Below are 57,671 nucleotides of genomic sequence, written 5' to 3'. Positions count from 1 at the left end.
TAGCCGCCCCATAAGTCGCAGGGTGGCGGCCGCCAGCCACGGCCCGGTGGCGCGCACGCCAACCGTGTCCGGGAGGTGCAACATGGCAACGGCGCCGAACAGACCCAGCACAAGAAAGCTCAGCGACAACAGCTGAACATGCTCGAGGACAGGTAAGGTCATCAGCAGCAATATCCCGGCAGCGGGCAGCGTTCTTCGACGATCAGAGGCGTCCAGGTTTGCCGCCGCAAATATACACCATGCGAAAATAGCCAGAGATAGGCCGGGTTTATGACCCCAGAACAGCTGATCGCCCATTAAAACCAACAAAGCCAGTGCGCCCAAAAGGGGCACCCATTTGTCATCCTCCCGCGCTGCTTCTGGTGGCCTTACGGGTGGCGATTGGCCCACCTGATAGCCGCTTTCGCTTGCCAGCCACCAGCCGTCGCGGGCCAGAGAGTGGGGAAGGCCACGTATGACGAGTTTCTTGGGCATGTCTTTCTCCGCCTGTAGTTTCCCCAACTGTGGAGGAAACACATGCAGATGATCCGCAGCAGATGTGCAGAGCTTGTGCAGACCGGCTACGGCTGAAGAAGTCCCATCTGATTGTCAGTCTGAGTGGATTGCTTATGATACACCCCTGAAATACAGGCGCATAAGTCACGCGGCAGAAATGCTGGCAACCTACCTAGCGGGTCCTGCCCCTGGAGGAGAAGCTGCACTAAAGCAATGCACCTCCTGCGGTCGATCAGGCACTTATCCGAACTTTATCACAAAGGAAAAATCATGGCTGGGGTGGTAGGATTCGAACCTACGATACACAGTACCAAAAACTGCTGCCTTACCACTTGGCTACACCCCAACGGTGAGGCGCTATCTACGATTGTTGATTGGAGGGTTCAAGACCTTTCCGACAAAAAATGAACATGCCGCGAAAATTATTTTTCGGGACGTGCAAGGGTGTGAATACACCTCTTTAGTTACCAGAGTTTGCGGCCCGATCGACTGGGCCTTGATCGCAGGTTTTTCGCATCGCTGACCAAACGAAATGTTAACCGGCGCCCCTGAACTGAGGCTTGCGATCGGCGGTGTCGGGCTGTTTCATGGAACCATACAAGCTGCAGGGTCGTGGCGACCCAAAGCTATCGTGATCAAAAACACAGGTGAGATATGAAAACCCTGCGCACCCCAGATGAACGGTTTCAAGGCCTCGCGGATTACAGTTTTGCTCCAAATTACACAGATGTAGACGATACCGAAGGCGGCAAGCTGCGTGTTCACTACGTGGATGAAGGGCCACGCGGGGCCGCCCCGGTTCTGATGATGCATGGTGAGCCGAGCTGGTCGTACCTATACCGTCATATGATTTCGGGCTTTGTGGTCAAAGGGCACCGAGCGGTCGCGCCAGATTTGGTCGGATTCGGGCGTTCGGACAAGCCTTCGGAACGCGGTGATTACACTTATGCGCGCAACGTGATGTGGATGGGGGACTGGCTACGCGCAGTCGATCTGCGCAATATTACTCTGATCTGTCAGGATTGGGGTGGACTGATTGGGTTACGGCTTTGGGCTGAGATGCCGGACAGATTCGCGCGCGTTGTTGTGGCCAACACCGCGTTGCCAACGGGCGACCAACCGATGGGCACCGCTTTTGATAACTGGCGCAAGTTCAGCCAAGACGTGCCAGTGTTTCCCGCCGGGGGGATTTTGAAAGGGGGTACTGTTTCACACCTGTCAGACGAGGTCATCGCGGCCTATGATGCCCCATTTCCCGACGAAAGCTACAAAGCTGGGGCGCGGCAGTTCCCGATGCTTGTGCCTGCCTCACCTGATGATCCAGCCACCGCGCCAAACCGTAAGGCCTGGAAGGTGATCCAGGAATTGCAGACCCCGGTATTGACCGCCTTTGGGGCCGACGATCAGATTATGGCCGGCGTTGATACAGTTTTCCAAAAGCTGTGCCCAGGCGCAGCAGGTCAGCCTCATGTCGTGCTGCCGAAAGCCGGACATTTCCTGCAAGAGGATGTCGGCGCGGATTTGGTGAGTCTGACCTGTGATTTCATTGACCGTACGTCGTGACCGCAGGCCAGGGCCTCTGGATCACTCGCGGACTTCGGACGGATCGACCCCCCAGAGGTTCGATTTGAGCGTCCAGCCGCGATAACCGCCCGCTGAAACATAGCACCAGTCAATGCTGCAGCTCCCCAGTCGCGCAACGACACCGGATTCGAATTGCGCGCTGACCTGCGTGTTGGGATCAGGGTTGATGTAGACTGGCAGCATCTCGGCTTCAATCAGTACGGTGCGCACACCGGACAGCAGCGCGTAATGGACCCAGCCCCCGGCACCGTCGCGATCCTGCACCTTGCGCCAATTGCCATATTCAGCTGTGATCTGCAGCGGCATGCCGCGCCGTTTGAAAACCCAGTCGATTCGATGGGTCAACGATGGGCCGCGGCGCACGTTACCTTCTGCGGCCTTCATCGACACATAACGCGGCAGTGGAAGGTTTGTCACAGGGCCGCGCTTGTCCTGCGCGCTGGCGGGCAACGCGCCAGCTGCGATCAGAAATACGGACACTATCGCCAAAAAACGGCGTTTCACCGGTCGAGAACCACTCACTGCCTGTCTGCTCTTGTACTTGTTTATCTTGCTGCGAAAAAAGGTCGTCTCAATAGCTTTGGGGTTCTTGTGCCCCGCCTTATCCTGCGCCACGATGCCATGGCGCGCGAATGTTTGCAAAGCGATGGGAGTGCCAAGGTGACAAGAGAACGTCTGAGTGTTGTCGTAACGCGACGGTTGCCCGAGGCGGTTGAAACCCGGTTGAGCGAATTGTTCGATGTGCAGCTGCGCGACTCGGATACGCCCATGACGCGCGAAGAACTTGTGACGGCGGTGCAAACGGCCGATGTTCTGGTGCCAACCGTGACGGATTCGATCGATGGTGGGCTGCTGGGACAGGCGGGTGAAAACCTGCGTCTGATCGCGAATTACGGGGCAGGGGTCGATAACATCGACGTCGCAACGGCGCGTCAGCGCGGTATTTTGGTATCAAACACGCCGGGCGTCTTGACCGACGATACCGCTGACATGACCATGGCGCTTATACTGGCCGTAACCCGCCGGATACCCGAGGGGTTGTCCGTCATGCAAAAAGGCGACTGGACCGGCTGGTCTCCGAACGCCTTGCTTGGGGGACGGATCGGTGGTCGCCGCCTTGGGGTGCTGGGGATGGGCCGGATCGGTCAGGCCGTCGCTCGTCGCGCCAGCGCTTTTGGGATGCAGGTCCATTATCACAACCGCCGCCGCCTGCGTCCAGAGATCGAACAAGAGCTTGAGGCAACTTACTGGGAAAGCCTGGACCAGATGGTGGCGCGAATGGACGTGATCTCTGTTCATTGTCCGTCGACACCATCGACCTTTCATCTGATGAATGCGCGGCGGCTGAAGCTGCTGAAGCCCACGGCCGTTGTCGTAAACACGTCCCGAGGAGAAGTGATCGACGAAAACGCGCTTACGCGTCAAATTCGTTCGGGTGACATCGCGGGCGCTGGATTGGATGTTTATGAACACGGCACGGACGTCAATCCGCGCCTTCGGCAGCTGCCGAATGTCGTCTTGCTGCCGCATATGGGATCGGCCACTTTGGAAGGGCGGATCGAGATGGGTGAAAAAGTTATCGTCAATATCAAAACGTTCGAAGATGGCCACCGCCCGCCGGATCAGGTCGTACCATCCATGCTGTAAGGCGTTCGGATTAGGCCAAGGCGGCAAATTTCGATTTTTCAGGAGGATACTATGAGACGAAGTCTGATTTCAGGATTGTTTTTGACGGCGTTTGCTTTTGCCGGGCCGACTTTTGCGCAAGAGACCGCAGATGCCGTCGCGCCCGAAGGGGCCTCTGAGGGCCAGGTTCAGGGCCTGACCGACGAGGTCATCGCGGCGCTTGAGGCCAAACTGGCTGGCGAACCGGTGACCTCACAGAACTGGATGGTCGCGGCGGCGAATCCCCTCGCCGTTGAGGCCGGGGCCAAGGTGTTGCGGGCAGGCGGCTCGGCCGCTGACGCGATGGTTGCCGTGCAAGTGGTTCTGGGTCTGGTCGAGCCACAATCCTCGGGTCTTGGTGGTGGTGCGTTTCTGGTCTGGTATGATGCGGCCACCGGTCAGCTGACCACGCTGGACGGGCGCGAGACCGCGCCGTTAGAGGCCACGCACAGGTTGTTTCACGACGATAACGGCGAGCCGCTCAAGTTCTTTGATGCGGTTGTTGGTGGCTTGTCCGTTGGCACGCCCGGCACGCCAGCGCTGCTGGAAGAGGCTCACCGGCGCTGGGGCCGCAGCCCGTGGCCAGGCCTGTTTCATGATGGTATCACCCTGGCTGACAACGGGTTTCTGGTCTCGCCCCGGTTGGCTGGACTAGTTGAGGCAGACGCCGAACGACTGTCGCGTTTTCCGGTGACTGCCGAGTACTTTCTACCCGACGGCGCGCCTTTGCAGCAGGGGCAGCGCCTGACGAACCCGGCCTATGGAGACACTTTGCGGGTTCTGGCCAGTGACGGGGCCGCAGGGTTCTATGGCGGCGAAATTGCCGCGGGGATTGTCAGCACGGTGCGAAACGCGCCGGGAAATCCGGGTGTGTTGTCGGGCGTCGATCTGGCACTCTATCAGGTGATCGAGCGTGAACCGGTTTGCGCCGCCTATCGCAGCTACGAGGTTTGCGGTATGGGCCCGCCGTCGTCCGGAGCCCTGACAGTCGGGCAGATTCTGGGCATGCTGGAAGGCTATGATCTGGCCGCCATGGGTCCCGAGGACGCCAATACCTGGCGTCTGATCGGCGACGCCTCGCGTTTGGCCTTTGCGGATCGTGGTCGGTACATGGCCGATCACGACTTTGTCCCCATGCCCACGCAGGGTCTGGTCGACCCGGGTTATCTGTCCCAACGGGGTGAACTACTTGGCGGAGAGGGCGCACTGACCGAAGTCGGACCGGGAAATCCTGAATTTGATCACGCATCGAACTGGGCTGATGATATGTCGATTGAGCTGCCCTCGACCTCGCATATCTCGATCGTGGACCAGTATGGCAACGTATTGTCGATGACCACGACGATCGAAAACGGGTTCGGGTCGCGGTTGATGACCAACGGGTTCCTGCTGAACAATGAGCTGACCGATTTCTCGTTCAAAACCCACAGTGACGGCGTGCCGATTGCCAACCGGCTTGAGCCCGGCAAACGCCCGCGCTCGTCCATGAGCCCGACAATTGTGATGCAGGACGGTGCGCCTGTTCTGGCTATCGGGTCACCCGGCGGTAGCCGGATCATCGGCTATGTGGCCAAGTCGATCATCGCCTGGGCGGATTGGGATATGGATGTGCAACAGGCGCTGTCCCTACCGCATATGGTCAACCGCTTTGGAACCTATGATGTCGAACAGGGCACTGCGGCCGAAGGGTTCGCGGATGCGCTGATCGAACAGGGGTTCGAAGTTAATCCTCGCGACCTGACCTCGGGATTGCATGCGATTGAAATCGGCGACGTGCTGGTAGGTGGTGCCGATCCTCGGCGCGAAGGTATTGCGCTGGGCGAATAAGGGAGTAACCACATGGTGCAGGCAGCCGCGTTGCCGCGAAACGAGGCCGGAATTGAAACGGCTGTCGGCATTCTAAAGCAAAAGTTCGGGGACCGTATGCAAACCGGGCAGGCGATCCGCGAACAGCATGGTCACACGACAACTTGGATTGAAAACCAGTCCCCGGATGCGGTGGTTTATCCCCATTCGACCGAAGAAGTTTCCGAGATCGTCCAGACATGTGCCCAGCATAAGGTGCCGGTCATTGCATTTGGCACTGGCACCTCGCTTGAGGGCCATGTGAATGCGCCGGCTGGTGGTATCTCGGTCGATCTGATGCAAATGAACAAGGTTCTGGCCGTTCACGCCAGCGATCTGGATTGCGTCGTGCAACCCGGTGTGACGCGTGAGGATCTGAACACGAATCTGCGCGATCAGGGCCTGTTTTTTCCGATTGATCCGGGCGCGAATGCGTCACTGGGGGGCATGGCGGCAACCCGTGCCTCGGGTACCAACGCCGTGCGCTATGGCACCATGAAGGACAACGTCCTCAGCCTTGAGGCCGTGATGCCGGACGGGCAGATCATCCGCACGGGCCATCGAGCCAAAAAATCCTCAGCCGGGTATGACCTGGCCCGCCTGCTTATTGGTGCCGAAGGGACGTTGGGCATTATCACGGAAATCACCTTGCGCCTGCAGGGAATCCCCGAGGCGATCACCTCGGCCCGTTGCTCATTCTCGACAGTCGATGCGGCCTGTCAGGCGGTGATGATGACCATTCAGTATGGCGTCCCCGTCGCCCGGATCGAGTTGCTGGACGAATTGTCAGTCAGGGCTGCCAATGCCTATTCCGGACTCAGCTTGCCGGAAACGCCGCTGTTGCTGCTGGAATTCCATGGCTCTGACGCGGGTGCAGCCGAACAGGCCGAGACATTTGGTCAGATCGCCGAAGAGTTCGGCGGTACTGACTTTGCCGCCACTTCAACCACGGAAGAGCGTAACAAACTGTGGCAGGCCCGACACGACATGTATTGGGCCAGTCTGCAACTGCGCCCCGGTGCGCGCGGCATTTCCACAGATGTTTGTGTCCCGATCTCGCGGCTGGCTGAATGCGTTACCGCAACGCGGGAAAAGGCCGAAGACCTTGACCTGCTGGCACCGATTGTCGGACATGTTGGTGATGGGAATTTCCATACCCTGTTGTTGATCGACATGGATAACCCGGACGAGGTGACCAAGGCGGATGGTTTTGTCGGATGGCTGAATGATCTGGCCATTTCGATGGATGGAACCTGCACAGGTGAGCACGGGATAGGCCAGGGCAAGCGGCCTTATCTGGTTAAAGAGCTTGGATCCGCAGTTCATTTTATGGCTGCAATCAAGCAGGCTCTGGATCCGGATAATATTATGAACCCGGGCAAGATTTTGCCGGGCTCTGAGCCCTGATCTGACATCGGTTTTCTACATCAAAGCCATAACAGTGCCTCAATTTACCGCTATCTGTTTCGCAAAAGAGCAGTGTTAGAATTTGAGGTTTCTAATGAACGCACTAAGGTTCATTGGCTTTGCCGTCGTTATTGTTTTGGTCATAGCCGGGCTGGACTATTTTCAGCAGGACAAAAAGCACGAGGGCACCCTGTCCGTCAGCGCGTACATCGGCACGTTCAAGGCGCGTTTTGCTGCGTATAACGAAGAACTGGATGCCGAACAGCTTGAGCGTGAACGAAAGAAACGCTGGCATGCCGGTGGCAAGCCCTACATGCCTGAAACTGGCGACGGCTGGGTGCGTCGGGCGATTGTCGATCGTGAATTCACGCTTAATGCCCGCGAAGGACCGCATCTAGCCACCGTCAGCGCGGCCGCGCGGCCCCTGGCCAGCAATGTCGCAGTGCAAAAGGTCGAGACGCTAGCCAAAAAAATGGATCAGATCAGCTGGGTCTATGAAAAGGGCGAATACACCCTTTGGCTTCAGGTGCAGCTCAAGAAAGACGCCAGATCTAACTCGCTGGTTGGCAGTATTGCCCAATCCGTGGCCGCGATGGATTTCGGCGGTCGGGATTACGCCCCCTTTGGCGTTATCGGCGGTGTCGCCTATTTCCAGTTTGCGCAGAATGAATACAGCGTGATCACTGTAGATGATCGGGCTTTTTGGGCGATGATCACGGCAACTGTTTCGAATCTGGACGCACCGGCAGGGTTCAACATCTACAAGGGAACACTTGGGCTAGGGCAGGAGATTCGGGTGCAGCTCTATTCGGATGCACCCGCGCCTGAAGTTTACGCCTTCCTGTCTCAGATAGACTATGAAGCGATGAATGGACTGTTGGACAAACCTGTGCCGGGTGTTGCCAATGATGCAGCATCCGATCCCGAAAGCGAGGCCGAGCTGGCCATCAACATGGCTGCGCTTCGGGGAGAGTTCGTTAAGCTGCGGGCAGAACTGGCCCGGATGCGGCTGGACAATATCGACGGGCTGGCGCTGGTGGCCAACTCGTTGGCCGCGCAATACGGCTTGCCCGGTGATACGTTTGATCTGACGGCCAACAACATCCAATCTGCAGATGACCTTGTTCAGGTCGGTTACCGCAAAGGGCTGAGTGACCTGTTGTTGGAGGAAACCCAAAAGGCGGATGCTGACGGCAAAAACGTTCTGGGACGTCTCGTTGCCTCATTTAGCGGTGAGCAAGCCGAAGACGGCACCCAGGCAACGGGTGCACAGGCGGGGTCGGGCAGCTTTTTGGGCGGGCTGAAGTCCATGTTCCAGAAGGGTGACAGCGCCGAAGCTACCCCAGTGCGCGTCAACAAAGGTGGCTCTGGTCTGTCCAGCAAATGTTCCACCAAAGCGGCGTTCAAGAAGTGTACCTTGACCGGCGGGTAATTCCGCCCCTGGCCTAGTTAAAAAGTGACCGTCAAGAGATTGGGGGTCGCTTTTTTAGTATCACTGGTCGGATGAATGTCGCGCCGGGGGAATCAATTGCGCCATATGGTGGCAACAGATTCCAAGGGGAGACACCCGGCTATGAAAACCCAAGTCAAAGCACTGGTCGTTGGCGGCGGCGCCATCGGGACCTCGATCGCCTATCATTTGGCCAAGGCGGGCTGGGACGATGTGATGCTGATCGAACGGGACGAGTTGACGTCCGGTTCAACCTGGCACGCGGCTGGCCTGCTGCCATTGTTCAACATGTCTTATGCCACGACGCATATTCACAAGTACTCGGTCGATTTCTACAAGCAGCTTGAGGAAGAAACTGGCTTGAACGCGGGTTTCGCAGTTGTCGGCAACCTGCGCATGGCCCAGACGCAAGAGCGTATGGACGAATACATGCTCTACGCCTCAACGGCTGAGACCTGTGGCGTGCCGTACGAATGGCTGACCCCGGATGAGATCAAGGCGCGCTGGCCGCTGATCAACACCGAAGACCTGAAGGGTGCGATATATCACAACACCGATGGCTACATTAACCCGGCGGATGTAACGCAGGCGATGGCCAAGGGCGCGCGCCAGCATGGCGCAGAGATCGTGCGCAAGATGCAGGCCGATGCGTTCCACTGGAATGGTACTCATTGGGAAGTCACCTGTACCAAGATGGTTGAGCAGGGCGGGAACCTTGTTCCCGGCGATGAGCAGGTTGTCATCACCGCCGAACATGTGGTGACCGCGTCGGGCAACCACGCGCAGCGCACTGCCAAAATGCTGGGCATCAAAATGGCTGCCATTCCGGTCGAGCATCAGTTCATCGTCATGGATAAAGACCCGGCGCTGGTCGAGTATCGCGCGAATGGAGGGGATGAGCATCCGGTTATCCGGGACGCTGACGCACAGTCCTATGTCCGAGAAGAACGTGGCGGCTGGATTCTGGGTGTCTATGAAAAGAACGCGCCAGCGTGCTTTGAACATGGCGTGCCCGACAGTTTCCGCGCCGACCTGTTTCCGCTGGAACTAGAGCGGATCGAAGAACAGTACATGGCGATGATCCACCGGGTTCCGTCGTGTGAGGAAAGTGGTCTGAAAGACGATTTCAATGGCCCGATCTGCTATACGCCCGACGGCAACCCGCTGGTCGGTCCCGCGCCAGGCCTGCGCAACATGTGGCTGGCCGAAGGGTTCTCGTTCGGCATCACTGCTGCAGGTGGCACCGGATACTTTCTGGCGCAGATGATGGTTGATGGCGAAGCCGAGATTGACATGGCCTCGCTGGATCCCAAACGGTACTCCAGCAACTGGATGACCACCGAATTTGCCGCGCGCAAGAACGAAGAATGTTATGACCACGTCTACATCTTGCACCACCCGGATGAAGAGCGCCCGGCAGCCCGTCCATTGCGCACTGCACCGGCCTATGACCGCCAGAAGGCGCGCGGCGCTCAGTTTGGTTGGGTCAACGGCTGGGAACGGCCAAATTACTATGGCCCGCTGGATGCACCAGAAAACTTCGATCACGACGCGCGTTCTTTCCGTCGCGGTGGCTGGTGGCAGCATGCCGTGGACGAAGCCAAAGCGATCCGTGAAGGCGTCGGCCTGATCGACGCGACCGCGTTCACCAAGCACGTCGTCAAAGGCCCTGGCGCGACACAGTTCCTGGATTGGTTCACCTGCAACAAACTGCCCAAGATCGGTCGCATCAATCTAACCTACGCGCTGACGTCACATGGCACCACACGTACTGAATACACCATCGTCCGCAACGGCGAGAACAACTACTACATCGTCTCGGCCGGTGCCTGGACCGAGTATGACGCCGACTTCCTGCGCAAGGCGGCTGAAGACAAGATGGACGAGTTCGGCTATATCGAAATCCAGGATGTGACCACCCAGTGGGGCGTCTTTGCCATCGCTGGCCCCAAATCGCGAGACGTTCTGAAAGAGGTCATCAAAGACGCCGATCCGGACACCGCACTGTCCAACAAGCGCTTCCCCTGGCTGTCTGCCCGTCAGATTGAGCTGGGCATGTGCCCTGTCAACGCCATCCGCGTGGCTTATACCGGTGAGCTTGGCTGGGAGCTGCACCACCCGATGGAAATGCAGAACTATCTGTTCGATCTGCTAGAGAAGGCAGGCGAAAAGCACGGAATGAAACTGGTCGGTGCTCGTGCCCAGAACTGGCTGCGTCAGGAGAAATCCTATCGTGCCTTCGGCACCGAACTGGGCCGCGACGCGAACCCGCTAGAGGCTGACTTGCCGCGCTTTGTGGACTTGAACAAAGAGTTTCACGGCAAGGACAAAATGATCGAAACCGGCGTGCGCGTGAAATGTTGCACCTTGCTGATCGACGGACCGGATGATGCCGATCCCTGGGGCCGCGAAGTGCTGTATACGCCGGAAGGTGAGCGCGTCGGGCGTCTGACCTCGGGCGGGTATTCGGTGGCTTTCGAGAAATCCATCGGTATGGGCTATGTAACGCCCGATCTGGCAGTCGAAGGCACCAAGCTGAAGGTCAAGTTGCAGGACAAGCTGTGGGATGCGGTCGTCACCTGCGACAGTCCCTACGATCCTAAAAACGAGGTCATCCGCAAGGACGGCTAAGGTCACGAAAACGGGCGGTGCCAGACAAAGCCGCCCGTTTTTGCTCAGTCGGGCGGTTTTTCGGCGACAAAAGCCAGATTGTTGGCGGGCATGGTGACAGTCTCAAGGATGGTCAGGCCGTGCCGGGTCATCAGCCCCGCGATATCTGTATCGTCCTTGTAGCCGATTGCCGGATCTTGCTGGATCAACGCGTCGTTGAACCTCTGGTCGCCGTCACTGGTCAGCTTCCCGCCACGTTTGAACGGCCCATACAGGATGAACCGACCGCCGGGCAGCAAGGTCTGCGCCGCTTCACCAACCAGAGTTTGGGTTTCCTGCCAGCTGATCAGATGCACCAGATTGATCAAGACGATCAGATTCTGACCGCCATGATGTTGGTGCCATCCGTTTTCAGTGGCGTTCAGCGCAACAGCGGGTGCGACGTTGGACAGTCCGCCGGCATAAGCATCAATACTGTGCCGCCGATCCGCTGCAACCTCGGTAGGTTGCCAGAACACATTCGGCAGGCACTGCGCGAAGGCGCTTACATGTTGCCCGGTGCCGCTGGCAAGCTCCAGCGCTTTGCCGGTGTCGGGCGCCCATTGGCACAACAGTTCGCACAGCGCGTCTGCGTTGCGTGTTGCAGCGGGGGCGATCAGCCGATCGCCCTCGCCCTGATTTGCCACACTTGCGCTAGAGGGCAGGGGTCTTTTGGTCACCTGCGCAGCCTGTTCGGGCTGAGTGCCGCGAGAACCGCCGGATCCAGCACTGACTGGGTGCCCGTCGCCAGATCGGCAATAAGCTGTGAGGCCGCCGGGCAGGTCTGAAACCCGTACCCGCCTTGACCTGCGGACCAAATGAAGGACGGATCAGACGGATCGGGCCCCAACACCAGGGTTCCGTCCGGTGCAAAGCTGCGCAGCCCGGCCCAGTTCGCCTCGACCCGGGTGACGGGCTGGGTCATCATCTTTTCGTACCGGGCCAGACCTTCGGCCAGCACCATATCGTCAGCATAGGCGTCCTGTGGCGCGACCGGATCGGCCTCGGATGGTGAGACCAGAAGCTTGCCCGCATCGGGTTTGGCGTACCACGTCTCGCCCGTGCCCAGCATCATGGGCCAATTCCGAACATCATGCCCGCCTGGCGCGGGTAGCCGCGCCATTGATCGGCGCTTCGGCACTATGCCGATCGGTGCAATCCCGGCCAAGGCGGCGATCTGATCAACCCAGGCCCCGGCGGCATTGACCAGATTGCGCGCCTCAAAAACCTGGCCGGCCTCGACTCGCCACGACCCGTCTTTTTGAATGCGGCTCACCTTGCATTTGGTCAGAACCTCACCGCCATTGCGGCGAATAATGCGCGCAAAATCCTGTAACAACCTGTCGGTGTCGATGTCAAAAGCGCCCTTGCTGATAGCAGCGTAGCCAACGGTATCGGGGTTCAGGATCGGGATCCGGCGCAGCGCGTCATCAACCGAGATAGCCTGCATGTTCAGATCAACAATATCGCGATCAAAAACCGCCCCCTGATCCTTGCCGCCAACCAGCATTAGGCCGCGTGGCGTCAGATACCCACCGTTTTCATCGCGCAAAAAGTTGGCCCCGGCCTTGCTCAGTTCGACAACCGAAGCTGGACCATAGCTTTGTTCGAACAACGCAGCCGAGCGTCCGGACGTGTGGTAGCCCAGAGCATCCTCGGCCTCTAACACAGTAACACGCCCATGGTTGGACAGGCGCGCACCTGCACTTAACCCGGCAATCCCGCCGCCAATGATCAGAAAGTCAATCATGTATTCCCTTTTCGAAATTTGACATCTACGCGACGAAATAGTCGCCAATACGCCTTTGATCCCTTTGGGAACTTTAAGCAGGCTTGAATTTGCGCATCAACCCATCCAAACAAGGGTCACACAGATACAGGAGGGCAGGGTGAGCAACACAGACCTACACCCAATGGCCACGGGGCATATTCCGTCTTACGTGACCCAGGCGGACGGCAGTGATTTTCTTTTAACTTTCATGTTCATTTTTACCGTTTTGGTGATCGTTTTGATCGGGGTGGGGTATTTCACGCTCCATTCAATTCCTGAAAAGCTAGCGCATGAATCCAACCACCCGCAGTTTCAACTGGTGGGAATACTGGCCCTGCTGGCGCTGTTTACCCATAACGGCCTGTTCTGGGTTGCGGCTGTTCTGGTGGCTGGGTTCCAGTTTCCCGATGTTGCCGCTCCGTTGCGGGCAATTGCGGATGCGATCCGATCTTTGGGCACTGAGCGTTCCGAAGGTCCTGCGCCGGTTCAACCCACAGACCACACCGCCCAGCAGGAGCAGTAAGAGATGCTTGAGACATTGATGTGCGCACTGGTGACGGTGCTGCCCGACTATCTGTTCCGCCGTTTCGTTCAGGGCAAACGGATCGGGCACGAGATTACGCTGTTCACCATGTGGTACGAGCTGCGCTGGGGCCTGACGACCTGTGCCATTCTGGCGCTGACCGTGATCACAACCCTGTTTTACTTCCACCCCGCCAGTAAGACGGCGGCGTCCTATTTCCGCACCGTCACGATCCTGCCGCAACTGGGCGGGCGTGTGTCCGAGGTCTACGTGACCAACAACCAGCAGGTGGTTGCCGGGCAGCCGATTTTCCGGATCGAGGATTTCACCCAAACGGCGATGGTTGAGGCCGCTCATGCAGACATCGCGCAGGTTCAGGCCTCGTTGAAAGTGGCAGAAACCGATCTGGCCGAGGCCGAGGCCGGTATAGCCGGGGCTCGCGCAGCGCTGGATCAGTCGCTGGAAGACCTCGAGCGGAACACCACATTGCGGGATGAGGGTTCAAGTGCTGTGCGTCTGGCTGAAATTGACCGATTGGAAAATCTGGTAGCCGAGCGTGAGGCGCAGCTGAAAGCCGCGCAGGCAAAACGTGCCGCCGTTGTTCAGCAAATCGAAGAGCTGATCCCGGCGCAACTGGCCAGTGCCAACGCTCAACTTGATGCGGCGCTGACTGAGTTGGACAAAACCGTAATCAGCGCCGGAGTTACAGGCCGGGTCGAACAGTTCGGCCTGCAGGTTGGCGATTACGTCAGTCCGCTGCTACGTCCGGCGGGCATTCTGGTTCCATCTTCTTCGGGTCACGACCGGTTTCAGGCGGCGTTCAACCAACTCTCTGCTCAGGTTATCAAGCCGGGCATGATTGGCGAACTTGGCTGCATGACAAAACCCTTCACCGTGATTCCGGTTGTCGTGGTTCAGGTGCAGGATGTGATCCCGTCCGGCCAGATTCGGCCTACGGATGAGCTGCGCGACGTTCAGACCAACAACAAGCCGGGCTCGATTCTGGTGTATTTTGAACCGCTCTACAAAGGCATGGCCGATGACATTCCACCGGGCAGCAATTGTCTGGCCAATGTCTATACCGACAATCACGAAAGGCTGGAACACGAAGATCTTGGCTTTTGGGAAGGGGCATTCCTGCACGTCGTCGACACTATTGGTGTCGTGCATGCCGCAGGGCTGCGACTGCGTTTGATCCTGATGCCGGTAAATACACTGGTGTTGAGCGGGCACTAAACTTCGACGACAGCGGGACACGTCAGCACCATGCCGTGTCCCGCCAAGCTTTTCCTCGTGCCGGTTGGAATTTCGTTCCCTGTTTGGATGCTGGCTACATCCTGCAGTGGCATGCGCCTAACCAGGATTACTGCCTGGCGCTGCGTCCTTGCGCCAAATTTAATGTGAAACCGGATTTACGTAACGAGGCGGATTCCTCATAGTTCCAACGAGTTTGGAGCAAGGCCACTGTGGCGCAACTGAATTCCAAGGGAGAGCAGCAACCTATGTACATCGTCAAAAAACTCGTTTGTCTGGCCTTAGGGGCTGCGTTCCTCGGAGCAGCATTGCCACCAGCCGCGACCGCGCAAGTTGCGCAATGGAACCAGGTTGTTTCGGACCCAAAGTTACAGGAGTCGATGCACCGTGCCATACGTGAGGTGGCCACAGAATACGTAAACGAGCTGGACGAAGCAGGCGTCGCCGGTGCTATTGCATTTGTCGATACCCAGTTGGATTATCCGCTGCAGCTTGCATCACCCAATTTCCGTCATTTGAATCTGAACGCTCTGCAGGCCAAAGCGGCGTACGTGATGACGTATCAGGCAAAAACAAGTGCCGGAGTTAATGTTACTGTCGCACCGGCCATCTCGGGTATAGGCCTGACAGGTGGTTACGGAGGTCTTCCCGGCCCCGGAAATGTGAAGGCCGGCGGGCATGGGGAAATACCCGGGGACGGGGCGATGATGCTGTGCCCGATCAACAAGGCAGGGCTGGAGTTTATGTCCGGCGTAATCTCTATCGCCAGCTTGGATGCAAGCGGGCAGTTTCGTGTTGAACAGGATGGCGCTGACATCATCAGATTACACGGTGAAATCTTGCGACGCACCTATGAGTATTACGGGCACACGCCAGAAGCCGAGTAACTTGGCGGGCATCTGATCCGCTGCTTTAGATACAAAAAAGGCCCGCAATTCGCGGGCCTTTTCGTTCTTACGGATCGAACCGATTTACTGCGGAATTTCACCTTCCAGCCCTTCGACATAGAAGTTCATGCCCGCCAGCGTGCCGTCATCGGCAGTTTCGCCTTCACCCAGCCAGTCGCTGCCGTCTTGCTTTTTCAGCGGGCCGGTGAAGGGGTGGTATTCACCCGCCGCCATTGCCGCCTTCAGCGCCAGCGCCTCTTCCTTGACGTCGGCCGGAACCGCGTCCGAGATCTCGCCAATGGCAACCATGCCCTCGCGGATTCCGTCCCATGTGTTGGCGCTTTCCCAGGTGCCATCCATCACGGCCTGGGTGCGCGCGATGTAGTAAGGGGCCCAATCATCGATGATCGATGAAACACGCGGGAAGGGTGCGTATTCGCTCATGTCCGAAGCCTGACCAAAGGTGATGACGTTGCCTGCCTCTTGCGCGGCTGCTTGCGGCGCGGTCGAGTCAGTGTGCTGCAGGATCACGTCTGCACCCTGTTCGATCAAAACCGAGGCCGCGTCGGCCTCTTTCGCGGGGTCGAACCAAGTGTAGGCCCAGATGATTTTGAACTCGACATCCGGGTTTACCTTTTTGGCGTGGACATAGGCCGAGTTAATACCGCGGATCACTTCAGGGATCGGGTAGGATCCGATGTAACCGATGGTGTTCGACTTGGTCATCTTACCGGCGATATGCCCTTGAACGGCGCGGCCTTCATAGAAACGGGCCGAATAGACCGAGACGTTGTCGGCGGTCTTGTATCCAGTCGCGTGCTCGAATTTCACATTCGGGAATTTTTTGGCCACGTTGATAGTCGGGTCCATATAACCGAACGAAGTGGTAAAGATCAGATCCGCGCCTTCCAGCGCCATCTGGGTCATCACGCGTTCTGCATCGGGACCTTCGGGGACCGATTCAACAAAGACGGTCTCGACTTTGTCGCCAAACTCTTCCTCGACAGCCAGACGGCCTTTGTTGTGCTCATAGGTCCATCCGCCGTCGCCCACGGGGCCGACATAGACAAAGCCGACTTTGGTTTTGTCTTCGGCCATGGCGGTTGTCGCCAGACCCAGCGCCATGGCGGCGCTGGTCAAAAGAGATGTGAATTTCATGTAGTTACTCCCCAAGTTGATTTAGTTGGCCTCTAGTGCGAGGCGTGGAATATCCGACCCAATGAGGCAGGTGCGCTGCTCTTGTCGGCCGAAAGGATCACAAGCACAAGGATCGTGATGATGTAGGGCGACATTGCCAGATACTCGACTGGAATGGCAACGCCCGCCGCCTGCAAATTAAGCTGCAAAACAGTGATGCCGCCGAACAAATAGGCACCCAGCAAGGCACGCCATGGTTTCCAGCTGGCAAAGACCACCAGCGCCAGCGCAATCCAGCCAACACCGGCGGTCATGCCTTCGGTCCATTGGGGGACACGGATCAGGCTGATATAGGCCCCTCCCAACCCTGCACAGGCACCGCCAAACAGGATCGCCAGGATGCGGATCTTGATGACCTTATAGCCCAACGCATGCGCGGCATCGTGGTTTTCGCCCACGGCGCGCAGGATCAGACCAACGCGCGTGTATTTAAGCGTGGCCCAGACAGCGGCTGTCAGGGCAATTCCCAGGTAAAGGATCGGGTCGTGCTGAAACAGGATCGGGCCAATGACAGGGATGTCGCTGATCACGGGGATATGGATTTCCCCCATGCTGGGTGGTTTGACCCCGACATAGCCCTGCCCCAGAAGGGCACTAAAGCCCAGGCCGAACAACGTCAGCGCCAGACCACTGGCCACCTGGTTCGCCAATGCTACTTGCGTCAGCAAAACAAACAGCAGGGATAGCACCGCGCCTCCAATGGCTGCGGCGATAAAACCCAGCCAGGGCGAGCCGGTCTCGACCGAGATCGCAAAGCCGCTGATTGCGCCAACGATCATCATGCCCTCAACGCCGAGGTTTAGAACGCCTGCTTTTTCGACGACCAGCTCTCCGATTGCGGCCAGCAGCAGGGGCGTCGCGGCCACCATCAGGGACGCTACCAGAAGTACGGGATTAATCTCACTAAGATCCATGGGTCACGCTACCTCGCTACGGGCCGCACGGATGCGGTAGTTGGTCAAAAGATCGAAGGCCAGCAGGAAGAACAACAGCATCCCCTGGAACACCTGAATGGCGGCGGCAGGCAGACCCAATTGGGATTGCGCGATCTCACCGCCGATATAGGTCAGTGCCATCAGGCCACCGGCCAGCAAGATGCCCACCGGGTGCAACCGGCCCAGAAAGGCCACGATGATCGCTGTAAAGCCATAGCCCACGTTGAAGTCGATGCTGACCACGCCTGAGGGGCCGGACACTTCGAACATGCCCGCCAGCCCGGCCAGCGCGCCGGACAAGCCCAGACAGAACAGGATCAGGCGGGCCGGGTTCACACCGGCGAATTTCGCCGCACGCGGGGCCTCACCTGTCAGCCGAATGTGAAAGCCCAGCATATGCCTGTTCAGCAGGATATAGGAAAAGATCACCGCAATCAGCGCGGTTACTACCCCCCAATGCATGCCCGATCCCGCGATCAGCTCGGCATTATGTGCGCTGTCATAGGCTTGCAAATTGCGCGAGCCGGGAAAACCGAACCCTTCAGGGTTCTTCAGCAAGCCCAGCGACACCGAGGCCAGCATCTGTTCGGCCACGTAGACCAGCATCAGCGAGACGAGGATTTCATTGGTGCCAAACCGGACCTTCAAAAAAGCCGGGATGGACGCCCAGAGCCAACCGCCAAACGCGCCAGCGATCACCATGATCGGAAAGACGTACCACGCATCCAATGGATAGAATGCCAGACCGGCCCCGGCGCCAAAGATCGCGCCCATGATGTACTGCCCTTCGGCGCCGATGTTCCAAATGCCTGCCTTAAAGCCCAGCGATAGGCCAATGGCGATCAAGACTAAAGGCGCACCTTTCACCAGCAATTGCGGGCGATAATAAAAGGCAAACTCACCAAACAAGGGTTCCCAGAAAATGGTGCCGATGGCCTCGATCGGGTTCTTGCCCAAAAGGGTGAACAAGATACCGCCGCACACCATCGTTGCCAGTACAGCAACCAAGGGGGTGGCATAAGACCACGCCTTGGATGGCTGTGGCCGTTTCTCCAATACTATCATCCGCTCATACCCCCGCATTCATCTTTTTTTGCAACCGTTCAGACATGGGCCACCTCCATGCCGTGCGCGCCACCCATCATCAGGCCGATCTCATCGACCGTCAGTCCAGTGGTTGTGCGCGGGGCGCTCAGGCGGCCCTCGTTCAGGGCGGCGAAGCTGTCTGAGATTTCCATCAATTCGTCCAGATCCTGGCTTATGCAGACCACTGCGGTGCCTTTGGCCGCCAGATCCAGAATGGCCTGGCGGATCGCAGCGGCGGCGGCAGCATCCACACCCCATGTTGGCTGGTTCACCACCAGCACGTCTGGGTTTTGCAACACCTCGCGTCCGATCACGAACTTCTGCAGGTTGCCGCCTGACAGGGACCGCGCCGCGTTTTCCGGCCCCGGTGTTCGGACGTCGAAGGCCTGAATGATCTTTTCGGCAAAGCCTTTGGTTTCGGCCCATTTCAAGAAGCCATTGTTTTCCAGCCCTTCGCGTACCGATCCGGTCAGCAAAGCGTTTTCGGTCAAGCTCATATCCGGCGCGGCCGCATGTCCCAGCCGTTCTTCGGGCGCGGTCAGCACCCCCAGCCTGCGCCGTGCGGTGGGGCCCAACTTGCCAATCGGTTGACCGTTAAATTTGATTGCGTCAGCGGCTGTCAGGATTTCACCCGACAGGACGCCCAGCAATTCATCCTGACCATTGCCGGCAACCCCGCCGATGCCCAGCACCTCACCCTTACGGACAGCCATGTGGACGTTCTTCAGCGCGGTTCCAAACTCTGACGGCGACGGCACCGACAACCCGCTGACATCCAGCGCAACCTCGCCAAAATCCCGCCCGGACCGTTCAGGTGTCTGCAGGGTCGAACCGACCATCATCTCGGCCATGTCCCGGGCCGAGGTTTCGGCAGGAACGCATTCCCCTACGTTTTTGCCCAGCCGCAGGATTGTGGCGTGATCACACAAGGTACGGATTTCCTCCAACTTGTGCGAGATATACAGGATCGAAGTGCCCTCGGAGCGCAGTTTGTTCAGCGTTTCAAACAGGATATCAACCTCTTGCGGGGTCAGAACCGAGGTCGGTTCATCCATGATCAACAGCTTGGGATCCTGCAACAGGCATCGGATGATCTCGACCCGCTGACGCTCACCGGCCGACAGATCGCCAACCGTGCGAAAGGGGTCCAGCGGCAGGCCGTAGGTTTCCGAAACTTCGCGGATGCGCGAGGCCAGGTCCCCCATGGCAGGCGGGTTTTCCATCCCCAGAGCGATGTTTTCAGCCACGTTCAGCGCGTCGAACAGCGAGAAATGCTGAAACACCATCGCGATCCCATCTGCGCGGGCTGCGCGGGGCTCGGGTGGCGCAAAGGGCTGTCCGCGCAGCAACATGGTGCCGCTGTCTGGCTTGACCAGCCCGTAAATCATTTTCACCAGCGTGGATTTGCCGGCGCCATTCTCGCCCAACAGGGCGTGAACCTCGCCTTCACCGATGTCAAAGGACACCTGATCATTGGCCACGACGCCGGGATAGGCTTTGGTCAGCCCTTGCAAGCTTAGAAGTGGAGTGGTCACGCGCTCAGGTCCTTCTTCAAGTCGTTCTGCCGGGCGGGGCGCAGCACTTGTGTTGCGACGCCAACGGCGATCATCTGCGGGTGTTTACCCAGCGTTGGATCACCAATCGGGCAGGTGATCCGGCTTATCTGTTCGGGCGCATGGCCCAGGGCCGCCAGCCGCGACCGGAATCGCGCCCATTTCGTAGCCGAGCCAATCAGCCCCGCAAAGCGGAAATCGTGCAAAAGCAGCCTGTTGCACAGTTCCAGATCCAGATTGTGTGAGTAAGTCAGCACAAGGTGTTCGACGTCAATTGGTGCGTGGCGCACCAACTCGGCCGGTTTCGCTGCCGGAACGACGGTTACGCCGCCCGGTACCTTATCAGGAAACCGGTCTGATCCGGTGTCCACCCAGGTGATGGCCAGATCGGGCAGGGGCGACAGCACATCAACCAGCGCCCGACCGACATGGCCCGCGCCCCAGATCCACAGATTGCGTGTGGGCTTGTGAACCGGCTCGATCATCCAGCCTTCCAACAGTTGCGGGTCTGGGTCGATACCTTGACCGCGCGCCTGCGCCAGCACGCGTTTGACGGATAAAGGCATCTCTGGCGCTGCCATTGGGCGAGCGATGATCGTATCATCCAGCCGATCGACCGCGCCCATGTCATAGATTTCGCTGACCAGTGTCACCGCCCCGCCGCAACACTGCCCCAGATCGGGACCAAGCGCATGCTGGGAAAGACGGGCCGGATGGATTTGGGTACGTGCCGCTTCTGCCGCCTGATACTCCAGGGTGCCGCCACCGATGGTGCCGCTCTGCCCATCCTTCCAGACCAGCATCGCCGCGCCGATCTCGCGCGGGGACGATCCCTTGATCGCGGCGATGACCACCCGGGTAACTGTCCCGTGGGTTTTGACCGCCTCCCTCAAAGCCTCAAGGTCAAATCCCATCAAATGTCTCCCTTCATCTTTTGGATGCCGTGCCACACCTGTTCGGCCGTAGCGGGCGCATCCAGCGCCGGATAACGGTCACCGCAGGCCGCCACCGCATTCGACAGCGCCAGCCAGGCGGATATGCCTAGCATGAACGGGGGTTCCCCGACCGCCTTGGAGCGATAGATTGTGTCCTCGCGGTTCTCACCATGCCAAAGGGCTACGTTGAAGATGTCGGGCCGGTCGGAACAGGCCGGGATCTTGTAGGTCGAGGGCGCATGCGTGCGCAGGTTGCCTTTGCCGTCCCAGACCAGCTCCTCGGTCGTCAACCAGCCCGCGCCTTGCACATAGCCGCCTTCGACCTGACCGATATCCAGCGCAGGGTTCAGTGAGGCACCTGCGTCATGCAGGATATCTGTGCGCAGAATGCGGTTTTCGCCAGTCAGTGTGTCAACCGCAACTTCGGTGATCGAGGCTCCATAAGCAAAGTAAAAGAATGGTCGTCCCCGGCCTTTGATGCGATCCCATTCGATCTTGGGCGTCTTGTAGAACCCCGTTGCTGACAGGCTGATCCGGCCCTGATAGGCCAGTGCAGCAGCCTCGGCAAAGGTGTAGCGTTCCTCGCCGACCTCAACATGACCGTCAGTGAAGATGACGCTGGCAGGATCAGCCTGGTGCCGTTCAGCCAGATAGTCCGCCATCCGGTCGCGGATCGTGTCGCAGGCCGCCTTCACGGCCATCCCGTTCAAATCGCTGCCGGACGAGGCCGCCGTGGCCGAGGTATTCGGCACTTTGGCTGTGTCGGTCGCGGTAATCTTCACCATCTCCAGCGGGATGCCAAACCGTGAGGCTGCAACCTGTGCAACCTTCTGGAACAGGCCCTGACCCATCTCTGTGCCGCCGTGGTTCAGGTGGACTGAGCCGTCCTGATACACGTGCACCAAAGCACCCGCCTGGTTCAAATGGGTCAGCGTGAAGGAAATGCCGAACTTGACCGGAGAAAAGCTGATGCCTTTCTTAACCACAGCGTTTTCGGCGTTCCATTTGTCGATAGCTGCCTTGCGCTTGGCATAGTCGCTGGATTCCAGCAGTGCCTGGGTCATACCGTGCAGTTCGAAATCGCTGACCTCCATCCCGTAGGGCGTCGTATTGCCACCAGCGGGCAAGGGACGTACCGGAGCGTGCGCCGTATCAACAGCGCCGCGACTGGTAAGGTCTTCGTGCGGGTCGGGACGGCCCAGCGGTTTTTCCTCGGGCGGTTGTTCGGCCACGGCATGGGCCGGTTCGTAATAGTTCCTGCGGCGCAGTTCAACCGGATCAATGCGCAGCGTGTGCGCGGCGTGGTCCATCATTCGCTCGACGCCAACCATGCCCTGCGGCCCGCCAAAACCGCGATAGGCAGTGGCGGATTGGGTGTTGGTTTTCAACCGATGGCTTTCGATCCGCGCGTTGGGCAGAAGATATGCATTATCGGAATGCAACATCGCGCGGTCCGCGACGGGCAGGGACAGGTCCTGTGCCCAACCGCAGATGGCGTGATGCAGGAAGGACACCCCCTGAATATGGCCGTGATCATCAAACCCGGCACGATAAGAAATCCGAAACGCGTGGCGCTTGCCGGTGATAATCATGTCATCATCGCGGTCATAGCGCATTTTGCAGGCCTTGCCGGTCGCCCGAGCGACGATGGCACAGGCGACGGCCAGCGCGTTACCCTGGCTTTCCTTGCCCCCGAACCCTCCGCCCATGCGGCGGGTTTCAACCCGGACCGCATGCATCGGAACGCCCAGAGCATCAGCTACCTTGTGCTGTATCTCGGTTGGGTGCTGGGTCGAGGAATGCACCAGCATGTCCGCGCCCTCATTCGGCACGGCCAATGCGGCCTGACCTTCCAGATAGAAATGCTCCTGCCCGCCAAGCTCAAAACTGCCTTCGATCACATGGGCGGCACTTGCGATAGCCGCATCCGCGTCGCCTTTGGCGTAGATGCGCGGGCCGTCTTCAAAGCGGCTGTCCGCGGCCAGGGCGTCCTCAATGGTCAGAATAGGTGTTTCCTCGGCATAGTCGATCTTGCCCAGACGTGCGGCTTTGCGCGCAGCCAGATGGCTGGTGGCCGCCACAACGAACACCGGTTGGCCGATATAGTTTACCGTGCCGTCCGACAGCAGCGGTTCATCGTGGATCGAGGGCGAGACGTCATTGGCAAAAGGCAGGTCCTCGGCAGTCATCACCATTGCGACCCCGTCTGCAGTTTTCACCGCAGACAAATCCATCGCCGTGATCTTGCCCTTGGCAATCGGGCTAAGGCCGAATGCCAGATACAGCGTGCCCTTGGGGGTCGGGATGTCATCCACATACCGCGCCGTACCGGATACGTGCAGTGGTGCCGCGTCATGGGGCAGGGGTTTTGTCACGCTCATGCCGTCACCTCCAGCACGTTTGTCACGTCCCCCTGATCCTCATGGAAATACCTCTCGAGCAGCGCTTGGGCCGTCTCCAGCCGATAGGTTGCCGAGGCGCGCATGTCTGTGAGTGGTGCAAAATCTTCGGCAAATCTGGGCAGCGCGGCCTTTACGGTCGCGTGCGTCCAGGGTTTGCCAATGATTGCGGTCTCGACATGGGTTGCCCGCTTCGGAATGCCAGCCATGCCGCCAAAAGCGATGCGCGCCTGTGTGACGGTGCCGTCCGAAACAGTGATGTTGAAACAACCGCAAACGGCAGAAATGTCCTGATCGAACCGCTTGCTGAGCTTATAGCATTTCAGCCTGTCCGCTTGGCGCGGGAAGCTGACGGCCTCGACAAACTCACCGGGCACACGATCCTGCTTGCCGTAGTCGAGGAAAAACTCTTCCAGCGGCAGCTGTCGCCGCGTATCGCCCCTGCGCAGATGCAGTGTCGCATCCAGGGCGATCAGGGCAGGCGGGTTGTCCCCGATGGGCGAGCCGTTGGCGATATTGCCGCCTACGGTGGCTGCATGGCGCACCTGAACACTGGCATAGCGGCGGATCATCTCAGCGTAAGACGGGTGCAGATCGACCAGCGCGTCGCCCATGCGGTTCATGTCGACCATGGCGCCAAAGCGGAGTTCACGATCGGTGATTGTGATCTGTTTCAAATCATCGCAGCGGTTCAGGAAAATCACCGGATCCAGATCCCGCAGCTGTTTGGTGACCCACAGGCCAACATCCGTGGCTCCGGCAACCAGAGTAGCCTCAGGGTGGTCAGCGTACACTGTGGCCAGCGCGTCCGAGGACGTAGGCAACATTGGGGGCGATGACGGCGACGCGACCGGTTTATCCTTGACCCAGACGGGTACAGGCTGATCCTCGGCCGCTTGTGCGGCGCGGATGATCGGCGCGTAGCCTGTGCAACGACACAGGTTTCCGGCAAGCTGGGTGTCGTGATCCGTTGCCCCGGTGGCGTGACCAGCCACCATCGACATGACAAAGCCCGGGGTGCAGAACCCGCATTGCGAGCCGTGCAGATCGACCATCGCCTGTTGCACAGGGTGAGCCTCTCCATTTGGTCCGCTTGCGCCTTCGACCGTGCGCACTGCTTTGCCGTGTAGCTGAGGCAGGAACAGGATGCATGAATTAAGCGCCTTCGCACCATCCTCATCCGTCACCATGATGGTGCAGGCCCCGCAATCGCCTTCGTTGCAGCCTTCCTTGGTACCGGTCAGGCCGCGATCCTCGCGCAGCCAGTCCAGCAGGGTCGCTGTCGGATCAACATCCGCCAGCTCCACTGTCTCTCCGTTCAGAAGAAACGTGATATCCATTCGAGAAACCCGTCGCCTTACCCGGTTGCGCCCTTCGGTGCCCTCCTTCGATGCGACGTAGAAAGAGTGGCGGGCGGATAGCTTGCAGTCTGATGTTAGAAACAGCGCGGCTTATCTGGCAAGAAAAACTGCCTTTATAATGCACCATTGCGCCCAAACAGCGTGAAGACGTAACATGTGTTTAATGTTCAGTCTTTTGAAATCAAAGCGTTTTCTGTCTAGGCTGCAACTTCGCCCCCGAAGCACCTTCTGAAAAAGCCGAATAATCAGCGTTGATTTTTTAGGCATCCCGAAGCTGCTGTTCGCGCTTTTGCCGCCGCGCTGACTGCGATAGCCTAAGCGGTATGAGCAGTAATTCACGATTCATTCACCTTCGCGTTCACACTGAATACTCCCTGCTGGAAGGCGCCGTGCGGCTGAAAAAGCTGCCTGCCCTGTGTGAGAAGATGGAGATGCCCGCCGTCGCCGTCACTGACACCAACAGCATGTTTTCAGCTCTGGAGTTTTCGGTCACTGCCAGCGACGCCGGGGTTCAGCCGATCATGGGCTGTCAGGTCGATCTGACCTATCTGCAAGCGCAGCCCGGCGAAAAGCCCAAAGCCCCCGCGCCGCTGGTGCTGCTGGCGCAGTCTGAGGTCGGTTATGAGAACCTGATGAAGCTCAGCTCTTGCCTGTATGTGGACAAGGGCGGGCAGTTGCCACAGGTCACGCTGGACGAACTGGCCGAACGCGCAGACGGTTTGATCTGTCTGTCCGGCGGGCCGGAGGGCCCGGTAGGGATGCTGCTGCAACAAGGACAGCGCCCGGCGGCTGAGGCACTGGTGGATCGTCTGGCAACGATGTTCCCGGATCGGCTGTATATTGAGTTGCAACGCCACCCCGGCGAAGACGGCCAGCCAGTGTCTGAACGTTTGACCGAGCGTGGCCATGTCGAGATGGCTTATGCCAAGAATCTGCCTCTTGTCGCCACCAACGATGTCTATTTTCCAACCACAGACATGTACGAGGCGCATGACGCGCTGATCTGTATCGCCGAAGGCGCCTATGTCGACCAACAAGACAGCCGCCGCCGCCTGACCGCGCAGCATTATTTCAAGTCACAGCAAGAGATGGTTACGCTTTTCGCTGACCTGCCCGAAGCGATCGAGAACACGGTTGAAATCGCCAAACGCTGCGCTTTTATGGCCTACCGCCGCGACCCGATCCTGCCGAAATTTGCTGATGATGAGGTGGCAGAGCTGCGCCGTATTGCCAAGGAGGGCCTGCAGAAACGTCTGGCTGTAATCCCGCATGCGGTGACCCTGGAGGAATATCAGGAACGGCTGGATTTCGAACTGGACATCATCGAAGGCATGGGATTTCCCGGCTATTTCCTGATCGTTGCCGACTTTATCAAATGGTCCAAGGATCAGGACATCCCGGTTGGGCCGGGGCGGGGGTCTGGCGCGGGCTCTCTTGTGGCCTATGCGCTGACGATCACTGACCTTGACCCGCTGCGATACAGCCTGCTGTTCGAACGTTTTCTGAACCCTGAGCGGGTTTCGATGCCCGACTTTGATATCGACTTCTGCATGGACCGCCGCGAAGAGGTGATCCGTTACGTGCAGCAAAAATACGGCCGCGACAAAGTGGGGCAGATCATTACCTTTGGCGCGTTGTTGTCCAAGGCAGCTGTGCGCGATATCGGGCGCGTTTTGCAGATGCCTTATGGGCAGGTGGACCGCCTGTCCAAGATGATCCCGGTCGAAGGTGTCAAACCGGTTTCTATCGAAAAGGCGCTGGCGGAAGAGCCCCGTCTGCGCGAAGAGGCCCGCAACGAAGAAGTGGTGGACCGGCTGCTCAACTATGGTCAGCAGGTCGAAGGGTTGCTGCGAAACGCTTCGACCCACGCGGCAGGGGTGGTGATTGGTGACCGCCCTCTGGATGCGCTGGTGCCGCTGTATCAGGATCCGCGATCAGACATGCCTGCGACCCAGTTCAATATGAAATGGGTAGAACAGGCCGGGTTGGTAAAATTCGACTTTCTGGGTCTGAAAACCCTGACAGTGATCCAGAACGCCATGGATCTGATCTTTAAATCTGACCGACCGTTGCATATCGCTGCTGACGGCACCGAGCTTTATGAGCCCGCAGACGGGGCCGTGAACCAGATCAACGCCATCCCTCTGGATGATGAGGCGACGTATAAGCTGTATTCGGCGGCCAAAACGGTGGCTGTGTTCCAGGTGGAAAGCTCGGGCATGATGGATGCGCTCAAACGCATGAAGCCCACATGTATCGAAGATATCGTGGCTCTTGTGGCGCTGTACCGCCCTGGTCCGATGGAGAACATCCCGACCTATTGCGAGGTCAAGAACGGGCTGCGCAAAATCGAATCCGTGCACCCCCTGATCGATCATATCCTTGAGGAAACCCAAGGCATCATCGTCTATCAGGAACAGGTGATGCAGATTGCACAGGTGATGGCGGGGTACAGCCTTGGCGGGGCCGACCTGCTGCGCCGCGCGATGGGCAAAAAGATCAAAGAGGCGATGGATGCCGAGCGGCCCAAGTTCGAAAAAGGTGCAGGCGAGAATGGCGTCGATGCCAAAAAGGCCTCTGAGGTTTTCGACCTGCTGGAGAAGTTCGCCAACTATGGCTTCAACAAATCCCACGCCGCCGCCTATGCGGTTGTCAGCTATCAGACCGGCTGGCTAAAGGCGAACCACCCGGTTGAGTTCATGGCGGGTGTCATGAACTGCGATATTCACCTGACCGATAAACTGGCGATCTATTTCGAAGAGGTCCGCAAAGGGCTGGAACTGCCTTATGTGCCGCCCTGTGTGAACCGGTCGCTGGCGACGTTTGATGTGGCCGACGGGCATTTGGTCTACGCGCTGGGCGCACTCAAGAATGTGGGTGTCGAGGCGATGGGCCTTGTGGTCGAGGGGCGCGGCGAAAAACCCTTCGTCAACCTGTTCGACTTTGCCCGCCGGGTTGATCTGAAGAAGGTGGGCAAGCGTCCGCTGGAAATGCTGGCACGTGCCGGGGCATTTGATCAGCTCGACAAGAACCGCCGCCGTGTATTTGAAAGCCTTGATCCGCTGGTTCAGTATTCGGCAGCGATCCACGACCAGAAGAACTCAAGCCAAGTGTCGTTGTTTGGCGAGGCCGGGGATGATCTGCCTGAACCCCGCCTGTCTCCCTCGCCGGATTGGTTGCCGGCTGAACGCCTGAGCGAAGAATTCAAGGCCATTGGCTTTTACCTTTCTGGCCACCCGCTGGACGACTATATGCCTGCGCTGAGACGAAAGGATGTTATGACGTTGGACGACGTCATGGCGCGTGCGCGCTCGGGCCCGTTCATGGCAAAGATGGCGGGCGTTGTCGCCGGGCGGCAGGAACGCAAATCGGCCAAGGGCAACCGGTTTGCCTTTGCACAACTCTCGGATCCAACGGGTGCCTATGAGGTCACGCTGTTCTCGGACACGCTAGAGAAATCGCGCGAGTTCCTTGAAACTGGCGCGCAGGTGGTTCTGACCGCCGAAGCAACGATGGAATCCGATCAGTTGAAACTGCTGGGCCGCTCGGTCGGACCGGTGGATTCGGTCGTGGCCGAAGCAGGGGCGACTGGCTTGCGCATTTTTGTGGACGAACCGCAGGTCCTGCCAACTGTCGCAAAGGTTCTGGCGGACGCGGCAGGTGCCGCAAAGGGCGCAGCGAAGGGCCCCATTCATATGTTCCTGATTGATCCCGGCCTGCCCGGCGATGTCGAGATGGAGTTGGGGCAGGATTTCCCCATCAATCCCCAAATCAAGGGCGCGATCAAATCGTTGGATGGCGTGATGTCGGTGGAAGAGATCTGAGCACGCCGATTGTTGCCACGGGGTTTTACCCCCGCTAGGCTGACCCTGCATACCCTTTCGGTTGTGATACAGGAGGACACCGAAATGAGAATTTCATCTATTGGTTTGAGAACGGTGACATTGGCATCCATAGCGGCGCTTGCGATGGCAACCGCCGGGTTGGCGGATGACAAAAAGAAGAAAAAGACAATTGAAGGCGCTTTGATCGGGGCGGGCGTTGGCGCAATAATAGGCGACGGCAAAGGGGCTGCGGCTGGGGCAGTTGCTGGTGCCATCATCGGACATAACTGGAAGTAATTGTTATGAGTATGAAAAATTCAAAGCTATGTCCTTCGCCTTTTTCCTGGCGACACCATGTCTGGTACATGCTGATGAGGCCGCAGAGCAAATGGTTCAGGACGCTCTGCCGGTAATGTACCACACCTGTGCGTCGGTTATCGAAGAGGCGGACGGGGACGAGACATATGTTCTGGCCGTTGTTGAAAAGATGACGGCCCTGTCGATTTACAACCGTCAGATAGATATCGGCGACCACGCAACCTCGGATGAGGACAAAGCCGCGCTGCGCGAGACTTTTCTGACCGCGTTGTCCGAAGGCTGCTCTGACGATAAAGATGCCCTGCTGGGCGGCGTGGTCGACAATGCCGTGAAAACGACGCTGGGGTTGTGACCGGTCAGTAATGCGGCGGGCGTTCATCCCCTAAAACAACCCCGCCTGAGCCCTCCTGCGAGCGTTCCCCTTCGCGGCGCATCAGCATCTCGACATGACGAGTCAGGCGGTCGATCTCGTCCTGTTGGCGGGTGACGATCGCGTTCAGCTCTTCGACTGTGCGGGTCAGATGGGCGATCTGTTCTTCCAGATGCTGCATGGCGGGTTCCTGTGGGGGCTTGCGTTCCTGCGCGGGTCATAGCGGCCAAGGCGCGTCATGACCAGAGAAAGCGCGCGCCAAACCCGAGGCTTGGCTTGCCCCGACACAGACCATGGGATAGACCGCGCGCGGAACATGGACACTCCCAAGGACGCCCCACATGGCCAAGCCAAAGAAACAGCCCCGCCCCAAGGCCGTAACGCCGAAAGGGTTCCGCGACTATTTCGGCCAGGAAGTCACCCAACGCACCGAGATGCTGCGGGCGATTGCGGATGTCTATCATTGTTATGGGTTCGACGCACTTGAAAGCAGCGCGGTTGAAACCGTCGAGGCACTGGGCAAGTTCTTGCCCGACGTGGATCGCCCGAACGAGGGCGTGTTCGCGTGGCAAGAGGTCGACGACAACGACAAAGGTGACTGGTTGGCCCTGCGCTATGACCTGACTGCGCCTCTTGCCCGGGTCTATGCGCAGCACCGCAACGATCTGCCGACGCCCTACCGCCGCTATGCGATGGGGCCGGTCTGGCGCAACGAAAAACCTGGACCGGGGCGGTTTCGTCAATTCTATCAGTGTGACGCGGACACAGTGGGCACCGCCTCGATGGCTGCGGATGCCGAGATCTGCGCGATGTTGTCGGATACGCTGGAAACTGTCGGTATTCCGCGCGGCGACTATCTGGTTCGCGTCAATAACCGCAAGGTTCTGAACGGCGTGCTCGAGGCGATGGGGCTGGGTGAAGACGCCGCTGCTCGTGACAATGTCCTGCGCACCATCGACAAGTTTGACAAGGTGGGTGAAGCCGGAGTGCGCGAGCTCCTAACCAAAGGGCGGCTGGATGCGTCGGGCGCTTTTATCGACGGTGTCGGCCTCAGCGACGATCAGGCAGAGCCTGTGATTGCTTTTCTGACGTCCAAGGCGGCGGACGCCGCCGGAACATTGGCCAATCTGCGGGCCGCTGTCGGCGACAGCAAGATTGGTGCGGATGGCATAGCCGAGCTGGAGCAGATCGGCGCGCTGCTGGATGCGGGCGGATACAGTGCAGACCGGATCGAGATCGATCCTTCGGTTGTGCGCGGCCTCGGCTATTACACCGGCCCCGTCTATGAGGCCGAACTGACATTCGAAATCTTCGACGAGAAAGGTCGCAAACGCCAGTTTGGCTCCGTCGCAGGCGGCGGTCGCTATGACGATCTGGTCAAGCGGTTCACCGGGCAGGAAGTGCCAGCAACCGGAATCTCGATCGGCGTGGACCGCCTGCTCGCCGCCCTGCGCGAAAAGGGTCGGATCACTGCACAGTCCAAGGGTCCAGTGGTCGTGACCGTCATGGACCGGGACCGCATGGCGGACTATCAAACCATGGTTGCGGAACTGCGCAATGCAGGCATCCGCGCCGAGGTGTACCTAGGCAATCCCAAGAACTTCGGCAATCAACTGAAATATGCGGACAAGCGGAACTCGCCCATCGCGGTGATCGAAGGTGGTGACGAAAAGGCCAACGGGATCGTGCAGATCAAAGACCTGATATTAGGCGCTAAAATCGCTGAAAGCGCCACGCTGGAGGAATGGAAAGAACGTCCCAGCCAGTTCGAAGTGCCACGTGGTAACCTAGTCGCCAAGGTGCGCGAAATTCTGGACAGTCAGGACTGAGCGATGGCCAACCGTTCCCAGATACAGGCGCGTGCTGCGATGATGCGGGTCCGATTTGAGGCCGCAGGGGCGCAGGTCGTGGATCCTCCGCTGTTGCAACCGGCAGATACGCTGCTGGACCTTTATGGCGAAGATATCCGCGCCCGTGCTTATGTAACCTCGGACGCACTGCGCGGTGAGCAGATGCTGCGCCCGGATTTCACAATGCCCGTTGTTCAGATGCATATGAGTGATGGGGCCGAACCCGCGCGGTATACTTATTCCGGCGAGGTTTTTCGCCGTCAGGAACACGACCCGGATCGACCGAACGAATATATTCAGGTCGGGTATGAGGTGTTTGATCGCAATGATCCTGCCGGCGCCGATGCCGAGGTGTTCTCGCTGTTTGCCCTGCAACTGCGTGGCCTGCCTCTGCGGGCGGCAACTGGGGATATCGGCATTTTGACGGCTGCGGTTGCAGGTCTGCGCACAACTGACCGTCGCAAGGCCGCGCTGATGCGGCACCTGTGGCGGCCCCGTCGGTTCCGCGTATTGCTGGATCGTTTTGCCGGGCGTAAACCGGGGCCGGAGGGGCGCGTCTCACTGCTGGATGCGGACAACGTATTGGACATTGACGTGCCGATGATCGGCAAACGCCGCCTGTCCGAGATCGAGGCGCGGATCGAAGCATTGCGCGCGGATCGCGATACGTCACCGATTTCTGACACTGAACTGGCCGGGCTGGAAACATTGCTGAATGTGCGCGAAACCATGCCCTTTGCACTGGAACAGTTGCGCGATGTGGCTGTGGATCTGCCACAGATCACCCCGGCACTTGACCGGCTTGAGGCGCGGGTCGCTTCGCTTCAGGCGCGCGGCGTGAATGTGGATCGGTTGGACTTCGAAGCAGCCTATGGGCGGACGTCGATGGAGTATTACGATGGCTTCGTCTTTGGGTTTTATGCCGAAGGCCGCCCTGATTTGCCACCGATCGCAACCGGCGGGCGCTATGACGCTTTGACCCGGCAATTGGGCAATGGTGCAGAAATTCCCGCCGTGGGCGGTGTTCTGCGCCCGGACCTGATGCTTGAGATCGAGGAGGACGCGCAATGAGCCTGAAACTTGGCGTGCCCTCGAAGGGTCGGTTGATGGAGAAAACCTTCTCGTGGTTCGAAAAGCGCGGCATAACGCTGTCGCGCAGCGGGTCGGATCGTGAATATGCAGGCAAGGTCGAGGGCATTGACGGCGTGTCACTGATTCTGCTGTCTGCTGGGGAAATCCCACGCGAACTGGCGGCGGGGCGCATTCATCTGGGTGTCACCGGCATTGATCTGGTGCACGAGAAACTGCCGCGCTGGGAACAGCAGGTACAAGAGGTGTCGCAGCTTGGGTTTGGCAGGGCCGACCTGATCATCGCTACGCCGGCTTGCTGGGTGGATGTGGATACTCTGGACGATCTGGACGCCGTCGCTGCCGCCTTTCGCAAGACCCACGGGCACCGGCTGCGGATCGCCACGAAGTATCACCGGCTGGTGCGCGAGTTCCTGACCGATGCGGGCGTGGCGGACTACACTCTGGTCGATAGCCAGGGCGCGACCGAAGGCACAGTGATGAACGAAACCGCCGAGGCGATTGCCGATATCACCTCAACCGGGGAAACCTTGCGCGCGAACCATCTGAAGATTCTGACGGACGGGCTTATCCTGCAATCTCAGGCGACGCTGTGGCGCAGTCGTGTGGCCAATTACGATGCGGCGGACAAAGCTGTTCTGTCGCAGCTGTTGGGTCGTTTGGACTGATTACAGCAGGCCGATATCCGCCAGCGCGCGGTTCAGATCCTCGGGCAGGGCGTCGTCCTGTTCGCGGGTTTTTGGCAGGTCGGCGGGGCTGTCCTCGGGCTTTAGATAGCGCCAGCCCTGAAAGGGGCGTTTTAGCGCGTTTTGCGTGCGATGCACTTCGGGGTCCATTACGATAGCACATCGGCGGATACCGTCTTCGCCGCGTACTTCGTCCAGCCGTAGGATGCGCTGGCGGCACTGGATGACGCCTTTGATCACCCAATAGATTGATCCGCCATTCAAAATCTCGGCCTCTCGCTTGGGCCACATACGGGTGACGTGGCGCGGGCAGCCGTCCTCGTACAGAGGTTTGCGGCTGTCCTGCCATGCGATCAGGGTATCGACGCTTTCCGATCCGACCGACAATTTTACCAGATTTACGTACTTATCCACAGCTTTCCCACAGAGTCGTCCCAAGGCTCACCCTTATATTGTAGCTTGGTCTCTGACGCTATCAAGGTGTTGTGGTCGGGGTGTGATTTGGAGTACTGTGACAACCTCTTTCAGAACAGGGAATCACCAATGAGCCGCTTTGCCGCCCCCATCGCCGAGCAGATCTGGGACATGAAATACCGCTTTAAAAAAGCGGATGGCACGCCCATTGACCAGACAGTCGAAGATAGTTGGCGCCGTATCGCCAATGATTTGGCGCGGGTGGAAAAGGACCCGGCCCTTTGGCAAGAGAAATTCTATGAAGCCCTGGCAGACTTTAAATACCTGCCCGCGGGGCGCATCACCGCAGGGGCAGGCACCGCACGTCAGGTGACTCTGTTCAACTGCTTTGTCATGGGCACCGTACCCGACAGCATGGGCGGTATTTTCGACATGCTGAAAGAGGCCGCGCTGACCATGCAACAGGGTGGGGGGATCGGTTATGATTTCTCGACCATTCGTCCGCGGGGCGCGGATGTGCATGGGGTGGCTGCTGATGCCTCGGGGCCGCTGTCGTTCATGGACGTGTGGGATGCGATGTGCCGGACGATCATGTCTGCCGGGTCTCGCCGTGGGGCGATGATGGCGACCATGCGGTGCGATCACCCGGACATCGAACAGTTCATCACTGCCAAATCCGACCCGGCGCGTCTGCGCATGTTCAACATGTCTGTGCTGGTAACCGATCCGTTCATGGAGGCGGTCAAGGCCGATGGCCCGTGGGAACTGGTGTTCGGGGACAAGGTCTATCACACTGTTCAGGCCCGTGATCTGTGGAACAAGATCATGCAGGCCACCTATGATTATGCCGAGCCGGGCGTGATCTTCATCGACCGCATCAATGCGGCCAACAACCTGAGTTATGTCGAGACCATTGCCGCGACCAACCCGTGTGGTGAGCAGCCGCTGCCGCCTTATGGCGCATGCCTGTTGGGATCGATCAATCTGGCGCGATTGGTGGCAGAACCTTTCGAGGACGCGGCACACTTGGATGAGGATGCCCTGCAGAATCTGGTCGCGACGGCTGTTCGCATGATGGACAATGTGGTGGATACCTCGAAGTTTCCACTGGCCGAGCAGGAAGCTGAGGCGCAAGACAAACGCCGTATCGGTTTGGGCGTTACCGGGCTGGCGGATGCTCTGCTGATGTTGGGGCTGCGCTATGGCTCGGACGAGGCGGCGCGTCAGACCGAGCGCTGGTTGCATGCGATCGCCCGCGCCGCGTATCTGGCGTCGGTAGACTTGGCAAAGGAAAAAGGGGCGTTCCCCTTGTTCGACGCCGAAAAGTACCTCGCCAGTGGCACAATGTTGCAGATGGATGAGGATGTGCGTGATGCGATCCGCGAACACGGCATTCGCAACGCGCTTTTGACTTCGATTGCGCCCACGGGGACGATTTCCCTATATGCTGGCAACGTGTCCTCGGGGATCGAACCGGTGTTTGCCTATGCCTACACGCGAAAGGTGCTGCAAAAGGATGGCTCGCGCACTGAAGAAGAGGTTGTGGACTATGCCGTGCAGATGTGGCGCGACAAGTTTGGTGATGTTGAGCTGCCGGACTATTTTGTGAACGCGCAGACCTTGCCTCCGTCTGACCATGTCAAGATGCAGGCGGCGGCGCAGAAATGGATCGACAGCTCAATCTCGAAAACCATCAATTGTCCTGAGGATATCAGCTTTGATGCGTTTAAGGACGTCTACATGCAGGCCTGGGATCAGGGTTGCAAAGGCTGCACCACCTATCGTCCAAACGATGTGACCGGATCTGTTTTGACCGTCTCGGAAAGTGCAGACACCGCACCCGGTGAAAACGCAGCAGCCCCGCATGAGGTTGATGGCGGCGAGGTCGTTTATATGTCCGAGCCGCTGGACCGGCCACAATCTCTGGAAGGGTCGACCTACAAGTTGAAATGGCCCGACAGCGAGCATGCGATCTACCTGACCATAAACGACATCGTCATTGGTGGGCGGCGTCGGCCGTTTGAGGTGTTCATCAACTCGAAGAACATGGAGCACTACGCCTGGACGCTGGCCCTGACCCGGATGATTTCGGCCGTGTTCCGGCGGGGCGGTGATGTGTCCTTTGTGGTTGAAGAGTTGAAGGCTGTGTTCGACCCGCGCGGCGGGGCTTGGGTTCAGGGCAAGTACATCCCTTCAATTCTGGCCGCTATCGGGGGTGTGATTGAGCAACACCTGATCAATATAGGCTTCCTTGAAGGTGAGGGCACGGGTTTGAAGTCCGATCCGCAAGCGCAGGTGGTGAACATGGATGCACCACGGGGCAAGGCCTGCCCGTCCTGCGGCCAGTTCGACATGGTGATGATCGAAGGGTGCATGACCTGCCGCAGCTGCGGGCACTCGAAATGCGGTTGACGGGCAAGATTCTTTCCCGCTAAAGTTGAAAGAATGATGCCGAAGTCTCATATTGAAATGACGCTTCGGCAACATTTTTGTGAACGCTGCATTAACGTCTCTTTTCTGCCAAAATTACCCCTGATAGTACGCTTTTAGTGAGTAGTGATTTGTTGAAAGGTACAGGCAGGTATTATGAGAGCCGGGGAACACGGTCGTATAGCCATTTTATGGGCTCAGACAGAAATCGACGGGCTTGAGGCAGCGCCTCAATCCTTTTTGAATGTAGGGGCCGCTTGGTCATGGCGCGGGCAGGCTTGGTTTCTGGATGAAACAGCCGAGCAAAGTCAGGTGCAAACTGGCGGAGCGCAGATAAATACAACGACCTTGGACTATTCCAATAGGGCGTCGGCATTTCCAGATAACGCAAGCGGTCAAATTGTCCTGACGAACGGAGCGCAGCAGTTTGCAGCCGCGCTATTCGTGGTCGAGGGCGACTCATCTCTGATCCTGGTGTTCGAGAAAGACTGCCCGGCGCGGGATCAGGAGTATTGGATCAGCGAAGTCACTGAATTTGAAAGTCAAAGCGGTGAAGTGGCGAATGCTGATGACACAGTTGTCGCGTTTCCGTCTGTGTCGCGTGTCACCCAACGCCCGGACGTCCAACATTTGCGCTCTGTGGTGAGTGCCGGGCGCGTGGCCGACTGACTGGACCACTGGCCAGAGGTCTATTTCAATAAAACTATGTACAGTCGCGCGCAGTGTGTTGACTCTGCCTGTTCTGCGGATATAAGCGCGGCTTCATTGGTGTTGGTGGCCCCTGCAAGGGGATGCCTGTCATGGGGGAGACCTCAAGAGGACAACGCCCTTCATAGTGGCCTTTACGGGCCTCGACCTAAAGAAGGAGATCAGCCGTGACCAAACGCACGTCTGCCAAGCACAAAATCGATCGCCGCATGGGCGAGAACATCTGGGGTCGTCCGAAGTCCCCGGTTAACCGCCGCGAATATGGCCCCGGCCAGCACGGTCAGCGCCGCAAGGGCAAACTGTCTGATTTCGGCATCCAGCTGCGCGCCAAGCAAAAGCTGAAAGGCTATTACGGCGACCTGACCGAAAAGCAATTCCGCCGCATCTATTCCGAAGCTGAGCGTGTTTCCGGTGATACCGGTGAAAACCTGGTTGGTCTGCTGGAGCGTCGTCTGGACGCAGTCGTTTACCGCGCCAAGTTTGTTGCAACAGTGTTTGCAGCGCGTCAGTTCGTGAACCACGGCCACGTCAAAGTGAACGGCAAGCGGGTCAACATCCCCAGCTACCGTGTCAAAGAAGGTGACGTGATCGAAGTGCGTGACAAGTCTAAGCAACTGGCTGTTGTTCTGGAAGCAGCTGCGCTGGCCGAACGTGATGTGCCTGACTATATCGACGTCGACCACTCGAAAATGACAGCGACATTCGTTCGCGCACCGGGCCTGGGCGATGTGCCGTACCCAGTCATGATGGAGCCGAACCTGGTTGTTGAATTCTACGCGAAGAACTAATCTTCGCCGAACTCCTGAATTTCGAAAAGGCCGCGCTGTTTGCGTGGCCTTTTTTGTTAGTGGCCTTGCCCTCGGCGTGCAGCACCGCCCCCTGAGTATATGGGGCCAGATGAAGAGCGGATCAGATCGGTAAGGGGCGCCCTTCTGCAATCGCCTCCATCGCGAAATAAGAGGTCACGCTGTCCAGTTCGACCTTTTCAATCAGACGCTGATAGACTTTGTCGTAGGATGCCATGTCCTGTGTGACCACCTTGAGCTGATAGTCATAATCCCCTCCGATTCGGTGAAAATCCACCACTTCGGGAATGGTCAGCACATGGCTGCGAAAGGCCTGCAACCACTCGGCCGAATGGTGGCGTGTGCGCATCATTACAAAAACCACAAGGCTGAGCCCCAGCTTTTCCCGTGCGATCTGTGCGGTTGAACCGATAATGACCCCATCTTCGTTCAGCGCTTTCAGGCGCCGCCAGCACGCATTTTGTGACAGCCCGACCCGGTCTGCCAGTTCACGCTGTGATAGCGTGGCGTCAGTTTGCAATTCCCGCAGGATGCGATTGTCAATTTGATCTATTTTTCTGCTCATACTAATTCATATGACACAAAAAACTCGAAATCTATCAAAAGATAGGTGAAGTTTCTGCGCTCTACCTCAATCATATTGGAGAGGCAATACGGAGCCCTTCACATGACCTTGTCCAAATTTCGCTCAGACATCCAATCCACCACTCACAATTCCGCTCTGCGCGACGGACAGATCGGAGAGAACATTCTGATCCCGGGTCTGCATGGGGACGTGCCGCTGGTCTACGCGGATTACGTCGCTTCGGGGCGTGCGCTGCGGCAGGTTGAGGATTTTGTCACCGACCAGGTGCTGCCCTTCTATGCCAACAGCCACACCGAGGCCTCCTATTGCGGCTCGTACATGACCCGTCTGCGTCGCGAAGCGCGCGCAGAGATTGCCCGCATCGTTGGCGCGAGGGGAGAAGACGCGGTGATCTTCACCGGGTCTGGTGCCACAGCGGGCCTGAACCGGCTGGTCAGCCTGCTTGGTGTGGAAGCTGCTGACCGGCCGGTCGTTTTGATCGGGCCTTATGAACATCACTCGAACATACTGCCGTGGCGGGAAAGCAAAGCGCAGGTGATAGAGATACCTGAGGCCGCGCAAGGAGGCGTTGATCTTGTTGCGTTGGAACAGGCGCTGTTGGCCCAAGCGGGGTCTGATCTGATCATCGGGTCCTTTTCGGCGGCTTCAAATGTGACCGGGATCATCACAGATCCGGACCCGATAACCCGGTTGCTCAAGGCGCATGATGCGGTGTCGGTTTGGGATTACGCAGGTGGCGGGCCATATTTACCCATGGATATGGGGCCGGATGATGCGCGCAAAGACGCCATCGTCGTCTCTCCCCACAAATTTCCCGGTGGGCCCGGCGCTTCGGGTGTGCTGATCGTGAACCAGGGTGCGGCGCGCCGCACATGCCCCAGCTGGCCCGGTGGTGGCACTGTCAGTTTTGTGTCGCCGTGGCGGCATGATTACAGCGAAGACCTTGCGACGCGGGAAGAGGCCGGAACGCCCAATGTGATCGGCGACATCCGCGCCGCACTTGCCTTTATCGTAAAAGATGTCGTGGGAACCGATGAGATCGCCAGGCGCGAGGCGCAGTATAACCGCATGGCGCTGGACGGGTGGGCGGACAACCCGAACCTGACCCTGCTAGGGGCTGAAAACGCCCATCGTCTGCCGATCTATTCCTTCCTCGTGCGGGATAATTCCGGCCAGCCGGTGCATCAACAGCTGTTTACCCGGATGCTCAGCGATATCTATGGCATTCAAGCGCGCGGCGGATGTGCCTGTGCCGGGCCTTACGCGCATCGCCTGCTGGATATCGATCGGGCAACCTCTGAGGAGTTGCACGCGGCGCTGTCTGCGGGTGAAGAAATGAAGAAACCCGGTTGGGTACGTTTGAACTTTTCGTATCTGATGAGCGAGGAAACGGTTCAATTCATCATCGACAGTGTCAACGACCTGTCCCGCAGAACCGAGGAATTCGCGCCGTTCTACAACGCGGACCCCGCGACGGCCCGCTTCAAAGCGGCGTGACGGAATTGCCGCTTTTCTCAACGCGTTGAGAGAGGTATGAGGGGCTCAATCAATCGGAGCCTCTTATGACCAAGATCACCCCTCAACCCGGCATTATGGACATCGCACTGTATCAGGGCGGTCAGTCACATGTGGCCGGGGTGAAGCATGTGATCAAGCTGAGCTCAAACGAAAATCCGTTTGGTCCCAGCCCCAAGGCGATTGAGGCGGTGCGCGACAGCGCGGCCACGCTGAATCGCTATCCCAGCACCGATCACGCCAGCCTGCGCGACGCAATTGGGACGCGCCATGGGTTGAATCCGGCCCGGATCATCTGTGGTGTCGGCAGCGACGAGGTGTTGCAGTTCGTGGCCCAAGCCTATGCCGGTCCCGGCGATGAGGTGATCTATACCGAACACGGGTTCTCTATGTACCCGATCATCGCCCGTATGGTCGGTGCGACACCGCTTATGGTGGCCGAAAAGAACCGCCATGTGGACGTGGACAATATCCTTGCTGCGGTTACCGACCAGACACGGATTGTGTTCGTGACCAATCCGGGCAACCCGACCTCGACCATGATCCCCGAGGCAGAGTTGGTACGGCTGGCCGAAGCGTTGCCGCAGACCTGCCTGATGGTGGTCGACGGGGCCTATGCCGAATTTGTTGCCGATTTCGATGGTGGTGCGGCGCTGGTCGATCGGTTCGAGAACGTGGTCATGACGCGGACCTTTTCCAAGATCTACGGCCTTGGCGGGATGCGCGTTGGCTGGGGCTATGCCGCGCAAAGTATCATTGATGTGCTGAACCGTGTGCGCCAGCCCTTTAACCTGTCGCTGACCGCTCTGGCCGCTGCCGAGGCAGCGATCCGGGACGAGGATTATCTGACTTTCTGCCATTCTGAAAACGCGCGTTTGCGTGTGTGGCTGTCGGAGGAACTGGCCAAAGTCGGCGTGCCCTCGGATGCGTCCTGCACCAATTTCATTCTGGTGCGCTTTGAAGATCAGGCCGAGGCAGAGGCCTGTGACGACTACCTGAAAACCAAAGGTTTGATTGTGCGCCGCGTTGCGGGCTACAACCTGCTAAACGCCCTGCGGATCACCGTGGGCGATGAAGAGGCCTGCCGCCGGGTGGTTGCGGCCATCACCGCGTTCAAAGGGGGCGTCGCATGAGCCAGGTATATGACCGCGTGGCGCTGATTGGGCTGGGCTTAATCGCGTCGTCGATGTTCTGGGCGATCAAGCGTGCAGGTCTTGCGGGTGAGGTAACCGGCTATGCCCGGTCCGAGGCGACCCGGGATACCGCCCGCCGCATTGGGCTGTGCGACCGGGTGTGCGACACCGCGCAAGAGGCAGTTGAAGGCGCGGATCTGGTTGTTCTGTGTGTGCCGGTTGGCGCAATGGAGGCGGTCGCGCAAGACATCGCGCCTTTTCTGAAACCGGGCACAACGGTCAGTGATGTTGGCTCGGTCAAGCGGCACGTCATTCAGACAGTGTCGCCGCATATTCCAGACGGCGTGCATTTCATCCCGGCGCACCCGTTGGCCGGGACCGAGCATTCGGGCCCGGAATCCGGCTTTGCCGAGCTGTTCGACAATCGCTGGTGCCTGTTGGTGCCGGTCGAGGGCTCTGACCAGGGTGCCATTACCCAACTTCGTACCCTGTGGGAAGGGTTGGGATCGAATGTTGATGAGATGGACGCAGATCACCACGATCTGGTTCTGGCTGTCACGTCCCATGCACCGCACCTGATTGCCTACACGATGGTCGGCGTGGCCGATGACCTGCGCCGCGTGACCGACAGTGAAGTAATCAAGTATTCTGCTGCCGGTTTCCGGGATTTCACGCGTATCGCGGCCTCGGATCCGACGATGTGGCGCGATGTGTTCCTGTCCAACAAGGATGCAACCCTGGAAATTCTGGGACGCTTCACCGAAGAGCTTTTTGCCCTGCAGCGCGCGATCCGCACCGGGGATGGAGAGCATCTGTTCGATTACTTCACCCGCACCCGCGCGATCCGCCGGGGGATCATTGACGCGGGTCAGGATACCGATGCGCCCGACTTTGGGCGCGGCAAGGGTGCCTCATGAGGCGCGGCTGGGGGTTACTTGTGATTGGGTTTGTGGCGGTTAGCGCCAGCTTGTCCAACGCGGCACCTCCGAAACAATCTCTGGTACCCCTAACGCGACCGATTGCAACGGCAGCACTGGCGTTCAGCAGCCCGGCCCCATCGGTGAACTTACGGCCAGAGTTGCGCCCGGTTTCGCCTCAGGTACTGGCCGTAGCCGCGCGACCGTCCGAGTTGCCCCTGCTTGGGCCGGACACGTCCTTGATGCCATACCTGCGGCCCAAGGCATTGGAACAAGAGGCACTGTTCAAAAAGCGCAAGCGCCGAAAAGGTTCAGTGTGCGGTGACATCGACATTCAGGGTAAAGCGGTGGGCAAAGTCCGCGGCAAAATCAAAGCCTGCGGCATTAAAGATGCCGTTCAGATCACCTCGATCTCGGGGGTTACTTTAAGCCGGCCATCAACGATGGATTGCGGCACGGCGGTCGCCCTGAATACTTGGGTCGACAAAGTTGTCAAACCCACGTTCAAACGGCGCGGCCCCGTAGTCGAACTGCAGATTGCTGCGCATTATGCTTGCCGCACCCGCAATAACCGAAAAGGCGCGCGGATATCAGAGCATGGAAAAGGGCGCGCTATCGATATCTCGGGTTTCAAGATGGCTGATGGTGAGGTGGTTACGGTTCTGAACGGATGGCGAAAGAACCCGTCACAAGGTCAGCTGATCAAGGTTTGGCGGGGGGCGTGCGGCCCGTTTGGTACTGTGCTGGGGCCGAATTCGGACCGCTATCATCGGGATCACTTCCATCTTGATACCGCACGATATCGCAGTGGTCCGTACTGCCGTTAACGCAGGATCAGGCGGGGCGCGGGTCCCAGGGGCAGCGGCCCAAGGGCAACAAAACCGTCCCGAAAGTTCAATTGTAAATCCAAAGCGTTCGGGTTGCCCCCCAGTCCGGCCATGAAGTTCAGCGCCCGCGTCACCGGATCGACCGCCTGGTCAGGCAAGGCACCGGCCGCGTTGGCCATGGCGATCATGTCGCGCCAGTTTTCGGCCTTGATCGCGATCTCACCAGTTGGAATGCCTTGTGTGTCAACGTCCAGTTTCCCGGCCGCGAACAGTCGCAGCGCGCCCCATTTCATCTCGGCCAGCCGCAGATCGATCTTCACAGGCTGCGGTCTGCTCTGTTCTAGGGCTGAGCGGTCCCAGGGTTTGTCGAACGTGGCGGTCATGTCCAGTTCCAGCGTCTCGAACGCCTGGGGCAGGGTCGTGGCCGAGCGCATAAGGTGGCGCAGATCGTCGCCGGGTGTGAACCCGTCCATGCGGGCGCCTATCACATAAGCCTCAGGCGTTGCGGTCTGCTCCATCACCAAGGCCAGCGTGTTACCGCCTGCCAAGGCGTCGGTGCCATCGGTGATCGACCACGGCCCGGCAGTCAGCGCCATTTTCTCCAGCACGAGTGCTACGCCGGGTTGCAATTGCAGCTCGGCCTGCAATTCGCTGGCCCGAATGGTGGCTGTTTGATCGAAATACGACAAGCGCTGATCGGTGTCGGCAAACCGCAGAACCTGTCGGCCGGGCCAGATTGCGGGGCTCTGGAACTCAATCCAGTCGGCGCTCCAGGCGGTGCCATTGACCGGATCGGCCAGCGCCGGACTGTTCAGTCGGGTCATGTGATGCAACGGATAACCGGCTGTTTCCACGTCGGAAAACTCTGCCTGCCATCCTTGTTCCTGCTGCTTGTCGAACCATGTCGTGATTGCATTGCGCAGTCCAATTCCGGCAACGAACCAATAGGCGCTCCAGATTACAGTTATGAAAATGATGAATCGTACCAGACCGCGCATGACAGATGGCCCTTTTTCCTGTCTTGGAATTGATGTTTATAGGCGCAAACGGGCAAGGACCAGTGCTATGACGATGTGGGTTTTCGGATATGGGTCGTTGTTGTGGAATCCGGGCTTTCCGGTGGCCCGCAGCGAGCGCGCCACTTTGCACGGATATGCCCGGTCTTTCTGCATGAGCTCGATCCACCACCGCGGCACCGAAGACCATCCCGGTCTTGTTCTGGCGCTGGACGAACGGAGTGACGCCAACTGCAAGGGGTTGGCCTTTGCGGTCGAAGCCGGCCACGAAGATCGCACCCTGCATGAATTGCGCGAGCGAGAACTGATTTCCTCGGCCTATGTCGAAAAGATGCTGGATGTGCATCTGGATAGTGGTGCGGTGCTCACTGCCGTGACGTATGTGATTGACGCCGATCACGTGCAGTATTGTGGGGGTATGCCGCTTGAAGAGCAGGCGCAGATCATTGCCCATGCTGTAGGTGGACGGGGTCCGAATACCGAATATCTGTATAACACCGCTGAACATCTGACCGAGATCGACCTGCAGGATCCCGATCTTGAGTGGTTAGCGCAACGGGTCCGCAGCATCACCGCATAAACCCTTGGCGTCACCGGTGGAATTTCGCTAGATTCAGGCCAAAGCAGGCAAAAACCGGGAACCACGCGCATGGCGCAGGCACATCAGGGCGCGAGACCCCAATTCTCGCATCCCATCCGTCAGATTGCGATGATGTTGATCGCAATCGGTCTGGCAGGGTTGGGCGTCTTCATGGCGTTGCCGTATGTGATGCCGGTGGCGCTGGCCAATCCTTACCTGAGCGGCTTTATTATTCTGGTCTTTTTTATCGGCGTTTTCGCTTGTTTCTATCAGGTGACGCAGTTGATCGGATCGGTCCGCTGGATCGAGGCCTTTGTCGGCGGTGTTGTCCGCGAAGACGCCCGAACGCCGCAATTGCTTGCACCGCTGGCCTCGCTGTTGCGGGAACGGGGCGCGCGGTCGCAGATCAGCTCTACATCGACACGGTCGATCTTGGATTCCGTTGCCGAGCGCGTCGAAGAAGAGCGTGAGATCACGCGCTACATTACCAACGTCCTGATTTACCTGGGCCTTCTGGGTACATTTTTCGGGTTGGCCACTACCGTGCCCGCCATTGTCGACACCATCCGCAGCCTCAACCCGCAGGAAGGCGAAGAGGGGCTGGCCGTCTTCAACCGACTGATGGTTGGGCTGGAGGCACAGCTGCAGGGCATGGGCGTCGCGTTTGGGTCATCGCTGTTGGGCTTGGCCGGATCCTTAATAGTTGGTCTGCTGGAATTGTTCGCTGGACATGGTCAAAACCGGTTTTACCGCGAACTTGAGGAATGGCTGTCCTCGATTACGCGCGTTGGCTTTGCCGCGGGCGATGAGGGCGGGGCCGAACTGGCGGTGCTGACCCCTGTGCTGGATGCCATGTCTGAACAGATGAACGCGCTGCAGGATCTTTTTTCGGCGCAAGAATCTGATCGCGCGGCGGTGTCGTCGCGGTTGGGTCAATTGGCGGATGCCATTGGTGAGATGAACCAGCGCCAGTCAAACAACGATGGCGTGACCTCGGCACTAGAGCGCGTGGCACTGGGGCAGGACGCCCTGCTGGACCACCTGCGCGAACAAGGAACGGGCGAGGGGATCGACGCCGAAAGCCGGATGCGCCTGCGGTCGATGGATGTGCAATTGCTTCGTATCCTCGAAGAAATCTCAGCCGGGCGGCAGGAAAGCATGAGCGAGCTGCGCAAGGATATCGAACTGCTGGTCAAGGCCCTGACACTTCCCCGAGGTGCGGTGCGCACCGCGCCGGAAAGTGAGTAAGTTATGGCTCTGTCCCGTCGCACAGGTCAGCGCTTTCAGGGCTCGGTCTGGCCTGGATTCGTGGATGCGATTACCGGGCTTTTGATGGTTCTGACCTTTGTGCTGACCATCTTTATGGTGGTGCAATTCGTGCTGCGCGAGACAATTTCGGGGCAAGAGGACGAATTGACCGCCCTGTCCGACGAAGTTGCCGCTCTGGTAGGTGCACTGGGCCTGGAAGAACGGGAAAACAGTCGGTTGGAAGCGCGCTTGGGTGTGCTCAACTCAACTCTGACGCAGGTTGAAACCGAATTGGTACAGGCGCAGATTCAACTGACCGATTTCGAATCTCAGGTCGCGGCGTTGCTGATCGATCAGGAACGGGCCCGGGGCGAAATTTCAACGCTGGAAACGCAGCGGCAGGAATTGCAGAGCGAGCAAGACAAGCTGAACCTGGCCCTTGCGCAAAGTCGGTCCGAAATCGACGCACAGGCCGAGGCCGCAAGACTGGCCGCCGCTCAGCGCGAGGCGTTGGAGGCATTGGTCGCGGACCTGGAAGAAAGCGATGCCGAACAGACCACGCGTATCACCGAGCTTGAGGACGAGTTGAGTGCCGAAGAGGCTGCCAAGTTGGCCGAGGCCGCTGCTGCGGAGAACCTGCGAAACCGCCTGCAAAACGCAGATACTGAGCTGACAGCCATGACCCTTGCGCTGGAGGCGCAACGGAAAGAAGCCGAAGAGACGCTGACCCTGCTGGCGGCGGCACAGGCGGCCAAAGCGGAACTGGAACGGCAATTTGGTGAATTGAACAGTGAGGATCTGAAGGCCCGGCTAGAGGCCGCGCTTGCCGCCCAGACACAGGCGCAGACCGAGGCACAGGCACAGCGGTCGCTAGCCGAAGAACGTGCCGCGTTGCTGGCTGTGGCCCGAGATACATTGTCTGATGAGGAAGCGATTTCTGAAAAAGCACAGCGAGAGACGGCTTTGCTGAACCAGCAGATGGCAGCGCTGCGCAATCAATTGGGCGGGTTGCAGGCTCTGCTGGACGATTACGAAGATCGAAACGCCGCCGCGGATATTCGCATTCAGACGCTGGGTCAGGATTTGAATGCTGCGCTGGCCCGTGCCGCATCCGAGGAACGTCGCCGTCGCTTGCTGGAAGAGGCCGAGCGCGCTCGTTTGGAAGTTGAGGCTGAGCAATTATCCGGGCGGAACGAAGAGCTGACCGCACAAGCCGAAGATCTGGAGCGGTATCGGTCCGAGTTTTTCGGCCGCCTCCGCGACGTGCTGGGGGATCAGGAAGGTGTCCGGATCGAAGGCGACCGGTTTGTGTTCTCGTCCGAGGTTCTGTTCGATACCGGCTCTGCCGTGCTGTCTGGTGCAGGACGGCAGGAGGTCGCTAAAGTCGCCAATATTCTGCGCAGTGTGGCGGCTGAAATCCCTGAAGGTTTGAATTGGGTTATCCGGGTTGACGGTCATACAGATAACGTCCCTGTGTCTGGCTCGGGCCGGTATCGCGACAATTGGGAACTCAGCCAGGGGCGGGCCCTGTCAGTGGTGCGCTATATGGTCGAGGCACTGGGTATCCCGCCAGGCCGGCTGGCGGCCAACGGGTTTGGTGAGTTCCAGCCCGTCAACCCAGCGAACACGCCCGAAGCCCGTGCCCAGAACCGCCGGATTGAGCTGAAACTGACCGAGCGGTAGCCATGTCCGCCCACCGGCGTTTGGCCCGACACCTGACGCACCCACAGGTCACGATTGATCCCGATTTAGGGGTGCCGAATTGGTCGCTGAACGAAGGCGGGCGTTTGCGGGTCGCGCAATTGGCCGGGAAACCAAGCATGTTGAACCGAACGACCCGGGTCATCAGTAGCACCGAAACAAAGGCCATCGAAACAGCCCTCCCGCTGGCAACCGCGTTTGGGGTTCGTGGCCGAAACCCGCGTTGACATGCATGAAAACGACCGCAGCGCCAACGGGTTATTGCCGCCAAAAGAGTTTGAGTCCGTCGCGGACCAGCTCTTCGGTCATCTGGAAGTCAGTGTAAGAGGCCGGGAACGGGCCGTGGTTGCACAGGCGCGTATCGTCCAGGCCGTTACGGCCTACCTGTCCGATTCCGGCAAAGGTGACGTTTTGTTTGTCGGACACGGTGACGTAGGCACGCTGCTGTTTTGCGCATTGTCCAATCTGCCGATTGATCGGAAATTCGACCAGGGGCCGGGCGGTGTTGGAAATGGTTCCAATTTGAAGTGGATCAGATGACACCGTCATGTGGTTGGCGTGTGATGGAAGCTTCCGCCGGTATTTGATCCTGCGCGAGCAGGTGGTCTTTTGTGCATCCTCGCGGAAAAGGAAAAGCCCGCCAGTGTGATGGCGGGCTTTGTTGTTGTGTCCAGAGCTTTTAGTCCGCCGTCAGCAAGGGCGGTTTGTCGCCCGGAATGCGTGGCTGATCAGGTCCAAGGATATCAAGGTTCAGATCACCCTTCTTGACCGACACGCGGACCAAGCCACCCTTGGCCAGCTTGCCGAACAGCAGCTCTTCGGCCAGCGGTTTCTTGATGTGTTCTTGGATGACACGACCCAGCGGGCGTGCGCCCATCTTGTCGTCATAGCCTTTGTCAGCCAGCCATTCGGCGGCCTTTGGCGTCAGATCGATGGTCACCCCACGATCCAGCAATTGCGCCTCAAGCTGCAGAACGAATTTCTCAACCACCTGCAGGATAACTTCTTTTGGCAGCGGTGCGAAGGAAATCACCGCATCCAGACGGTTGCGGAATTCCGGCGTGAACATACGCTCTATCGCGGCGGTATCCTCACCTTCACGGCGGTCACGACCAAAACCGATGGCGGCTTTGGCTTGTTCCTGTGCACCCGCGTTCGAGGTCATGATCAGAACCACGTTGCGGAAGTTCACAGTACGGCCGTTGTGATCTGTCAGCTCACCGTGGTCCATCACCTGCAACAGGATGTTGAAAACGTCAGGGTGCGCTTTCTCGATCTCATCCAATAGCAGTACGCAATGCGGATGCTGGTCGACACCATCAGTCAGCAAACCACCCTGATCAAACCCGACATAACCCGGAGGGGCACCGATCAAACGGCTGACCGCGTGTTTTTCCATGTATTCGGACATGTCAAAGCGCAGTAGTTCCACACCCAACGTATCGGCCAGTTGTTTCGCGACTTCAGTCTTACCCACACCGGTCGGACCAGCGAACAGGTAGTTGCCGATGGGCTTTTCAGGTTCACGCAGACCAGCGCGCGCCAGTTTGATCGCACTGGACAGTGCCACGATCGCATCATCCTGACCAAATACGACACGTTTCAGCGATGTTTCGAGGTCTTTAAGAACCTCGGCATCGTCCTTGGTGACGTTCTTGGGTGGAATGCGCGCGATCTTGGCAACCACGGCCTCGATCTCTTTGACGCCGATGGTTTTGCGACGTTTGCTTTCGGCGACCAGATGTTGTGCTGCACCGGCCTCATCAATTACATCAATGGCCTTGTCGGGCAGCTTGCGGTCATTGATGTACCGCGCCGACAATTCCACCGCGGTCTTGATAGCGTCCGCAGTGTATTTGATATCGTGATGCTTTTCGAAATAGGGCTTCAGACCGCGCAGGATTTTCACGCTGTCTTCAACCGAAGGCTCATTCACATCGATTTTCTGGAACCGGCGGCTCAGCGCGCGGTCCTTTTCGAAATGCTGACGGAATTCCTTGTATGTGGTCGAGCCCATGGTGCGCAGCTTGCCGCCCTGCAGGGCAGGTTTCAGCAGGTTTGACGCATCCATCGCGCCTCCTGACGTCGCACCAGCACCGATCACAGTGTGGATTTCGTCGATAAATAGCACCGCGTCAGGATGTTCTTCCAATTCAGTGACTACCGCCTTCAACCGTTCTTCGAAATCCCCGCGATAGCGGGTGCCTGCCAGCAGCGCGCCCATGTCCAGCGAATAGATCGTGGTTTCGGACAGCACATCGGGCGCTTCGCCGCCGACGATCTTATGGGCCAGACCCTCGGCGATGGCGGTTTTTCCCACACCGGGGTCGCCCACCAGCAGCGGGTTGTTCTTACGACGGCGGCACAGGACCTGAATGCAACGCTCAACTTCCGAGGAACGGCCGATCAGCGGGTCAACGTCGCCCGCACGCGATTTCGCGTTCAGATCGACACAGTATTTACCCAGTGCGCTTTCTTTCTGTTCGCCTTCGCCAGAGCTGGCCTGAATTTCCTCCTCGACCTGGTCGGCACCGGAAACTGAGCGGTTTTCGCCATAGGCCGGGTCTTTTGCTACGCCATGTGCGATGAAATTCACCGCGTCATAGCGAGTCATGTCCTGCTCTTGCAGGAAATAGGCTGCATTGCTTTCGCGTTCGGCAAAGATGGCGACCAGAACGTTGGCACCGGTCACTTCGGTCCGGCCCGAGCTTTGGACGTGAATTGCCGCGCGTTGAATGACACGCTGGAAGGCCGCCGTAGGCACTGCCTCGGACCCGTCGATGTCTGTGACAAGGTTCGAAAGGTCCTCGTCTATGAATTCAACCAGAGTGCTGCGCAAATCATCCAAATCAACGCTGCAGGCCTTCATGACGCGGATGGCGTCAGGTTCTTCCAGCAGCGCCAGAAGCAGATGTTCCAGCGTTGCGAATTCGTGGCGCCTTTCATTCGCGGCTGCCAGAGCCGCGTGAATGGCTTGTTCTAATGTGCTCGAGAATGAAGGCACGCGGGTGCTCCTCTGTCTTGGGTCGAAAGGGGGCAGGTTTCGGCCGGAACCCCATCCAACCATGTCCTCATACTATTAGAGTTTGGTTGATAGTTGCCCGGCTTCAAGGGTTTTCTTTCACTTGACAGTCACATTTGTTGTGACCGTGGCCGTGAAGAGAGCGAAATAGGCACTAGAAACGGTCTTTTCTAGTCCGCACCTCAGCAAAAACTGACGCTGGGTCAGAATCTGTCATCCCCAGCTGAACCTGTATCGCGGAATCTGCAGCGCGTAAAAACGGGTTTGTGGCCTTTTCCAGCGCCAGGGTCGAGGGCACTGTGGGCTCTCCGGCGGCGCGGGCGCGGTCGATATCAGCCACGCGCTGCTGCAGTGCGGCGTTGTCGGGGTCGACCGTAACGGCAAATTTGGCGTTGGACTGGGTATATTCGTGGCCTGAATACACGATTGTTTCGTCGGGCAAGGCAGCCAGTTTGCTGAGAGAGGCCCACATCTGAGGGGCCGTGCCTTCGAACAAGCGACCACATCCCAGGGCCATCAAACTGTCGGCAGTGAACACCGCCGCACTTTGCGGCATGTAAAACGCGATGTGGCCAATTGTGTGCCCCGAGACGTCCAGCACCTGCACCGGTTCCCCGGCTATTTCGAATACGTCGCCTTCGACAACCCGTTGATCCAAAGGCGGCAGGCGGTGGGCATCAGCAGCGGCGCCAATCACTGTGGCGGGGTGTTTTTCCAAAATACCAGCCAGACCGTCGACATGATCCCAGTGGTGATGAGTCAATAGAACGTGCGACAGGGTCCAGCCGAGCCTGACTAGTTCGGCCAGAATCGGGCCGGATTCGGGGGCATCGATCAATGCGGTGTTGCCGCTAACGGCATCATGCGCCAGAAATGCGTAATTATCGCTGAGACAGGGGATGGTGACGATCTCAAGAGGCATGGCCTTTTGCCCTTTCGTTGCTAGACTGCGCTCAGCTAAGCCGATTGACCGGGTGTCCGCAATGCATCTTGATGTTCAGGATCTGAGGAATTTCTACTACCGCAGTACCTTGGGCCGTGCGGCGCAGGCTGCAATACGCGGGCGGCTGACCGAGCTATGGCCCGAGGCCAAGGGTCAGACGGTTGTTGGATTCGGGTTTGCCGTGCCATTGCTGCGGCCTTTTCTGAAAGACGCGCGGCGCGTGATCGGCCTTATGCCTGGCCCGCAAGGGGTGATGCCATGGCCCGCGGGGATGCCCAATGTCTCTGTCCTGACCGAAGAGACGTTGTGGCCGATCGAAACCGGCCATGTGGACAAGCTGGTGGTGATGCACGGGCTTGAATCCTCTAGCCAGCCAAGTGAATTGCTGAACGAGTGCTGGCGTGTGCTTGGCCCCGGCGGACGGGCGCTGTTTGTCGTGCCCAACCGAGCGGGGCTGTGGTCGCGCAGCGACAAGACACCGTTCGGGTTCGGACGCCCCTATTCCGCGTCTCAGCTGGAAAGCCAGCTCAAGGCTCATCACTTTGTTCGGGAAAGCCATTGCTCGGCTTTGTATCTACCGCCTTCTTTTCGGCGGTTCTGGCTGAAATCGGGCAGCCTGATCGAAAAAACCGGACAGCGGGTTCCAACAGTCATGGCTGGCGGCGTTCTGATGGTTGAGGTGACCAAGCATATCAGACCGCCCAGCGGCACCGTCACTAAAGACGCGGTGCGCAAGCCGATCAAAGCGTTGGATGGGCTGTTGAAGCCGGCCTAAAAATCAGCGGCATTTCAGATGCGGCCAAAGCGCGAAAATGCGGAAAAAAGGTCACAGGAATCGCAAAAACCTACACTTCCGTAACATTTTTCTGCCGGATCAGGCGTACCAAAGGGTCGCACCCAGTGTAACTTATTGAAACTACACATTTTGTGGATAAGACCCTTGCCGTGATAATATGTTGCTAGCTGAGTTCGCCTCTGTTACATCCCCGGTGATTTTGATCCCCGGCCGTTTGGACGGGGTTTCTTCACGCCCCCGGGGTAGCTGCCGCAACGCGAATTCGGGGCCCAAAATATCGGAAGGGTGGACGTGTCCGAACCAGCTTCGATTTCCACAGGCATCGCCGTGCGCTATGCCACCGCGATCTTCGAGATCGCCAAAGAGAATAAAGACCTCGCAGGTCTGGAAACCGGCATTAATGATCTGGCAACCGCCTTGGGCGAAAGCGCCGATTTGCGCGATCTGATTGCATCGCCGCTGGTGTCTCGCGCAGAACAGGAAGCAGCAATTACCGCGATTGCAAAAAAGATGGGCCTGCATGCTATCTTGAGCAACACGCTGGCTCTGATGGCGCAAAAGCGCCGCCTGTTTGTTGTGCCGCAACTGGTGCAGGTTCTGCGCAATATGCTGGCCGACGAGCGTGGCGAAGTGACCGCAGATGTCGCCTCGGCCAAGGCGTTGACCAAAACCCAGATGGAAAAACTGTCCAAAACGCTGTCCGAGCGTGTGGGCAAGACCGTGACAATAAATGCGACCGTTGATGAAAGCCTCATCGGCGGTCTTGTCGTTAAAGTGGGCTCGAAAATGATCGATAGCTCGATCCGTTCCAAGCTCAACTCCCTACAGAATGCAATGAAAGAGGTCGGATAAATGGGAATCCAAGCTGCAGAGATTTCTGCAATCCTGAAGGACCAGATCAAGAACTTTGGTCAGGAAGCCGAAGTGGCCGAGATTGGCCGCGTGCTGAGCGTCGGTGACGGGATTGCCCGTGTATACGGCCTGGACAACGTGCAAGCCGGTGAGATGGTCGAATTCCCCGGCGGCATCATGGGTATGGCGCTGAACCTGGAAAGCGACAACGTTGGTGTTGTTATCTTTGGCTCTGACCGTGACATCAAAGAAGGTGACACCGTCAAGCGCACAAATTCGATCGTGGACGTTCCAATCGGTGACGAACTGCTGGGTCGTGTTGTTGACGGTCTGGGCAACCCGCTGGACGGCAAAGGTCCGATCAAATCGACAAAGCGCGGCGTTGCAGACGTCAAGGCGCCGGGCATCATCCCGCGTAAATCGGTACACGAGCCGATGGCAACCGGCCTGAAATCGGTTGACGCGATGATCCCGATTGGCCGTGGCCAGCGGGAACTGATCATTGGTGACCGTCAGACAGGTAAAACTGCCGTTGCTCTGGACGCCATCCTGAACCAGAAAGTCTATAACGAAGCGGCTGGCGACGATGAGTCCAAAAAGCTGTACTGTGTTTACGTTGCCATCGGTCAAAAGCGTTCGACCGTTGCGCAGCTGGTGAAGAAACTGGAAGAATCCGGTGCGATTGACTATTCGATCGTTGTGGCCGCTACCGCGTCCGACCCGGCGCCGATGCAGTTCCTGGCACCTTATGCCGCAACCGCAATGGCCGAATTTTTCCGCGACAATGGCCGCCACGCCCTGATCATCTATGATGACCTGTCGAAACAGGCTGTGTCCTATCGTCAGATGTCGCTGCTGCTGCGTCGTCCGCCCGGACGTGAAGCCTATCCTGGCGACGTTTTCTATCTTCACTCGCGCCTGCTGGAGCGTTCGGCCAAGCTGAACGAAGACTTCGGTGCCGGCTCGCTGACCGCTCTGCCGGTTATCGAAACCCAAGGTGGTGACGTATCAGCCTTTATTCCGACCAACGTGATCTCGATCACCGACGGTCAGATTTTCCTGGAAACCGAGCTGTTCTATCAGGGTATCCGTCCTGCTGTGAACACCGGTCTGTCGGTTTCGCGTGTGGGCTCTTCGGCTCAGACCAACTCGATGAAGTCGGTTGCTGGTCCGGTGAAGCTGGAGCTGGCTCAGTACCGCGAAATGGCTGCCTTTGCGCAGTTCGGCTCCGACCTTGACGCCGCGACCCAGCAGTTGCTGAACCGTGGTGCACGTCTGACTGAACTGATGAAGCAGCCGCAGTACTCGCCGCTGACAAACGCGGAAATCGTCTGCGTCATCTTCGCCGGGACCAACGGTTACCTCGACAAGATCGACGTCACCGATGTTGGCCGCTATGAAGCTGGCCTGCTGTCGCATCTGCGTGGCAAGCACGCCGACCTGCTTCAGTGGATCACCGACGAAGATCCCAAGATCAAGGGTGATGCTTCCGACAAGATCAAGGCTGCGCTGGACGAATACGCCGCAACCTTCGCTTAAGGGAGAGGCGGGCACATGCCAAATCTTAAGGATCTTAAAAACAGGATCGAGTCGGTCAAATCGACCCGCAAGATCACCAAGGCCATGCAGATGGTCGCGGCTGCAAAACTGCGCCGCGCCCAGGAATCTGCCGAAGCCTCGCGCCCCTATGCTGCACGGTTCAATGCCGTGATGACGGGGTTGGCGGCATCGGTCGGGGGCAGCGACAGCGCCCCCAAGCTGCTCCGTGGTACGGGCAGCGATGATGTCCACCTGCTGGTTGTGATGACAGCTGAACGCGGCCTGTGTGGCGGCTTCAACTCGAACATTGCCAAGCTGGCTCGTGCCAAGGCTTACGAACTGCAAGCCAAGGGCAAGACGGTCAAAATTCTGACTGTTGGCAAGAAAGGCCGTGACGCGATCAAACGCGACTACGGCGATCTGTTCGTGGGACATGTCGATCTGAGCGAGGTCAAGCGTCTGGGTTATACCAACGCACAAGACATCGCGAAGGACGTCCTGTCCCGTTTCGACGGGGGTGAGTTCGATGTTGCCACGATCTTCTATTCGAAGTTCGTCAACGTTGTGACTCAGATCCCGACGGCACAGCAAGTCATCCCCGCTTCGTTCGAGGACGACGCGAGCGGCGACGACAGCGGTGCCATTTTCGATTACGAGCCCAGCGAAGAGGCCATCCTGGCTGACCTGCTGCCCAAGGGGGTTGCGACTGCGATCTTCTCGGCTCTGCTTGAAAACGGAGCCTCGGAACAGGGTGCACGGATGTCCGCGATGGACAACGCGACACGCAACGCAGGTGAGATGATCGACAAGCTGACCATCCAATACAACCGTTCGCGTCAGGCCGTGATCACCAACGAGCTGATTGAAATCATTTCCGGCGCCGAAGCGCTGTAGAGACTAACCGGAGACGAAACATGGCGAATGCAAAAGGCAAAGTCACACAGATTATCGGGGCCGTCGTCGACGTGCACTTCGATGATGCGCTGCCTGAAATTCTGAACGCGCTGGAAACCACCAACAACGGCAAGAAGCTGGTTCTGGAGGTTGCACAGCACCTGGGCGAAAACACTGTCCGTACCATTGCGATGGACGCGACCGAAGGTCTGGTCCGCGGCGAAGCCGTAACCGACACCGGCGCACCGATCGCGGTTCCGGTTGGTAACGCTACTCTGGGCCGTATCCTGAACGTTGTGGGCGAGCCCATCGACGAAAAGGGCCCCGTGGACACCAAAGAAACCCGCGCCATCCACCAGGACGCGCCGGATTTCTCGGATCAGGCAACTGAATCCGAAGTTCTGGTCACCGGCATCAAGGTTGTTGACCTGCTGGCCCCTTACGCCAAAGGCGGTAAGATCGGCCTGTTCGGCGGCGCCGGTGTTGGAAAAACCGTTCTGATCATGGAACTGATCAACAACATCGCCAAAGTGCACTCGGGTGTGTCCGTGTTTGCCGGTGTTGGAGAGCGGACCCGTGAAGGCAACGATTTGTACCACGAGATGATCGAATCCGGTGTTATCGTTCCCGACAAGCTGGAAGATTCGAAAATCGCGCTGGTTTACGGCCAGATGAACGAACCTCCAGGAGCCCGTATGCGGATCGCCCTGTCGGGTCTGACCCTGGCGGAACAGTTCCGTGATTCGACCGGTGCCGACGTTCTGTTCTTTGTCGACAACATCTTCCGTTTCACACAGGCCGGTTCCGAAGTGTCCGCTCTGCTGGGCCGTATTCCATCGGCTGTGGGTTATCAGCCGACACTGGCGACCGACATGGGCGCGATGCAGGAACGGATCACCTCGACCAAGTCGGGTTCGATCACATCCGTGCAGGCCGTCTACGTCCCTGCGGATGACTTGACCGACCCTGCACCTGCCACATCGTTTGCACACTTGGACGCGACCACGGTTCTGAACCGTGCAATCTCGGAAAAGGGCATCTACCCGGCTGTTGACCCGCTCGACTCGACCTCGCGTCTGCTCGACCCAGCGATTGTTGGCGACGAGCATTATACCGTTGCGACCGACGTTCAGCAGATCCTTCAGCGCTATAAGTCGCTGCAGGACATCATCGCGATCCTTGGCATGGACGAACTGTCGGAAGAAGACAAACTGACCGTGGCCCGTGCCCGTAAGATTGAACGCTTCCTGTCGCAGCCGTTCGACGTGGCCGAAGTCTTCACTGGCTCGCCCGGTGTTCAGGTTGCTCTGGACGTGACCATCGCGTCGTTCAAAGCTGTTGTTGCCGGCGAATACGATCACCTGCCCGAAGCAGCCTTCCTGATGGTTGGCGGTATCGACGAAGTGATTGCAAAAGCTGAAAAGATGGCAGCGGAAGCCGCCTAAGGAGTATCCCTGATGGCAAACACGATGCAATTCGACCTCGTCAGCCCCGAGCGGAGCCTTGCTTCGCTTGAGGCCACCGCGGTCCAGATTCCCGGCGCGGACGGGGACATGACGGCGATGCCGGATCATGCCCCCACCATCACCACGCTGCGCCCCGGCTTGTTGAAGGTCGAGTCACCCGAAGGGTCCAGCGAATATCTGGTCACCGGCGGGTTTGCTCAGATCAACGGCGATAGCCTGTCGGTTCTGGCTGAAAAAGCCATTCCGGTTGCAGAAGTGACCCGGTCGCATCTGGACGACATGATCGCCGAGGCCCGCGCCTCGCACGAAGCGGCAAAAGGTGGCGACGATCAGACCATCGTCGATGACGCCGCAAAGCTGCTGGCGGACATGGAAGCTCTTGGAACACATATGAGCCTTTAAGGCCCGTACAGTCTTTTTCGATATGGCGGCCCCACGTTTGTGGGGCCGTTTTTTTTTGGTCGTGATTTTGTCAAAGTCGCAGGGTAATCTGCGGAAATTCAAGTAAAAAGACAAAAGAATGAAGATATTCACTACGCACCCGGTTGGCATTGACCAAGGCGAAGCCGTCCTGTTCTCGGAATTTTCCGACGGCGGTGACATGTGGACTGGAGAAGGCACTCGCGAACGCAGCTCGACCGTTGTCTTCAGTCAACCGTTCCGGTCTGTCCCTGCCGTACAGATCAGCGTGTCGCTTTGGGATGTCGACACAACGTCGGCATTGAGGGCCGAAGTGGCTGCCAAGGATGTCACGCCCGAAGGTTTCAACGCAGTGTTCAGAACATGGTCTGACACTCGCATCGCTCGGATCAGGATAGCATGGACGGCCATTGGCGAGGTCGCTCATGAAGATGACTGGGAAATCTCATGATTTCCGCTACATGATCAGTAGGCGTGTGTTGTCCAGAACCATGAAACTCCTGGCCTATTGCAGTGTAATGCTGTTGGCAGTCGAAGTCTTTGCAAGATTGGTACTGGGTCTAGGCGATCCGCCTTTGGTGCGCGTCGATTCCAATATCGAATACCGGGCCCTACCAGGAGAATACAAAAGATTTGGCAACCGTGTTTCGTACAATACGAAATCCATGCGGTCGCGCCCGATCCCACAAAATCCTGAAAGGCACATTCTGATCGCTGGAGACAGC

General features: G+C 58.4%; 52 protein-coding genes and 1 tRNA gene (2 of these 53 running past the window's edge). 35 read left to right on the top strand and 18 right to left on the bottom strand.

The features are described from left to right. Positions 1 to 474 carry the start of a DUF4153 domain-containing protein gene (locus RUM8411_RS04625; protein ID WP_085821460.1) on the bottom strand. The gene continues 1,092 nt to the left of window position 1, outside the view, so only the first 474 of its 1,566 coding nucleotides appear in the window; its start codon is at positions 472 to 474; the stop codon falls past the left edge of the window. Positions 475 to 766: 292 nt separating this feature from the next. After that, positions 767 to 841, bottom strand: a tRNA-Gln gene (locus RUM8411_RS04620). A 308-nt stretch (positions 842 to 1,149) separates the two neighbouring features. On the opposite strand from RUM8411_RS04620, the gene RUM8411_RS04615 reads away from it, so the two are divergent. Beyond that, a complete protein-coding gene (locus RUM8411_RS04615) occupies positions 1,150 to 2,058 on the top strand; it encodes a haloalkane dehalogenase (RefSeq protein ID WP_085821459.1) in 909 nt (302 codons plus the stop codon). A gap of 21 nt (positions 2,059 to 2,079) precedes the next feature. Here the strand turns inward: RUM8411_RS04615 and RUM8411_RS04610 are convergent, their stop codons facing one another. Then, positions 2,080 to 2,601 (bottom strand): SH3 domain-containing protein, encoded by a 522-nt coding sequence (locus RUM8411_RS04610; protein ID WP_370738029.1) that lies wholly within the window; start codon positions 2,599 to 2,601, stop codon positions 2,080 to 2,082. 138 nt (positions 2,602 to 2,739) lie between these two features. Here RUM8411_RS04610 and RUM8411_RS04605 point away from each other — a divergent pair, with 138 nt between their 5' ends. From RUM8411_RS04605 to RUM8411_RS04585, 5 genes are all read left to right on the top strand, one after another. Next, entirely contained in the window at positions 2,740 to 3,726 is a 987-nt protein-coding gene (locus RUM8411_RS04605) for a 2-hydroxyacid dehydrogenase (RefSeq protein ID WP_085821604.1), read from the top strand. Positions 3,727 to 3,777: 51 nt separating this feature from the next. Further along, the gene (ggt, locus tag RUM8411_RS04600; protein ID WP_085821457.1) at positions 3,778 to 5,571 is read left to right on the top strand and encodes a gamma-glutamyltransferase; all 1,794 of its coding nucleotides are present in this window, start codon (positions 3,778 to 3,780) and stop codon (positions 5,569 to 5,571) included. Positions 5,572 to 5,583: 12 nt separating this feature from the next. After that, positions 5,584 to 6,996: an FAD-binding oxidoreductase gene (locus tag RUM8411_RS04595; RefSeq protein WP_085821456.1), complete on the top strand. Its 1,413-nt coding sequence runs from the start codon at positions 5,584 to 5,586 to the stop codon at positions 6,994 to 6,996. A gap of 94 nt (positions 6,997 to 7,090) precedes the next feature. Further along, on the top strand, positions 7,091 to 8,428 hold the full coding sequence (locus RUM8411_RS04590) for a hypothetical protein (RefSeq protein ID WP_085821455.1): 1,338 nt from the start codon (positions 7,091 to 7,093) through the stop codon (positions 8,426 to 8,428). A gap of 141 nt (positions 8,429 to 8,569) precedes the next feature. Further along, positions 8,570 to 11,077, top strand: a complete 2,508-nt coding sequence (locus RUM8411_RS04585) for a GcvT family protein (protein ID WP_085821454.1) — start codon at positions 8,570 to 8,572, stop codon at positions 11,075 to 11,077. Positions 11,078 to 11,121: 44 nt separating this feature from the next. Here RUM8411_RS04585 and RUM8411_RS04580 read toward each other — a convergent pair whose 3' ends face one another. Together RUM8411_RS04580 and RUM8411_RS04575 are read right to left on the bottom strand one after the other, a co-directional pair. After that, positions 11,122 to 11,775, bottom strand: coding sequence for a DUF938 domain-containing protein (locus RUM8411_RS04580; RefSeq protein WP_085821453.1), 654 nt, complete (start codon positions 11,773 to 11,775; stop codon positions 11,122 to 11,124). Further along, positions 11,772 to 12,845: an NAD(P)/FAD-dependent oxidoreductase gene (locus RUM8411_RS04575; protein WP_085821452.1), complete on the bottom strand. Its 1,074-nt coding sequence runs from the start codon at positions 12,843 to 12,845 to the stop codon at positions 11,772 to 11,774. The genes RUM8411_RS04580 and RUM8411_RS04575 overlap by 4 nt, the downstream gene beginning before the upstream one ends. Positions 12,846 to 13,008: 163 nt before the next feature. On the opposite strand from RUM8411_RS04575, the gene RUM8411_RS04570 reads away from it, so the two are divergent. The 3 genes from RUM8411_RS04570 (at position 13,009) to RUM8411_RS04560 (ending at position 15,530) form a co-directional block, all read left to right on the top strand. After that, positions 13,009 to 13,389: a hypothetical protein gene (locus RUM8411_RS04570; RefSeq protein WP_085821451.1), complete on the top strand. Its 381-nt coding sequence runs from the start codon at positions 13,009 to 13,011 to the stop codon at positions 13,387 to 13,389. A 3-nt stretch (positions 13,390 to 13,392) separates the two neighbouring features. Then, positions 13,393 to 14,625, top strand: a complete 1,233-nt coding sequence (locus RUM8411_RS04565; protein WP_085821450.1) for an HlyD family secretion protein — start codon at positions 13,393 to 13,395, stop codon at positions 14,623 to 14,625. A 266-nt stretch (positions 14,626 to 14,891) separates the two neighbouring features. Then, complete coding sequence (locus RUM8411_RS04560) at positions 14,892 to 15,530, top strand: hypothetical protein (RefSeq protein ID WP_085821449.1); 639 nt, start codon at positions 14,892 to 14,894, stop codon at positions 15,528 to 15,530. A gap of 84 nt (positions 15,531 to 15,614) precedes the next feature. Here RUM8411_RS04560 and RUM8411_RS04555 read toward each other — a convergent pair whose 3' ends face one another. The 7 genes from RUM8411_RS04555 to xdhA are packed head-to-tail and all read right to left on the bottom strand — an operon-like array spanning position 15,615 to position 24,975. Further along, the gene (locus RUM8411_RS04555) at positions 15,615 to 16,688 is read right to left on the bottom strand and encodes a BMP family ABC transporter substrate-binding protein (protein WP_085821448.1); all 1,074 of its coding nucleotides are present in this window, start codon (positions 16,686 to 16,688) and stop codon (positions 15,615 to 15,617) included. 32 nt (positions 16,689 to 16,720) lie between these two features. Beyond that, positions 16,721 to 17,641 carry an ABC transporter permease gene (locus RUM8411_RS04550; RefSeq protein ID WP_085821447.1) on the bottom strand — a complete coding sequence of 307 codons (921 nt, stop codon included), beginning with the start codon at positions 17,639 to 17,641 and terminating at the stop codon, positions 16,721 to 16,723. Positions 17,642 to 17,644: 3 nt separating this feature from the next. Next, the gene (locus RUM8411_RS04545; RefSeq protein WP_085821603.1) at positions 17,645 to 18,727 is read right to left on the bottom strand and encodes an ABC transporter permease; all 1,083 of its coding nucleotides are present in this window, start codon (positions 18,725 to 18,727) and stop codon (positions 17,645 to 17,647) included. A gap of 38 nt (positions 18,728 to 18,765) precedes the next feature. Then, positions 18,766 to 20,283 (bottom strand): ABC transporter ATP-binding protein, encoded by a 1,518-nt coding sequence (locus RUM8411_RS04540; protein WP_085821446.1) that lies wholly within the window; start codon positions 20,281 to 20,283, stop codon positions 18,766 to 18,768. Further along, on the bottom strand, positions 20,280 to 21,215 hold the full coding sequence (xdhC, locus tag RUM8411_RS04535; protein ID WP_085821445.1) for a xanthine dehydrogenase accessory protein XdhC: 936 nt from the start codon (positions 21,213 to 21,215) through the stop codon (positions 20,280 to 20,282). Before xdhC ends, RUM8411_RS04540 begins: the two co-directional genes overlap by 4 nt. Then, positions 21,215 to 23,617: a xanthine dehydrogenase molybdopterin binding subunit gene (gene xdhB, locus RUM8411_RS04530; RefSeq protein WP_085821444.1), complete on the bottom strand. Its 2,403-nt coding sequence runs from the start codon at positions 23,615 to 23,617 to the stop codon at positions 21,215 to 21,217. The genes xdhC and xdhB overlap by 1 nt, the downstream gene beginning before the upstream one ends. After that, on the bottom strand, positions 23,614 to 24,975 hold the full coding sequence (gene xdhA, locus RUM8411_RS04525) for a xanthine dehydrogenase small subunit (RefSeq protein WP_085821443.1): 1,362 nt from the start codon (positions 24,973 to 24,975) through the stop codon (positions 23,614 to 23,616). The genes xdhB and xdhA overlap by 4 nt, the downstream gene beginning before the upstream one ends. Positions 24,976 to 25,319: 344 nt before the next feature. On the opposite strand from xdhA, the gene dnaE reads away from it, so the two are divergent. The 3 genes from dnaE (at position 25,320) to RUM8411_RS04510 (ending at position 29,490) form a co-directional block, all read left to right on the top strand. Continuing rightward, positions 25,320 to 28,820, top strand: coding sequence for a DNA polymerase III subunit alpha (dnaE, locus tag RUM8411_RS04520; RefSeq protein ID WP_085821442.1), 3,501 nt, complete (start codon positions 25,320 to 25,322; stop codon positions 28,818 to 28,820). Positions 28,821 to 28,904: 84 nt separating this feature from the next. Further along, positions 28,905 to 29,117, top strand: coding sequence for a YMGG-like glycine zipper-containing protein (locus RUM8411_RS04515; RefSeq protein WP_085821441.1), 213 nt, complete (start codon positions 28,905 to 28,907; stop codon positions 29,115 to 29,117). Positions 29,118 to 29,145: 28 nt separating this feature from the next. Continuing rightward, a complete protein-coding gene (locus tag RUM8411_RS04510) occupies positions 29,146 to 29,490 on the top strand; it encodes a hypothetical protein (RefSeq protein ID WP_085821440.1) in 345 nt (114 codons plus the stop codon). Positions 29,491 to 29,494: 4 nt separating this feature from the next. Here the strand turns inward: RUM8411_RS04510 and RUM8411_RS04505 are convergent, their stop codons facing one another. Beyond that, positions 29,495 to 29,689, bottom strand: coding sequence for a SlyX family protein (locus tag RUM8411_RS04505; protein WP_085821439.1), 195 nt, complete (start codon positions 29,687 to 29,689; stop codon positions 29,495 to 29,497). Between the two features lie 160 nt (positions 29,690 to 29,849). Between RUM8411_RS04505 and hisS the strand changes: the two genes are divergently transcribed. The 3 genes from hisS to hisG are packed head-to-tail and all read left to right on the top strand — an operon-like array spanning position 29,850 to position 33,115. Continuing rightward, the gene (gene hisS / locus RUM8411_RS04500) at positions 29,850 to 31,337 is read left to right on the top strand and encodes a histidine--tRNA ligase (RefSeq protein ID WP_085821438.1); all 1,488 of its coding nucleotides are present in this window, start codon (positions 29,850 to 29,852) and stop codon (positions 31,335 to 31,337) included. A 3-nt stretch (positions 31,338 to 31,340) separates the two neighbouring features. After that, the gene (locus tag RUM8411_RS04495) at positions 31,341 to 32,429 is read left to right on the top strand and encodes an ATP phosphoribosyltransferase regulatory subunit (protein WP_085821437.1); all 1,089 of its coding nucleotides are present in this window, start codon (positions 31,341 to 31,343) and stop codon (positions 32,427 to 32,429) included. Then, entirely contained in the window at positions 32,426 to 33,115 is a 690-nt protein-coding gene (gene hisG / locus RUM8411_RS04490; protein WP_085821436.1) for an ATP phosphoribosyltransferase, read from the top strand. Before RUM8411_RS04495 ends, hisG begins: the two co-directional genes overlap by 4 nt. Here the strand turns inward: hisG and RUM8411_RS04485 are convergent, their stop codons facing one another. Beyond that, on the bottom strand, positions 33,116 to 33,547 hold the full coding sequence (locus tag RUM8411_RS04485; RefSeq protein ID WP_085821435.1) for a DUF1489 family protein: 432 nt from the start codon (positions 33,545 to 33,547) through the stop codon (positions 33,116 to 33,118). 129 nt (positions 33,548 to 33,676) lie between these two features. Between RUM8411_RS04485 and RUM8411_RS04480 the strand changes: the two genes are divergently transcribed. From RUM8411_RS04480 to rpsD, 3 genes are all read left to right on the top strand, one after another. Next, positions 33,677 to 35,959 carry an adenosylcobalamin-dependent ribonucleoside-diphosphate reductase gene (locus tag RUM8411_RS04480; protein WP_085821434.1) on the top strand — a complete coding sequence of 761 codons (2,283 nt, stop codon included), beginning with the start codon at positions 33,677 to 33,679 and terminating at the stop codon, positions 35,957 to 35,959. A gap of 174 nt (positions 35,960 to 36,133) precedes the next feature. After that, entirely contained in the window at positions 36,134 to 36,646 is a 513-nt protein-coding gene (locus RUM8411_RS04475; protein ID WP_085821433.1) for a hypothetical protein, read from the top strand. A gap of 206 nt (positions 36,647 to 36,852) precedes the next feature. After that, positions 36,853 to 37,473, top strand: coding sequence for a 30S ribosomal protein S4 (gene rpsD, locus RUM8411_RS04470; RefSeq protein ID WP_085821432.1), 621 nt, complete (start codon positions 36,853 to 36,855; stop codon positions 37,471 to 37,473). 121 nt (positions 37,474 to 37,594) lie between these two features. On the opposite strand, the gene RUM8411_RS04465 is transcribed toward rpsD, so the two are convergent. Beyond that, on the bottom strand, positions 37,595 to 38,056 hold the full coding sequence (locus tag RUM8411_RS04465) for an Lrp/AsnC family transcriptional regulator (RefSeq protein ID WP_085821431.1): 462 nt from the start codon (positions 38,054 to 38,056) through the stop codon (positions 37,595 to 37,597). Positions 38,057 to 38,158: 102 nt separating this feature from the next. On the opposite strand from RUM8411_RS04465, the gene RUM8411_RS04460 reads away from it, so the two are divergent. The 4 genes from RUM8411_RS04460 (at position 38,159) to RUM8411_RS04445 (ending at position 42,469) form a co-directional block, all read left to right on the top strand. Beyond that, positions 38,159 to 39,574 (top strand): aminotransferase class V-fold PLP-dependent enzyme, encoded by a 1,416-nt coding sequence (locus RUM8411_RS04460; protein ID WP_085821430.1) that lies wholly within the window; start codon positions 38,159 to 38,161, stop codon positions 39,572 to 39,574. A gap of 65 nt (positions 39,575 to 39,639) precedes the next feature. After that, on the top strand, positions 39,640 to 40,725 hold the full coding sequence (hisC, locus tag RUM8411_RS04455) for a histidinol-phosphate transaminase (RefSeq protein WP_085821429.1): 1,086 nt from the start codon (positions 39,640 to 39,642) through the stop codon (positions 40,723 to 40,725). Then, entirely contained in the window at positions 40,722 to 41,642 is a 921-nt protein-coding gene (locus RUM8411_RS04450) for a prephenate/arogenate dehydrogenase family protein (RefSeq protein WP_085821428.1), read from the top strand. The genes hisC and RUM8411_RS04450 overlap by 4 nt, the downstream gene beginning before the upstream one ends. Then, a complete protein-coding gene (locus RUM8411_RS04445; RefSeq protein WP_085821427.1) occupies positions 41,639 to 42,469 on the top strand; it encodes an extensin-like domain-containing protein in 831 nt (276 codons plus the stop codon). The genes RUM8411_RS04450 and RUM8411_RS04445 overlap by 4 nt, the downstream gene beginning before the upstream one ends. Here the strand turns inward: RUM8411_RS04445 and RUM8411_RS04440 are convergent. Further along, entirely contained in the window at positions 42,466 to 43,467 is a 1,002-nt protein-coding gene (locus RUM8411_RS04440; RefSeq protein WP_085821426.1) for a DUF2125 domain-containing protein, read from the bottom strand. The genes RUM8411_RS04445 and RUM8411_RS04440 overlap by 4 nt on opposite strands. Positions 43,468 to 43,534: 67 nt before the next feature. Between RUM8411_RS04440 and RUM8411_RS04435 the strand changes: the two genes are divergently transcribed. From RUM8411_RS04435 to RUM8411_RS22920, 5 genes are all read left to right on the top strand, one after another. Further along, positions 43,535 to 44,065, top strand: a complete 531-nt coding sequence (locus tag RUM8411_RS04435; RefSeq protein WP_085821602.1) for a gamma-glutamylcyclotransferase — start codon at positions 43,535 to 43,537, stop codon at positions 44,063 to 44,065. 69 nt (positions 44,066 to 44,134) lie between these two features. Then, positions 44,135 to 45,313, top strand: coding sequence for a biopolymer transporter ExbB (locus RUM8411_RS04430; RefSeq protein WP_085821425.1), 1,179 nt, complete (start codon positions 44,135 to 44,137; stop codon positions 45,311 to 45,313). A gap of 3 nt (positions 45,314 to 45,316) precedes the next feature. Then, positions 45,317 to 46,996, top strand: coding sequence for a peptidoglycan -binding protein (locus RUM8411_RS04425; RefSeq protein WP_085821424.1), 1,680 nt, complete (start codon positions 45,317 to 45,319; stop codon positions 46,994 to 46,996). Positions 46,997 to 46,998: 2 nt separating this feature from the next. Continuing rightward, entirely contained in the window at positions 46,999 to 47,241 is a 243-nt protein-coding gene (locus RUM8411_RS22925) for a hypothetical protein (protein ID WP_234995129.1), read from the top strand. Then, on the top strand, positions 47,222 to 47,554 hold the full coding sequence (locus tag RUM8411_RS22920) for a histidine phosphatase family protein (RefSeq protein ID WP_234995128.1): 333 nt from the start codon (positions 47,222 to 47,224) through the stop codon (positions 47,552 to 47,554). The genes RUM8411_RS22925 and RUM8411_RS22920 overlap by 20 nt, the downstream gene beginning before the upstream one ends. 139 nt (positions 47,555 to 47,693) lie before the next feature. On the opposite strand, the gene clpA is transcribed toward RUM8411_RS22920, so the two are convergent. Further along, on the bottom strand, positions 47,694 to 50,018 hold the full coding sequence (gene clpA, locus RUM8411_RS04415; RefSeq protein WP_085821423.1) for an ATP-dependent Clp protease ATP-binding subunit ClpA: 2,325 nt from the start codon (positions 50,016 to 50,018) through the stop codon (positions 47,694 to 47,696). A 172-nt stretch (positions 50,019 to 50,190) separates the two neighbouring features. After that, positions 50,191 to 50,958 (bottom strand): hydroxyacylglutathione hydrolase, encoded by a 768-nt coding sequence (gloB, locus tag RUM8411_RS04410; protein ID WP_085821422.1) that lies wholly within the window; start codon positions 50,956 to 50,958, stop codon positions 50,191 to 50,193. Positions 50,959 to 51,019: 61 nt separating this feature from the next. Here gloB and RUM8411_RS04405 point away from each other — a divergent pair, with 61 nt between their 5' ends. From RUM8411_RS04405 to RUM8411_RS04370, 8 genes are all read left to right on the top strand, one after another. Continuing rightward, entirely contained in the window at positions 51,020 to 51,754 is a 735-nt protein-coding gene (locus RUM8411_RS04405) for a class I SAM-dependent methyltransferase (protein ID WP_085821601.1), read from the top strand. 312 nt (positions 51,755 to 52,066) lie between these two features. After that, positions 52,067 to 52,627 carry a F0F1 ATP synthase subunit delta gene (locus RUM8411_RS04400; RefSeq protein WP_085821421.1) on the top strand — a complete coding sequence of 187 codons (561 nt, stop codon included), beginning with the start codon at positions 52,067 to 52,069 and terminating at the stop codon, positions 52,625 to 52,627. Beyond that, positions 52,628 to 54,166, top strand: coding sequence for a F0F1 ATP synthase subunit alpha (atpA, locus tag RUM8411_RS04395; RefSeq protein ID WP_085821420.1), 1,539 nt, complete (start codon positions 52,628 to 52,630; stop codon positions 54,164 to 54,166). Between the two features lie 15 nt (positions 54,167 to 54,181). Further along, positions 54,182 to 55,060 (top strand): F0F1 ATP synthase subunit gamma, encoded by an 879-nt coding sequence (locus RUM8411_RS04390; protein WP_085821419.1) that lies wholly within the window; start codon positions 54,182 to 54,184, stop codon positions 55,058 to 55,060. A gap of 20 nt (positions 55,061 to 55,080) precedes the next feature. Further along, positions 55,081 to 56,505: a F0F1 ATP synthase subunit beta gene (gene atpD / locus RUM8411_RS04385; RefSeq protein WP_085821418.1), complete on the top strand. Its 1,425-nt coding sequence runs from the start codon at positions 55,081 to 55,083 to the stop codon at positions 56,503 to 56,505. 12 nt (positions 56,506 to 56,517) lie between these two features. After that, complete coding sequence (locus tag RUM8411_RS04380) at positions 56,518 to 56,928, top strand: F0F1 ATP synthase subunit epsilon (protein WP_085821417.1); 411 nt, start codon at positions 56,518 to 56,520, stop codon at positions 56,926 to 56,928. Positions 56,929 to 57,046: 118 nt separating this feature from the next. After that, a complete protein-coding gene (locus RUM8411_RS04375) occupies positions 57,047 to 57,397 on the top strand; it encodes an H-type lectin domain-containing protein (RefSeq protein WP_085821416.1) in 351 nt (116 codons plus the stop codon). A gap of 10 nt (positions 57,398 to 57,407) precedes the next feature. Continuing rightward, positions 57,408 to 57,671 carry the 5' portion of an SGNH/GDSL hydrolase family protein gene (locus RUM8411_RS04370; RefSeq protein WP_159453853.1) on the top strand. The gene runs 648 nt beyond the window's last position, so 264 of the gene's 912 nt are visible here — the first part of the coding sequence; it begins with the start codon at positions 57,408 to 57,410; the stop codon falls past the right edge of the window.

Origin of the sequence: Ruegeria meonggei (genome assembly GCF_900172215.1) — a bacterium.
GTDB classification, from domain to species: domain Bacteria; phylum Pseudomonadota; class Alphaproteobacteria; order Rhodobacterales; family Rhodobacteraceae; genus Ruegeria; species Ruegeria meonggei.
This window is presented reverse-complemented; position numbering and strand designations above follow the sequence as displayed.

Bases quoted from the DNA above. Each gene is read 5' to 3' on its own strand.
- RUM8411_RS04425 (WP_085821424.1), top strand. From the start codon at position 45,317: ATGGCTCTGTCCCGTCGCACAGGTCAGCGCTTTCAGGGCTCGGTCTGG.
- RUM8411_RS04565 (WP_085821450.1), top strand. From the start codon at position 13,393: ATGCTTGAGACATTGATGTGCGCACTGGTGACGGTGCTGCCCGACTAT.
- RUM8411_RS04505 (WP_085821439.1), bottom strand. From the start codon at position 29,689: ATGCAGCATCTGGAAGAACAGATCGCCCATCTGACCCGCACAGTCGAA.
- xdhB (WP_085821444.1), bottom strand. From the start codon at position 23,617: ATGAGCGTGACAAAACCCCTGCCCCATGACGCGGCACCACTGCACGTA.
- dnaE (WP_085821442.1), top strand. From the start codon at position 25,320: ATGAGCAGTAATTCACGATTCATTCACCTTCGCGTTCACACTGAATAC.
- xdhA (WP_085821443.1), bottom strand. From the start codon at position 24,975: ATGGATATCACGTTTCTTCTGAACGGAGAGACAGTGGAGCTGGCGGAT.
- RUM8411_RS04570 (WP_085821451.1), top strand. From the start codon at position 13,009: ATGGCCACGGGGCATATTCCGTCTTACGTGACCCAGGCGGACGGCAGT.
- RUM8411_RS04475 (WP_085821433.1), top strand. From the start codon at position 36,134: ATGAGAGCCGGGGAACACGGTCGTATAGCCATTTTATGGGCTCAGACA.
- RUM8411_RS04595 (WP_085821456.1), top strand. From the start codon at position 5,584: ATGGTGCAGGCAGCCGCGTTGCCGCGAAACGAGGCCGGAATTGAAACG.
- RUM8411_RS04510 (WP_085821440.1), top strand. From the start codon at position 29,146: ATGTCCTTCGCCTTTTTCCTGGCGACACCATGTCTGGTACATGCTGAT.
- RUM8411_RS04575 (WP_085821452.1), bottom strand. From the start codon at position 12,845: ATGATTGACTTTCTGATCATTGGCGGCGGGATTGCCGGGTTAAGTGCA.
- RUM8411_RS04460 (WP_085821430.1), top strand. From the start codon at position 38,159: ATGACCTTGTCCAAATTTCGCTCAGACATCCAATCCACCACTCACAAT.
- hisC (WP_085821429.1), top strand. From the start codon at position 39,640: ATGACCAAGATCACCCCTCAACCCGGCATTATGGACATCGCACTGTAT.
- RUM8411_RS04495 (WP_085821437.1), top strand. From the start codon at position 31,341: ATGGCCAACCGTTCCCAGATACAGGCGCGTGCTGCGATGATGCGGGTC.
- gloB (WP_085821422.1), bottom strand. From the start codon at position 50,958: ATGCCTCTTGAGATCGTCACCATCCCCTGTCTCAGCGATAATTACGCA.
- RUM8411_RS04435 (WP_085821602.1), top strand. From the start codon at position 43,535: ATGACGATGTGGGTTTTCGGATATGGGTCGTTGTTGTGGAATCCGGGC.
- atpD (WP_085821418.1), top strand. From the start codon at position 55,081: ATGGCGAATGCAAAAGGCAAAGTCACACAGATTATCGGGGCCGTCGTC.
- RUM8411_RS04480 (WP_085821434.1), top strand. From the start codon at position 33,677: ATGAGCCGCTTTGCCGCCCCCATCGCCGAGCAGATCTGGGACATGAAA.
- RUM8411_RS04390 (WP_085821419.1), top strand. From the start codon at position 54,182: ATGCCAAATCTTAAGGATCTTAAAAACAGGATCGAGTCGGTCAAATCG.
- RUM8411_RS04430 (WP_085821425.1), top strand. From the start codon at position 44,135: ATGGCGCAGGCACATCAGGGCGCGAGACCCCAATTCTCGCATCCCATC.
- RUM8411_RS04560 (WP_085821449.1), top strand. From the start codon at position 14,892: ATGTACATCGTCAAAAAACTCGTTTGTCTGGCCTTAGGGGCTGCGTTC.
- RUM8411_RS04555 (WP_085821448.1), bottom strand. From the start codon at position 16,688: ATGAAATTCACATCTCTTTTGACCAGCGCCGCCATGGCGCTGGGTCTG.
- xdhC (WP_085821445.1), bottom strand. From the start codon at position 21,215: ATGGGATTTGACCTTGAGGCTTTGAGGGAGGCGGTCAAAACCCACGGG.
- RUM8411_RS04550 (WP_085821447.1), bottom strand. From the start codon at position 17,641: ATGGATCTTAGTGAGATTAATCCCGTACTTCTGGTAGCGTCCCTGATG.
- RUM8411_RS04445 (WP_085821427.1), top strand. From the start codon at position 41,639: ATGAGGCGCGGCTGGGGGTTACTTGTGATTGGGTTTGTGGCGGTTAGC.
- hisS (WP_085821438.1), top strand. From the start codon at position 29,850: ATGGCCAAGCCAAAGAAACAGCCCCGCCCCAAGGCCGTAACGCCGAAA.
- RUM8411_RS04375 (WP_085821416.1), top strand. From the start codon at position 57,047: ATGAAGATATTCACTACGCACCCGGTTGGCATTGACCAAGGCGAAGCC.
- RUM8411_RS04380 (WP_085821417.1), top strand. From the start codon at position 56,518: ATGGCAAACACGATGCAATTCGACCTCGTCAGCCCCGAGCGGAGCCTT.
- RUM8411_RS04615 (WP_085821459.1), top strand. From the start codon at position 1,150: ATGAAAACCCTGCGCACCCCAGATGAACGGTTTCAAGGCCTCGCGGAT.
- atpA (WP_085821420.1), top strand. From the start codon at position 52,628: ATGGGAATCCAAGCTGCAGAGATTTCTGCAATCCTGAAGGACCAGATC.
- ggt (WP_085821457.1), top strand. From the start codon at position 3,778: ATGAGACGAAGTCTGATTTCAGGATTGTTTTTGACGGCGTTTGCTTTT.
- RUM8411_RS04545 (WP_085821603.1), bottom strand. From the start codon at position 18,727: ATGATAGTATTGGAGAAACGGCCACAGCCATCCAAGGCGTGGTCTTAT.
- RUM8411_RS04405 (WP_085821601.1), top strand. From the start codon at position 51,020: ATGCATCTTGATGTTCAGGATCTGAGGAATTTCTACTACCGCAGTACC.
- RUM8411_RS04440 (WP_085821426.1), bottom strand. From the start codon at position 43,467: ATGCGCGGTCTGGTACGATTCATCATTTTCATAACTGTAATCTGGAGC.
- RUM8411_RS04465 (WP_085821431.1), bottom strand. From the start codon at position 38,056: ATGAGCAGAAAAATAGATCAAATTGACAATCGCATCCTGCGGGAATTG.
- RUM8411_RS04515 (WP_085821441.1), top strand. From the start codon at position 28,905: ATGAGAATTTCATCTATTGGTTTGAGAACGGTGACATTGGCATCCATA.
- RUM8411_RS04585 (WP_085821454.1), top strand. From the start codon at position 8,570: ATGAAAACCCAAGTCAAAGCACTGGTCGTTGGCGGCGGCGCCATCGGG.
- RUM8411_RS04590 (WP_085821455.1), top strand. From the start codon at position 7,091: ATGAACGCACTAAGGTTCATTGGCTTTGCCGTCGTTATTGTTTTGGTC.
- RUM8411_RS22925 (WP_234995129.1), top strand. From the start codon at position 46,999: ATGTCCGCCCACCGGCGTTTGGCCCGACACCTGACGCACCCACAGGTC.
- hisG (WP_085821436.1), top strand. From the start codon at position 32,426: ATGAGCCTGAAACTTGGCGTGCCCTCGAAGGGTCGGTTGATGGAGAAA.
- RUM8411_RS04450 (WP_085821428.1), top strand. From the start codon at position 40,722: ATGAGCCAGGTATATGACCGCGTGGCGCTGATTGGGCTGGGCTTAATC.